The following is a 57671-nucleotide window of genomic DNA, read 5'->3' on the forward strand; positions in this document are numbered from 1 at the left end:
TCGCCCTCGCTTTCCAGCGCCGCCCGGATCTTTTCGATCTGCACCTCGGTGAGGTGTTCGATCCCGATAAACGCGTTGCGCGCATCCTGCTGGGTGCGGATCAGCTCGTCGAGCTTGGCCTGCATCGCGGCGGCATCGCGGTTCTGGCTGTTCTGGATGACGAATACCATGAGGAAGGTGATGATCGTGGTGCCGGTGTTGATTACCAGCTGCCAGGTATCGGAATAGCCGAACACCGGCCCGGTCACCCCCCAGACACAGATGATGCCCATCGCCGCAACAAAGGCGAAAGGTTGCCCCACGGCGCGCGAGACTTGGGTCGCAATGAGGGTGAAGAACCGGTCCATGGAAACTCCTGCATGCTGGCGGGGAACAGCTTGGACCGCGGAGGTAGCATTTGGCGGCCCGATTGACTATGTGGCGCGCATGACAACCGACACTTCCCTCGAAGCTTCCGCCGCGACCTCGATGGACATAGCCATCCCCGGCCATATCGATCCCGTTCCCGTGCCGCGCCCGATCACGCCACGCGCCGATGGCCGTTCCGACCTGATGGGGCTGATGCGCGAGGACATCGCCGCCTTGCTCGAGACTGCCGGGCTCGACCGCAAACAGGCCAAATTGCGCTCGAAGCAGCTGTTCCACTGGATCTATCACCGCGGCGTGACCGATTTCGACAGCATGACCGACATCGCCAAGCAGATGCGGCCCTGGCTGGAGGAGCGTTTCGTCATCGGCCGTCCACAGGTGGTCGAGGCGCAGGTGTCGAGTGACGGCACCCGCAAATGGCTGCTGCGCACCGATGACTCGCAGGAATACGAGATGGTGTTCATCCCCGATGCGGACCGGGGCACCTTGTGCATCTCCAGTCAGGTCGGGTGCACGCTCAACTGCCGATTCTGCTATACCGGCACGATGCGGCTGGTGCGCAACCTGACCCCGGGCGAGATCGTCGGCCAGGTGATGCTGGCGCGCGATGCACTGGGCGAATGGCCGAAAGGCGCGATGGACCAGCTCGACGACGAGGAGGACGCTGCGTCCTACACCGCCGATGGCCGGCTGCTCACAAACATCGTGCTGATGGGCATGGGCGAGCCGCTCTACAACTTCGACAACGTGCGTGATGCGATGAAGGTCGTGATGCACGGCGATGGCCTGGCGCTTTCCAAGCGCCGGATCACGCTTTCGACCAGCGGCGTGGTACCCTTGATGGCGCGGTGTGGCGAGGAGATCGGGGTGAACCTTGCGGTCTCGCTGCATGCGGTGACCAAAGAGGTGCGCGACGAAATCGTGCCGATCAACCGCAAATTCGGACTGGAAGAGCTGCTGCAGGCTTGCGCCGACTATCCCGGCGCGAGCAACGCGCGGCGCATCACCTTCGAATATGTGATGCTCAAGGACAAGAACGACACCGACGAGGATGCGCGCGAGCTGGTCCGGCTGATCAAGGGTTATGGCCTGCCCGCCAAGGTCAACCTGATCCCGTTCAATCCCTGGCCCGGCGCGATCTACGAGTGTTCGGACCCCGAGCGGATCAAGCGCTTTTCCGACATCGTGTTCGAAGGCGGCATCAGCGCCCCGGTGCGCACCCCGCGCGGCCGCGACATCATGGCCGCGTGCGGCCAGCTGAAATCCGCATCCGAGAAGAAGTCCCGCGCCGAGCTCGACCGGCTGGCGGAGGAAAAGCAGGCCGCTTTGGGGTGACAGAACGCCTCTCCCCTACCGCTTGCGGGAGGGGAGAAAGATGGCCCTACCCCGCAGCGACCTCGCTGGAGCGCAATGCGGGCTTCTCGTCGAGTTCGCCCTCGTCCATGATCCGGCGGCGCATCTCGTCGCGCTTTTCGTGGATCGACGCGATGACATGGCCCATCGCTATCCCCAGATCGACCAACAGCGCCTCGGAAAGCTGCAGCGAGCTTTCCAGCGCTTCGGGCACCGCCAGCGTGGCCCCGGCGCGGTAAAGCTCGGCGGCGTGCTCGGTATCGCGCGCACGGGCGATGATGGTGAGGTCGGGAACCCAGCCGTGCACGCGCCGCACGATCTGCACCGCCAGCACCGGATCGTCCATCGTCAGGATCAGCGCGCGGGCATGGCCCAGCCGCAGCCGGTCGAGCAGTTCGGGGCGCGCGACATCGCCAAACACGATCGGGACGCCTGCGCGGCGCGCATCCATCACGACATCGACGTTCGATTCCACCGCTACGAAAGGCTGTTCATGCTCCTTGAGCATCGCCGCGATGATCTCGCCGACACGGCCATAGCCGAAGATCACGGTGCGATCATTGGCGATGTCCGACTGGTCGATCGGCGCGGCATCGCTGGCGCGCATTTCGATTTGTCGCGCCATCGAGTGGCCCAGCTTGGCGAGCAGCGGGGTGATGGTGAGCCCGATCGCGGTAACAATCTGCCAGAATTGCGCGGTCGAGGACTGTATGAGCTGCGCCTGCACCGCTGCTGCCAGCACGATCAGCGTGGTCTCGGACGGGCTCGCCATCAGCACGCCGGCCTCTGCCGCCGTGCCGCGCCGCGCACCTGCGACCCGCAGCAACAGCCCGGTGACCACCGCCTTGACCACCACCACGCCGACCACTGCGATCGCCAGTTCCTGCCAATAGGCAGCGATGACCCGCAGATCGATCGACATGCCGACGGTGATCAGGAACACGCCCAGCGCAAGCCCCTTGAACGGTTCGATCAGGATTTCGACCTCGCCATGATATTCGGTCTCGGCGATGATCAGCCCGGCGAGCAGCGCGCCGACGATCGGCGACAGCCCGACCGATGCGGTGGCTAGGCTGGCGGTAATCACCACCAGCAGACTGGCGGCAAGAAACAGTTCGGGACTCTTGGTGCGCGCGGCCTGCGCAAACATGCGCGGCAGGATCAGCCGCCCCAGCACCAGCATCGCCGCCACCGTTGCGACACCCAGCAGCAGCGTCATCCCCAGATCCGCGCCGCCCACCGCGCCTGCCATCGGTGCCAGCGCGCCAAGCAGGAAGATGATCGGTACGATCGCGACATCCTCGAACAGAAGCATCGCCAGCGCCGCTCGGCCCACCGGCGAGGTGGTGCCCGACATGGGCAGCACCAGCGCGGTGGACGACAACGCCAGCGCCAGCCCCAGCCCGATCGCGCCGCTCCAGTTCTGCCCGGCAAGGTTGAGCGCCGCCCCGATGATCAGCGCTGACAGCAAAAGCTCGGCGGCGCCGACCCCGAACACCAGCTTTCGCAGGCTCCACAACCGCTTGAACGAAAGCTCCAGCCCGATGGTGAACAGCAGCAGGATGATGCCGAACTCGGCATAGGGCCCGATCGATTCCGCATCGGTAATGGTGATGTGGTACAGCCAGGGATATTCATCCACCAGCGATCCCAGCCCCGAAGGTCCGACCAGAATGCCGATCAGCAGGAAACCGATGATCGGCGTGATCCGGAAGCGGGCGAAGGCCGGGATGACGATCCCTGCCGCGCCCAGAATGACCAGGGCGTCGCTGAAAACCGGATTGTCGAGCGGATTGTGCATGGATCAGGTAATGACCGATGCCGCCGCGGCTGTCAGCCTTTAATCGCGCCGTGGCAGCGCTTTATCCGCCGCCGCCGCCCTGCGGCCCGGCAGGCGCCGCCTGCCGTGCGCGCTCGCGCTTGGCAGCGGCCGTGCCGCGTCCCACTGCGCGGTCCCATTCGATGTGATAGAGATCGTAGCGCCGATCGCCCAGGTTGCGCACGGTGCCCTCGCTGCGTGCCCAGCTGAGGTCGTCGAGGTTGACGTCGCTGATGGTGAGCGTCTCGACATTCTCGCTCGCCTCTGCCGCAATGCCATCGCGCGCGAACGGCAGATCGCACGGCGTCAGGATGCAGCTTTGCGAATACTGGATGTCCATGTTCTCGACATCGGGCAGATTGCCGACATTGCCCGACATCACGACATAGCACTGGTTCTCGATCGCGCGCGCCTGGCAACAATAGCGCACGCGCATGTACGCCTCGCGGCTGTCGGTGCAGAACGGCACGAAGATGATCCGCGCTCCTTCATCCGCCAGACGTCGCGCCAGCTCTGGAAACTCGCTGTCATAGCAGATCAGCACGCCGATCGGACCGCAATCGGTCTGGATTGCATCGATGCTGTCGCCGCCCTTGATCTTCCACCAATAGCGCTCGTTGGGGGTGGGGTGGATCTTTTCCTGCGCATGGATCGACCCGTCGCGCAGCGCGACCAGCGCGATATTCTGGATATCGCCGTCATCGGCGCGCGTCGGGTGCGATCCGCCGATGATGTTGATGTTGTATTCCATCGCCATCCGGGTGAGTTCGTCGCGGATGCGCGGAGTGAATTCGCTGAGCGCCTCGATTGCCTCCTGCGGCCCCATCTTCTTCTTGGCGAAGGAGAGCAGCGACATGGTGAACATTTCGGGAAACAGCACGAAATCGGCTTTGTAGTCGGCTGCCACATCGACAAAATATTCGACGTTGCGCACGAACTCCTCGAAATTCGCGACCGCACGCGCCTGGAATTGCACCGTGGCGAGGCGAACGCTCTCCACACCGCGCGGAACGCGGTGGGTCGGCGGCTCGTCTGGGTTTACATAGGGGTTGCGCCACACCATCTGCACCGCATGGCCGCGCGATTGCTTGTCCTCGGGCAGATAGCGGGTGAGGATGCCGACCGGCGCGAAGCCGTTTGCGATCTGGAAGCCGATCACCGGATCGCGCAACTTGCCGTCGATCACCTTGGCGAGGTAATCTTCCGGACTGTCCGTCTTCTTGGTGCGCTTGGCCTTGTCATATCCCGGGATCCGCCCGGCAAAGACGATGCCGTTGAGATCGAGCAGTTCGGCGAGCGCGCGCCGCGCCTCGTACAGACGCTTCCCGATGCGCACGCCGCGCTGCGCCGGATCGACGCACATCTCATAGCCGTACAGCCATTCGCCGGTGGGCACATGGCGCGTGCCGAAGCCGTTTCCGCTGATCTCTTCCCAGTCGTGCGGGGCGAACGCCATCGCCTCGGTGACCCGAGACGAAGCGCAGTAACCAACGATCTCGCCGTCCAGAATGGCGACGAACTGTCCCTGGGGAAAGTTGTTGATCTGCCCGCGCAGCTCACCGAATTTGTACGGTGGCAGGCTGGGATAGGCACGCTCGACGAGTTGCGATATTCCGGGAATATCACCCCGCCGGGCCTGCCGTACCTCCAACCGTGCCTTGCTGCTGCGCTGTGCCATCAACGCCTTACGCCCAGGTGCCCATTTCCGTTTCGAGGTTCTGGCGAATCGCTTCGAAGAACTGCTCGGTGGTCATCCATGCCTGATCGGGGCCGATGAGGATCGCCAGATCCTTGGTCATCGCGCCGCTTTCGACGGTTTCCACGCAAACCCGCTCGAGCGTTTCGGCAAAGCGCACCACTTCTGGCGTCTCGTCGAAGCGGCCGCGATAGATTAGGCCGCGGGTCCAGGCGAAGATCGATGCGATCGGGTTGGTCGAGGTCGCCTTGCCCTGCTGATGCATGCGATAATGGCGGGTGACCGTGCCGTGAGCGGCTTCGGCTTCCACCGTCTTGCCATCCGGGGTCATCAGCACCGAAGTCATCAGACCCAGCGAACCAAAGCCCTGCGCGACAGTGTCAGACTGCACGTCGCCGTCATAGTTCTTGCACGCCCAGACGAACTTGCCCGACCATTTCAGCGCCGATGCGACCATGTCGTCGATCAGGCGATGCTGATAGGTGATGCCGGCTGCGTCGAACTTGTCCTTGAATTCGGCCTGGAAGACCTCTTCGAAGATGTCCTTGAAGCGGCCGTCATAGGCCTTCAGGATGGTGTTCTTGGTCGACAGATACGTCGGCCATCCGCGATCGAGACCATAGTTCATCGAGGCGCGGGCGAAATCGGCGATGGAATCATCGAGGTTGTACATCGCCATGGCGACGCCCGAGGACGGGAACTGGAACACTTCCTCGTCGATCTTGGTGCCGTCCTCGCCTTCGAATACGAGACGCAGCTTGCCAGGGCCGGGGACACGGAAATCGGTGGCCTTGTACTGGTCGCCAAAGGCGTGACGGCCGACCACGATCGGGTCGGTCCAGCCGGGCACCAGACGCGGAATGTTCGAGATCACGATCGGCTCGCGGAACACCACGCCGCCCAGAATGTTGCGGATCGTGCCGTTGGGCGACTTCCACATCTTCTTGAGATTGAACTCCTCGACGCGCTGTTCGTCGGGGGTAATCGTCGCGCACTTGACGCCAACGCCATGCTCGCGGATCGCGTTGGAGGCATCGACGGTGATCTTGTCGTTGGTCTCGTCACGCTTCTCGACCGAAAGATCATAATATTTCAGATCGATATCGAGATAGGGCAGGATCAGGCGTTCGCGGATCCACTCCCAGATGATGCGGGTCATTTCGTCGCCGTCGATCTCGACGACGGGCTTGGCTACTTTTATCTTGGCCATGCGGGATTTGCGCCTTCTTGCTAGGGAGGAATCGTAGAATGGGACGCTCTTAGCAAAGTCCGCCCATGTTTCAACCGTGCAGCACCCGGTCCCGGCGCCTGGGCGTGCGGGCGCTGGTAAGCGCATGAAAATGCTGCGTTGCAACACGGTTCGCCGCGCAAGGCGGGGTTTGGGCGTTGTCACACCCGCCTGCAGCCCCTAAGAGGTCCGGCATGTCGCAAGAATTACTGGATAACCGGGGCAAGGGCCTGGCGAGCTGGAGCATGCCGCCGGTACACCCGGAGGGACGCAAGTTTGCGGTCGCCGCCGCTGCCATGACGCTGATCTTCGCGTTGCTGGCATGGGAAACACTGGCGTGGCCGATGGCCGGGATAACCTTGTGGATCCTCGCCTTTTTCCGCGATCCGGCGCGGGTCACACCGCTCGACGAGCGGCTGGTGGTGGCGCCTGCCGACGGTTTGTGCACGATGATCGAGCTGGTGCCGCCGCCCGTGGAACTGGCCGGGGCCGAAGGCCTTGGAACCGATCCGATGTACCGGGTTTCCATTTTCATGAGCGTGTTCGACGTCCACATCAACCGCGCCCCGATTGGCGGCACGATCCGCCGGATCGTCTACATATCGGGCAAGTTCCTCAACGCAGATCTCGACAAGGCCAGCGACGAGAACGAGCGCCAGCACATCATGATCGAGCGCAGCGATGGCGCGCGCATCGGGTTCACGCAGATCGCGGGACTGGTCGCGCGGCGGATCGTGCCGTTCATCAAGGAAGGCGATTTTGTCGCCGTCGGCCAGCGGGTCGGGCTGATCCGCTTCGGCAGCCGCGTGGATGTCTATCTGCCCCTGGGCACTGCGCCTGCGGTGGTCAAGGGGCAGCGGATCGTCGCCGGCGAGACCATTCTGGCCGTGATCGGCGAGACCCCGGTGCGTGAGGGAATTTCGCACTGATGCCCGGCACCGCCGCCCTCCCCGCCTGCCCTGCGCCGACCAAGGATATTCTGGCATGACCGATCCCGATCCTCTGGAACGCCGCGGACGGCGCGGCCCGATCCGCTATCTTGCCGGCAGGCGGCTGCGGCTGCGCGAGGGGCTGACGCTGCGCGCGATGGTGCCCAATGCGATCACCGCGACCGCTTTGTGCTGCGGCCTCACCGGCGTCCGCTTTGCCATGGATGGCATATGGCCGCTTGCCGCGGGCGCTATAGTGCTTGCAGGCGTGCTTGACGGGATCGACGGCCGTGTGGCCCGTATGCTGAAAGCACAGAGCCGCTTTGGTGCGGAACTGGACTCGCTTGCCGATTCCATTGCCTTCGGTGTCTCGCCCGCGCTGTTAATGTTCCTGTGGTCGCTCAACGAACTGCCGCGGTTCGGCTGGCTGATCGCGCTCGCGCTGGCGGTGTGCTGCGCGCTTCGTCTTGCCCGCTTCAACGCCCAGATCGATCTGGAAGACCAGCCGCACAAGTCCGCCGGCTACATGACTGGTGTGCCCGCACCCGCTGGCGCCGGGCTGGCCATGTTGCCGCTGTATCTGTGGATGGAAACCGGGATCGAGGAACTTCGCCACTATACGGTGGTCGCCCCGTGGATCCTGCTGATTGCGTTCCTGATGATCTCCAACGTCGCGACCTTCAGTTGGTCATCGCTGCGGCTGCGCAAGAACATCAGGCTTGAGGCATTGGCGCTGTTTGCTCTCACCGCCGCGTCACTGCTGACCATGCCGTGGATCACTCTCACCGCGATCTGCGTGGTTTATCTGACCCTGATCCCCTTCGGCATCCGGTCATATTCCAAGGTCAGGCGGCAGCGCGCCAGCCAGCAGGGCTGACCTGAGCGACCATTGCCGCCTTGCGCGGCAGGGCAACGACCGTGCGCGGTGCAAAGTCGGGTGCGGGTGCGGGGTTGAACCGCACCGCCGGACGCATTCCGCCCGTCACGACGCGATCATCTCCCAAGGCGCGATACTGCGCAAACAGCGCGTCGATCCGGTCGACCGAGCCCGTGAGCGATCGGTTGATCGTAAACACGGCAAATGCCGCTGCGCAGGTGAAAAACAGGGCGGTGATGACAGCAACCATGGCAAGTTTTCCTCGGCCTCACCCGCTTGCGGTCCAGACCGGATGCGGGAACATGTGGATAACGTTGTGGACAAGCCCAGGTTCCCAAAACCCCGGTCGGGTGGCGGGTTAACCCTGTTTGTTTGCCCTTTGTTCCACCTACGTTCTGTTCCGTCAAGCGGAAAAATGTCCCCGCGCGCCATAAAATGCTGGATTTCGCTCCGATGAGAGCTTAAGGGCGCGCTCGTCTGTGGCGCAGTGCCGCAGTCAATCCACATGGAAGACATACATACCGGTGCCCCGGCGGCCCTTTGAGGGCATGTCCAGCAGGTTCCCGTCTTCCAGAGGCACAACCGGAAAGGAATTAGCTTATGGCGGCACCTGTCGTCACGATGCAGCAGCTTATCGAAGCTGGAGCACACTTCGGTCACCAGACCCACCGCTGGAACCCGCGCATGAAGCCGTACATCTTCGGCGCGCGCAACGGCATCCACATCCTCGACCTGTCGCAGACCGTGCCGCTGTTCGCGCGCGCTCTCGAGTTCGTGTCGGCCACCGTCCAGGCTGGCGGCAAGGTTCTGTTCGTTGGCACCAAGCGCCAGGCACAGTCGCCGATCGCCGATGCGGCCCGCGCCAGCGGCCAGCATTTCGTCAACCACCGCTGGCTGGGCGGCATGCTCACCAACTGGAAGACCATCTCGGGTTCGATCAAGCGCCTCAAGACGCTCGAAGAGCAGCTCGCCGGTGACACCTCGGGCTTCACCAAGAAGGAAGTCCTGCAGCTGACCCGCGAACGCGACAAGCTGGAACTTTCGCTTGGCGGCATCCGCGACATGGGCGGCATTCCCGACGTTATGTTCGTGATCGACGCCAACAAGGAAGATCTCGCCATCAAGGAAGCCAACGTGCTTGGCATCCCGGTGATCGCGATCCTCGATTCGAACGTCGATCCGCAGGGCATCGCCTTCCCCGTCCCCGCCAATGACGATGCAGCGCGCGCCGTGCGCCTGTATTGCGATGCCATCGCCGCTGCTGCCACCAAGGGCCGCACCGGTGCCGTGGTCGAATCGGGCCAGGACGTCGGCGCGATGGCCGAACCGCCAGCCGAAGCAGCGCTTGAAGAAGCACCTGCCGAGCCGGAAGTTTCGGCTGCCGAATTCACCGGTGCTGAATCGACCCCGGAAGAAACCGGCGACGCAGCTCCGGCTGCCTGATCGGACGGCTTGATGTGATCGGGCGAGCCATCGCTCACCCGCTTACTTCGCAAAACTGACACATGCAGGGGCTACGGGCCGGGCACTGGCCCGCACCTGTGGCCCCTGCAACCATATTTCAAGACAAGGAACATGAACATGGCTGTTATAACCGCTGCTAATGTTAAGGAACTGCGTGAGCGCACCGGCGCTGGCATGATGGACGCCAAGAAGGCGCTGACCGAAGCCGATGGCGACATCGAAGCCGCCGTCGACGCACTTCGTGCCAAGGGCCTCGCCACCGCGCAGAAGAAGTCGAGCCGCACCGCAGCCGAAGGCCTCGTCGGCATCCAGGTCGAAGGCCTCAAGGGCGTCGCTGTCGAAGTGAACAGCGAAACCGATTTCGTCGCCAAGAACGAACAGTTCCAGGATTTCGTCCGCAAGGTGACGTCGGTTGCCATGTCCACCGGTGACGATGTCGACACGCTCAAGGCCGCTCCCTATCCCGATGGCGAAACCGTCGGCGAAAAGCTGACCAACTCGATCGCCACCATCGGCGAAAACCAGTCGATCCGTCGCATCAAGACCGTCTCGGTCGCTCAGGGTGCCGTCGTTTCGTACATGCACAACGCCGTTGCGCCGAACCTCGGCAAGATCGGCGTGCTGGTCGCGCTCGAAGGCGATGTGTCGGCTGACATTCTGGAGCCGCTGGGCAAGCAGATCGGCATGCACATTGCCGCTGCCTTCCCGCTGGCGCTGAACAGCGATGGTCTGGATGCCGAGATGATCGCGCGCGAACGCAAGATCGCCGAGGAAAAGGCTGCCGAAAGCGGCAAGCCCGCCGAAGTGCAGGCCAAGATGGTCGATGGCGCGATCGCCAAGTTCGGCAAGGAAAACGCGCTGCTCAGCCAGCTGTTCGTGATCGACAACAAGACCCCGATCGCCGACGTGGTGGCCAAGGCCGCCAAGGACGCGGGCGGCAAGATCACGCTCAAGGACTATGTCCGCTTCCAGCTCGGCGAAGGCATCGAGAAGGAAGAAACCGACTTTGCTGCAGAAGTGGCAGCAGCCGCCGGTCTGTAAGAGACCCGGCGCCAACGCCCATGAAAACGGCGGGCAGCCTCGCGCTGTCCGCCGTTTGCGTCTCGATCTGGCACCTGCCACCAACCACGCCAGAGCTGGCTGCCAAACGTGCTTGGCAGTCGCGCAACCACTGACTATGGTGCGCGCCACGCGTCGCCCCTGTGCGCCCGATTAGCCTTCATCACCGGAAAAACCATGACCATCCCCTCCTATCGCCGCATCCTCTTGAAGCTGTCGGGGGAAGCCTTGATGGGCGACGGCCAGTACGGCATCGATCCGGCCACGGTGACCCGCATGGCGGGCGAAGTGAAGGCGGCAAAGGATACCGGGCTTGAAATCTGCCTGGTCATCGGCGGCGGCAATATCTTCCGAGGCATGGCCGGCGCTGCCAAGGGCATGGACCGGGCGCAGGCCGATTATATGGGCATGCTCGCCACCGTGATGAACGCCCTGGCCATGCAGAGCGCACTCGAGCAGCTCGGCGTCCCAACCCGCGTGCAATCCGCGATCGAGATGGACAAGGTGTGCGAGCCGGTGATCCGCCGCCGGGCACAGCGGCACCTCGAAAAGGGCCGCGTAGTGATCTTCGCAGCCGGCGTCGGGGCTCCTTACTTCACCACCGATTCCGGCGCGGCTCTGCGCGCTGCCGAAATGAAGTGTGATGCGCTGCTCAAGGGCACCAGCGTCGATGGCGTCTACAACGCCGATCCCAAGCTGGATCCGAACGCGGTGCGTTACGATACATTGAGTTATGACCGAGTGTTGCAAGACAATCTGAAGGTCATGGACGCCAGCGCCGTGGCCCTGTGCCGCGACAATTCCATCCCCATCGTCGTGTTCTCGATCCGCGAACAGGGCAACCTTGCCCGCGTTCTCAGCGGCCAGGGCACGGCAACCACCGTACATCAGAAGGACTGAACCTGTGGCACAGTTTGACAAGAAAGACCTTGAGCGCCGGATGAACGGCGCGGTGGAATCGCTGAAGGGCGATCTGTCCGGCCTGCGCACCGGCCGCGCCAATGTGGCGCTGCTGGATCCGGTGACGGTCGAAGTCTATGGTTCGCACATGCCGCTGACCCAGATCGCCACCGTCTCGGCGCCCGAGCCGCGCATGCTCTCGGTGCAGGTATGGGACAAGTCGAACGTCGGCCCCGCCGACAAGGCGATCCGCTCGGCCGGCCTCGGCCTCAACCCGATCATGGACGGCCAGACGCTGCGCCTGCCCATCCCCGACCTTACCGAGGATCGCCGCAAGGAACTCGCCAAGCTCGCCGGACAATATGCCGAAAAGGCCCGCATCGCGATCCGCAATGTCCGCCGCGACGGCATGGATTCGCTCAAGACCGACGAGAAGAAGGGCGTGATCAGCGAGGACGAGCGCAAGCGCTTCGAGACCGAAGTGCAAAAACTGACCGATGAGATCATCGCGCAGGCCGACGCCGCCGCCACCCAGAAGGAAAAGGAAATTCTGGGTCAGTGATCTTCCGCTCCGGCCCCAAACATTCCAAGGCTGTTCAGGCCAAGGCCGTGCAGGAGGCAGCCTCTCATCTGCATGCAGACGGGGTGCCCGGGCATGGCGTGCGCCATGCCGCCATCATCATGGATGGCAATGGCCGCTGGGCCGCGAAACGCGGCGTTCCCCGCTTCATCGGCCACAAGCAGGGCGTCGAGGCGGTCCGTACCACGGTACGCGCCGCACGAGACATGGGGTTGGAGGCGCTGACGCTGTACGCGTTCTCGTCCGAAAACTGGAAGCGGCCCGAAGATGAGGTGGCCGACCTGATGGGTCTGCTGCGCCATTTCATCCGCGCCGATGTCGACGAGTTCATTGCCAACAATGTCCGGCTCAAGATCATCGGCAATTACAAGGCGTTGGCGCCCGATCTGGTCGAGATGATCGACGATGTCGTCGACCGCACGGCCGCCAACACCGGCACGACGCTGGCCATCGCGCTCAATTATGGCGCGCAGGACGAAATGCTGCGCGCGGTGCAGGCGCTGGCCTGGGCCGCCGCCAGGGGCGAGCTCGACCCCGCAGCGATCCAGACCGCGCATATCGAAGCCGCGCTCGACACGTCCGACCTGCCCCCGCTCGATCTGCTGATCCGCACATCCGGCGAACAGCGGCTGAGCAATTTCCTGCTGTGGCAGGCAGCCTATGCCGAGCTGTATTTCACCGACATGCTCTGGCCAGATTTCGACGGCGCGGCCTTGAAAGCGGCGCTGGATTCGTTCGCCGCGCGCGAAAGGCGTTTTGGTGGCCGCTGACCCCGTCCGCCGCTCGCTGTTCGGCAATGATTTGGCGGTCCGCACCCTGTCCGGCGTGGTGCTGGTGGCCATTGCCGGCGTCGCGTTGTGGCTGGGCGGCGTCGCGTTCTGGCTGCTGCTGATGGCGGGCGCGCTCACCATGCAGCACGAATGGGCGGGCCTGGTCGGGCGGCTGGAGCGCAGGCGGCTGTCCATGCTGGCACTGATGGCCTCGCTGTCGATGCTTTCGCCCTTCGCCGATGGCCCGGGCTTCCTGTCGTTCGGATTCATCATCGGCGGCGCCTTCTTCATCGCCACGATCGATCGCAGCTTCAAATTGGCCTGGGGCGTGTTCTACTGCGCGCTTCCGGTGATGGCGTTGCTGTACCTGCGCCAGCAGGACAACGGACTGCTGCTCGCCTTCTGGACGATGGCGACCGTCTGGGCGACTGATGTCGGCGCCTATTTTGCCGGGCGCGGGATCGGCGGGCCCAAGATTGCGCCGTCGATTAGCCCGAGCAAGACATGGGCGGGGCTTGCCGGTGGCATGATCGCCGCGCTGGGTTTCGCGCTGTTCATGCACACCCAGTTTGCCCTGCCCTATGTGCTGGTACTGGCAAGCGCGCCGCTGGCGATCATCGCGCAAATGGGTGATTTTCTGGAGAGCTGGCTGAAGCGTCAGGCCGGTGTCAAGGATTCGGGAACGCTGATCCCCGGCCATGGCGGCATCCTTGATCGTGTGGACGGTCTGGTCCCGGTAGCGCCGGTCGTCGCACTGCTGGTTGCAGGCAATGCGTTTTGGGCGCTAGGATAGTCTTTCATATGTCGCGACCCAACATGCTCTCCTCCGGCAGGACTGTGCCGCCGCCGTCTGCGTTTCCGCGCAGCATCAGCATCTTTGGTGCCACCGGATCGGTGGGCACCTCGACGCTCGATCTCGTCCGGCTGAACCCCGCCGCCTATCGCGTGGTCGCATTGACCGCGAACAGCGATGCGCAGGGTCTTGCGCGGCTGGCGCGTGAATTCTCCGCCGAGGTCGCGGTCATCGGCGACCCTGCGCAGCACGACGCGCTGGCCGATGCGCTCGAAGGGTCGGGCATCCAGGCCTGGTCGGGGCCGCAGGCGCTGCTCGATGCGGCAGATATCGATGCCGACTGGACGATGGCCGCGATCGTCGGCTGTGCAGGGCTTGCCCCGATCATGCGCAGCCTGCTGCGCGGTCGATCGGTCGCGCTCGCCAACAAGGAGGCGCTGGTCTCTTCGGGCGCGCTGATGATCGAGGCCGCGCGCTCCAGCGGGGCCACGCTGCTCCCCGTCGATTCCGAACACAACGCGATTTTTCAGTGTCTTGCGGGCGGAAACATCGACGAGGTCGAAAGCATCACGCTGACCGCCAGCGGCGGACCGTTCCGCACCTGGACATCCGAGCAGATGCGTTTCGCGCGGCCCGATCAGGCTGTCGCGCACCCCAACTGGTCGATGGGCGCCAAAATCTCGGTCGACAGCGCCACGATGTTCAACAAGGGCCTCGAGCTGATCGAGGCGCACCATTTGTTTCCCGTCGGGCTCGATGCGATCCGCATCCTCGTCCATCCGCAATCGGTGATCCACTCGATGGTCGAATACCGCGACCGCTCGACGCTGGCGCAGCTGGGATCGCCCGACATGAAGATCCCCATCGCCAGCGCGCTCGCCTGGCCGCAGCGGATCGCCACGCAGTGCGCGCCGCTGGATCTGGCGACCATCGGCCAGCTGACCTTCGAGTCGCTGGACGATGAACGCTTCCCCGGCCCCGGCATCTGCCGCGCGGCGATTGCCGCAGGTGGCGGCGCGCCGGCGATTCTCAACGCCGCCAACGAAATTGCCGTCGCCGCCTTCCTCGCCGGACGCATCGGCTTTCTCGATATCGCCGCAATTGTATCGCAGGTGCTGGCAGGTTATACCCCGCCTGCGCCGCAATGCCTGCAGGATGTGCTGGCCATCGACAGTGAAGCGCGGACCATCGCGGCTGCAGCGATCAAGACCTAAGGACTGACATTGAGCGAAAACCCCGGATTCCTGCTGACCGTCCTCGCCTTTCTGCTCGTGCTCGGGCCACTCGTCTTCGTTCACGAGATGGGCCATTATCTGGTCGGACGCTGGTTCGGGGTGAAGGCGGAGTCGTTCTCGATCGGCTTTGGCCGCGAGATCGCCGGCTGGACCGACAAGCGCGGCACCCGCTGGAAGCTGGGGATGCTGCCGCTGGGCGGCTATGTCCAGTTTGCAGGCGACATGGATCCTTCCAGCCGCGCCAATCCCGACTGGGTCGCGCTCCCGGCGGAAGAGCGCAACCGCACCTTCCAGTCCAAGACATTGTGGCAGCGCGCACTGATCGTGTTTGCAGGCCCCGCGATCAACTTCCTGTTCGCTATCCTGATTCTCGCCGGATTCGCCTTTGCCTATGGCAAGAGTGTGACCCCGCCGGTGGTCGCCGCTTTGCTCCCCTCTTCCGCCGCTTCCGAAGCAGGGCTGCTGCCGGGCGACAAGATCGTCTCGATCGACGGCGAGGCGGTCGAATGGTTCGACGAGGTCGGCCGCAAGATTGCCCATCGTCCCGGTGAGCGGATCACCATGCGCGCCGAACGCGATGGTGCAATACGCGAATTCAGCTTCCCGATCGGCGTCGAGATCCAGAAGGATCGCTTCGACAACGAATACCGCATCGGGCGGCTGGGCATCATGTCGGCCAAGCCCGTGGTTCGCCCCGTGTCGCTGCTGGAGGCGCCGGTGGTTGCCGTCCAGCGCACCGGCGACATCGTGCAGCTGATGGTTGCGACCCTGGGCCAGGTCATCACGGGACGCCGCTCGGTCGCCGAGCTGGGCGGGCCGCTCAAGATCGCGCAGGTTTCCGGCGAACAGCTCTCGGCGGGACTGGATGACTTCATCTTCTTCATCGCGCTGATTTCAATTAACTTGGGGTTCATCAACCTGCTGCCAATCCCCATGCTCGATGGCGGACATCTGCTGTTCTATGCGGTTGAGGCGATCCGGCGCAAGCCGGCGAACCCCAGAGTGATGGAATGGGCATTCCGGTCGGGTCTGGCAGCAGTGCTGGCGCTGATGGTGTTCGTTACCGTAAACGATCTGGCGTCCTTCGGCCTGCTGGGCTGAAAGACTGGTTGATTGATTGCGGCGGATGATGCAGGGGTTTGCGCACCGGGGCGGGTTATCGGACGGCATCTACAGGGACCGTCTGATGTGTTTTATGGCTTAGGGTGGGTCTTTTTCCGTGAAATCTGAACAGAAAATCGCCATTGGCGTGCGAGCCCTGGGCCTGTTGCTGGGGTCTACGATACTTGCGGGGACTGCAGCGTTTGCCCAGACCACCGGACCGGTTGCGCCGCCTGCGGCTGCACCTGCTGCGGTTCCCGCACCCGTGCTGCCCCAGGGTCAGCAGATCCGGTCGATCACCGTCAACGGCTCGCAGCGGATCGAGGCGGATACCGTCCGCTCCTATATCCAGCTGCGCGTGGGCGACATCTACACCCAGGTCGCGGCCGACCAGGCTCTGCGCGACCTGTTCGAGACCGAGCTGTTCGCCGATGTCTCGATCCGCAACAACGACGGTGCGGTGGTGATCGACGTCAAGGAAAACCCGGTGATCAACCGCGTGATCCTCGAAGGCAACAAGCGGATTAAGGACGACAAGATCCTTCCCGAAATCCGGCTGTCTCCGCGCCAGATCTTCACCCGTACCAAGGTGCGCGCCGATGTCGCGCGCATCATCGAGCTGTACAAACGACAGGGCCGTTTTGCTGCGACCGTCGAGCCGAAGATGGTCCAGCAGGACCAGAACCGCGTCGATGTGGTGTTCGAAATTACCGAAGGACCCAAGTCCAAGGTCCGCCAGATCAACATTCTGGGCAACGAGAAGTTTTCCGATGGCCAGCTGCGCGGTGAAATGGTCACCAAGCAGTCTCGCTTCTATCGCTTCTTCAGCTCGGGCGATGCCTATGATCCGGACAAGATGGCGTTCGACCAGCAAAAGCTGCGTCAGTTCTATCTGACCCAGGGCTATGCCGACTTCCGCGTGATCTCCGCCGTTGCCGAACTGACGCCCGACAAGCGCGACTTCATCATCACCTATGTGGTCGAGGAAGGCGAACGCTACAAGTTCGGCGACGTGGCCGTCGAAAGCCAGATCCGCGACTTCTCCGAAGAAGGCCTCAAGGCCCAGCTGTCGATGAAGACCGGCGACTGGTACAATGCCAAGCTGGTCGAAGACACGGTCGAGCAACTCAGCGAGACCGCAGGCCTGTTCGGCTATGCGTTTGCCGATGTGCGGCCCAACTTCAACCGCGACCGTGAAACGCTCACCATGGGCATCACCTTCGAGCTCGCGGAATCGGCGCGCGTCTATGTCGAGCGGATCGACATCAACGGCAACACGCTGACCCAGGACAAGATCATCCGGCGCGAGTTCCGTCTCAACGAAGGCGATGCGTTCAACAGCTTCCTGGTCAAGCGCTCGGAAAACCGCATCAATTCGCTCGGCTATTTCCAGGAAAAGTTCGAGATTGAACAGAAGCAGGGCAGCGCCCCTGACCGCATCATCCTGGAAGCGAACGTCGAGGAAAAGGCGACCGGCGAGCTCCAGCTGTCCGCCGGTTTCTCGTCGATCGAGAACTTCATCCTGCAGGCTTCGATCCGCCAGCGCAACTTCCGCGGCAAGGGCCAGACGGTCGGCGCGAGCGTCAACTATTCGCGCTTCTCGCAGGGGATCAACCTCAGCTTCACCGAACCTTATGTGTTCGACAAGAACATCTCGTTCGGTGCGGACATCTTCCGCCGCGATCTCAACAGCTTCAACTTCGTCGGCAACTCGCGCAACACCACCTTCGAGCAGCTGACCACCGGCGCCTCGTTCCGGCTGGGCGTGCCGCTGACCGAATATGTGTCGGCGCTGCTGCGCTACTCGCTGACCGTCGATGACGTGACGCTGGATCGCGACCAGTTCTTCTCCGATCTCAACGGCGACGGCACGCTCGAGTGCGATCCCGTTCGCGCCGGCTTCTTCCTGTGCGACAACCTGGGCAAGCGCACGACGTCGCTGATCGGCTACTCGCTGATCTATGACGATCGCGACAACCGCATCCGCCCGACGCGTGGCCAGAACATCACGCTGTCGCAGGACTTTGCCGGACTTGGCGGCGCGGTGAGCTATCTGCGCACCCGTCTCAACGCCTCCAAGCACTGGCGGATCGGCCGCAGCGGCTTCATCTTCACCGTCGCGGCAGAAGGCGGCCATATCATGGCCTTCGAAAACCGCGGGACCCCGGCACAGGGTATCGACGATATCCGCCTGACCGACCGCTTCTTCCTGGGCCAGCCGCAGATCCGCGGCTTCGACATCCGCGGTGTCGGTCCGCGCGTCATCCGTTCGGGCTTCAATCCGGAAATCGTCAACGGCCAGATCGTCAACACGATCGTGACCGAACGGCGCAACCGGGTCGACGACGCGCTCGGTGGACGGTCTTACTATCTGGCGCGTGCAGAGCTCGACATTCCGCTGGGCAGCGGCGCGCGCGAACTGGGCTTGCGGCCTTCGGTGTTCGTCGATGCCGGCGCGGTATTCGGTGTGGTCCAGCCTCTGCTGCAGACCCCGCAGAACCGCGACCCGGTGACCGGCGCGCTTCAATATCTCACGGTCGATGCCAATGGCGCGATTGCGGTGACCACCAATGCGGTGAACGCCAATGGCCAGCCCAACACCCCCAGCCTTGCCTTCACCGAAAGGTTCTTCGGCGATTCGCCCAAGCCGCGCGTTTCCGTGGGCTTTGGCGTCAACTGGAACTCGCCATTCGGCCCGTTCCGCATCGATATTGCCCGTGCCCTGCTCAAGGAGCCGGGCGACGACACCCGTCTGTTCACATTCAACGTAGGGACTCAGTTCTGATGAAAACTCTTCTGAAATGCACCGCCGCAGCTCTGATGGCATTTGGCACCGTTGCTTCGGGCGTCATCGCGCCTGCCATGGCCCAGACCGTGCAGGGAATCGGCATTGCCGATCAGCGCCGCGCCGTCGTGGAATCGGCTGCGTTCGTGAACGCCAACGCTGCACGCCCGACCACCTACAAGGCGCAGTATGATGCGGCCCAGGCCAAGTCGAACCAGATCCGCCAGCAGCTCGAGCCGCTGGTGACCAAGTTCAACGCCGACGTCCAGGCGCCCAACGCCCAGGCCAATCAGGCAGCCCTGCAACAGCAGCTCGGCCAGATCCAGGGTCTTCGCGAACAGGGTTCGCAGGAAGTCCAGGAAATCCTGCAGCCCGTCGCGCTGTCGGAAGCGTATGTTCTCGAGCAGATCAGCGACAAGTTCGACGCGGCCGTTCGTGCAGCGATGACCAAGCGCAAGATCAGCGTTGTCTTCGAAGTCGGATCGACCCTCGCGCACAACGACGCCTACGACCTGACCAAGGACATCACCGCCGAGCTGAACGCTGCCATTCCCACCGCGCAGCTGGTTCCCCCGCAGGGCTGGCTGCCCCGCGCGCAGCGTGAACAGCAGGCCCGTCAGGCCGCTGCCAGCGGTGCCGCTGCAGCACCGGCAGCGCCTGCCGCGCAGCAGCCCGAAGGCCGGTAATTTCCGGAGCATCGCGGCATGACCGACGGCGAGCATCCCTATGACATCCTGAAGGTGCTGGCGGCGCTTCCGCACCGCTATCCCATGCTGCTCGTTGATCGCGTGGCCCGGCTGGACAAGGACCAGTCGATCCACGCGATCAAGGCCGTCAGCATGAACGAGCCCTTCTTCCAGGGGCACTTCCCTGGCCGTCCGATCATGCCCGGCGTGCTGATCATCGAGGCGCTGGCGCAGGCTGCTGGCATTCTCGCGGTCGAATCGATGGGCCTGGCCGGTTCGGGCAAGCTCGTCTATTTCATGGCGATTGATGGCGCGAAGTTCCGGGTTCCGGTGGAACCCGGCGTGCTGCTCGATCTCCACGCCGAGTTTGAACAGAAGCGCGCCAAGGTGTGCAAGTTCAAGGCGCGCGCGGAAATGAACGGCAAGCTGGCCTGCGAAGTCAGCTTCACCGCGATGATCGCCGATCCGCCCGCCTGATCGGCCGGCTACGCCAAAACCCTTGCTTTCGGGCGAGCAGCCCGTTATGCGCGCCGCTTCCCATTCATCCTGCAGGCTGGTTGGAACCAGCCGTTTGACGAGGACCAAACTTATGAAGACCGATATCCATCCCGACTATCACATGATCAACGTCAAGATGACCGACGGCACCGTCTACCAGACCCGCTCGACCTGGGGCAAGGAAGGCGACACGCTGCAGCTGGATATCGATCCGACCTCGCACCCGGCATGGACCGGCGGCAACCAGCGCATGCTGGACGCAGGCGGCCAGGTTGCACGCTTCAACAAGCGTTTCGGCGGACTGTCGCTCAAGAAGGGCTGATCGCTCCGATCCGCTTCGTAATTATTAAAAGGGCTGCGAACCGATCGGTTTGCAGCCCTTTTTTGTTGCGCTGAACTTTACGGTTCCCCTGCGAAGGCAGGGGCCCATCTCGTGCTCTCTCGAAATCGCGCTTGCCTGTTTAAAGGGGCGCACCGCTCGGGTTTGATGCCGATCCGACAATGGGCAGAGTTCAGGTGCAACAAGATGGGTCCCTGCCTTCGCAGGGGACCATCATACACCCGAGCAATCAGGCTGCCGGCGCGTTTACCGAAGCGATGACCGCGCGCACCGCATCGAGCGCGGCTTGCGCCTGCAATCCATCGGGCCCGCCGCCCTGCGCCATGTCGGGTCGGCCGCCGCCGCCCTTGCCGCCCAACGCCTCGACACCGGCGCGGACAAGATCGACCGCGCTGAACGAGCCGACCAGATCATCGGTGACCGCAGCGGCAAAGGCCGCGCGGCCATCGTTGATCGCGACCATCGCGGCGATACCCGAGCCCAGCGAGGTCTTCGCCTGATCGAGCAGCCCGCGAAGTTCCTTGGGGTCCAGCCCCTCGATGACCTGCGCGATGAAGCTCACGCCGCCGATGCTCTCCACCGCAGGCCCGGCCTTGCCCGAACCGCCGCCCAGCGCCAGCGCTTTGCGCGCTTCGGCCAACTCACGATCGAGCGTTCGCCGCTCGTCGACCAAGGCAGCGATACGAGATTCGACCTCGTCGGGCGCGGTTTTGAGCAGGGCCGCGATCGCCTTGAGCCGTTCGTCACGCCCGACCAGCCATTGCCGCGCGCCTTCGCCCGTCAGCGCCTCGATCCGGCGCACGCCGCTCGAGACCGCACTTTCCGAAACGATGCGGAAAATGCCGATGTCGCCCAGCGCACGGACATGCGTGCCGCCGCACAGTTCGACCGAATAATGCTTGTCGATTGCGCGGCCCATCGAGAGCACGCGGACCTCGTCGCCATATTTCTCGCCGAACAGCGCCAGCGCGCCCGCCTTGACCGCATCGTCGGGGGTCATCAACCGGGTGGTGACAGCCTCGTTGGCGCGGATCTCGGCGTTGACCTCGGCCTCGACCGCGGCGATCTCCGCATCGGAGAGCGCCTTGGTGTGCGAAAAGTCGAAGCGCAGACGGTCGGGACCGACCATCGATCCCTTCTGGGTGACGTGCCCGCCCAGATGGTTGCGAAGCGCAGCGTGAAGCAGGTGGGTGGCGCTGTGGTTGGCGCGCAGCGCATCGCGCCGTGCGACATCGACCACCAGATGCACGGTATCGCCAACGGCAATGCTGCCCGCCTCGACCCGCGCCTGGTGCGCGTGCAGACGGCCAAGCGGCTTTGAGGTGTCATCGACCACGGCCTTGAGACCGCCAAGCGAAGTGATCCGCCCGGCATCGCCCATCTGGCCGCCGCTTTCGCCATAGAACGGCGTCTGGTTGACCAGGATGGTAACGGTGTCGCCTTCGCTGGCCGAAACGATCTCGGCGCCATCGCGCAGCAGTGCGACGACCTGCGCCTCGCCTTCGGTGGCGGTATAACCGGTGAACTCGGTGCCGCCCTCGCGTTCGGCGATGTCGTACCAGATATCCGCCGAAGCCGCCTCGCCCGAGCCCTTCCACGCGGCGCGCGCAGCAGCCTTTTGCGCGGCCATTGCGGTGTCGAACCCGGCGCGATCGACGCCAAGCCCTCTGGAACGCAGCGCGTCTTCGGTAAGATCATAGGGGAAACCGAAGGTGTCGTAGAGCTTGAACGCGGTTTCACCCGCCAGCACTGCGCCCTCGCCGAGATCGGCGGTGGCCTCGTCAAGCAGCTTCAAGCCCTTGTCGAGCGTCTGGCGGAAACGGGTTTCCTCGCGCTCGAGCGTTTCCTCGATCAGCGGCTGTGCGCGACCGAGCTCGGGGAAGGCCTGGCCCATTTCCGCGACCAGGGTCGGCACCAGCCGGTGCATCAGCGGATCGGCGGCGCCCAGAATGTGCGCGTGACGCATCGCGCGACGCATGATCCGGCGCAACACATAGCCACGCCCTTCATTGGCAGGCAGCACGCCATCGGCGATCAGGAACGAGGTGGCGCGCAGGTGATCGGCGATCACGCGGTGGCTGGCCTGGTTCTCGCCTGTGGTATGGGTGCCGGTGGCCTGGCCCGATGCCGCGATCAGCGCCTTGAACAGGTCGATGTCGTAATTGTCGTGTACGCCCTGCATCACCGCAGCGAGCCGCTCGATGCCCATGCCGGTGTCGATCGACGGGCGCGGCAGGTTGGTGCGGCTGCCATCGGCGTGCTGTTCATACTGCATGAACACGAGATTCCAGATCTCGATGAACCGGTCGCCGTCCTCGTCCGGCGAGCCCGGAGGGCCGCCGAAGATGTGATCGCCATGATCGTAGAAGATTTCGCTGCACGGACCGCACGGCCCGGTATCGCCCATCGACCAGAAATTGTCCGAGGTCGCGATGCGGATGATGCGGTCTTCAGGGAGGCCTGCGATCTTGCGCCACAGATCGAACGCCTCGTCATCGGTGTGATAGACGGTGACGGTGAGCTTGTCGGCGGCGAGGCCCCAGGTCTTGTTGACCAGGGTCCAGGCGTGGTGGATCGCCTCTTCCTTGAAATAATCGCCGAACGAGAAATTGCCCAGCATCTCGAAGAAGGTGTGATGCCGCGCGGTGTAGCCGACATTGTCGAGATCGTTGTGCTTGCCACCGGCGCGGACGCATTTCTGCGACGAGGTCGCGCGCGGGTTGGCGCGCTGTTCAAGCCCGGTGAAGACGTTCTTGAACGGCACCATCCCGGCGTTGACGAACATCAACGTCGGGTCGTTGTGCGGAACCAGCGGTGCCGAAGGCACGATATCGTGGCCATTGCCCCCGAAATAGTCGAGGAATGAACGCCTTATGTCGTTTGTCGATGTCATGGCTTGCGACATAAGACGAGTTGCAGCGAGATTGAAGCGTTATGTGCGCAAAAATGAAAGGGCGGCGCGGCCTGTGTGCCGCACCGCCCTTGCCTGTGCTTCTTCCGTTTCATGACCATCGTCAGCCAGCAGCCCCTCTCGGCGCCATCAGCGCTTCGAAGGACCGCCGCGGCGGCTCACATATCGTCGCCTTCGCCATCTTCGGCATCGGGTCCCGTCATCATTTCCTCGGCGACCTTGTCCTTGTGGCCGCGGATCAGCGCCTCGATCTTCTCGGTCATTTCGGGGTGTTCCTTGAGGAACGTCTTGGAGTTTTCACGCCCCTGCCCGATCCGCACCGAATCATGGCTGAACCAGCTGCCCGACTTCTCGACGATCCCGGCCTTGACGCCCAGATCGAGGATTTCGCCGATCTTGGAGATGCCCTCGCCATACATGATGTCGAACTCGACCTGCTTGAACGGCGGCGCGACCTTGTTCTTGACCACCTTCACACGGGTGGTGTTGCCGACGATATCGTCGCGGTCCTTGATCTGGCCGGTGCGGCGGATGTCGAGACGCACCGAGGCGTAGAACTTGAGCGCATTGCCGCCGGTGGTGGTTTCCGGGTTGCCGTACATCACGCCGATCTTCATGCGCAGCTGGTTGATGAAGATCACCATGCAGCGCGAGCGGCTGATCGATCCGGTCAGCTTGCGCAGCGACTGGCTCATCAGACGCGCCTGCAGGCCGACATGGCTGTCGCCCATCTCGCCCTCGATTTCCGCACGCGGCACCAGCGCCGCGACCGAATCGACCACCAGCACATCGATCGCGTTCGAACGCACCAGCGTGTCGACGATCTCGAGCGCCTGCTCTCCGGTATCGGGCTGCGAAACGATCAGTTCGTCGATGTTGACGCCCAGCTTCTTGGCATAGACGGGATCAAGCGCGTGTTCGGCATCGACGAACGCGGCCGTACCGCCGGTGCGCTGCGCTTCTGCGATCACGTGCAGCGCCAGCGTGGTTTTCCCCGAGCTTTCCGGCCCGTAAATCTCGATCACGCGGCCACGTGGCAGTCCGCCAACGCCCAGCGCGATATCCAGGCCCAGCGATCCGGTCGAAATCGCCTCGACCTGCATCGCCTCCTTGGAGCCCAGCCGCATCGCCGATCCCTTGCCGAAGGCCCGGTCGATCTGTGCCAGCGCTGCATCGAGCGCCTTTTGCCTGTCCATGGATTTCGCCTCTTTTTCGGTCTGGATGAGTTTCAGTTGCCCGGCCATTGCCACGCCTCCCTTGCCTAGTTGCTCCCGCCATCGGGTGCAACGACTCAGTGATGTATATGATTTGTTCTCCTGGAACAAGTAGGGAACATCATCAGAAAAGCAAGACCGGAACGAATTTATCCCAGTCGGTCCAGCGCTGCTTCGAGCGAGGCGGTGGAGTAGGGCTTGGCGAGCGTCGGCGCGTCGGCATGCAGCGGCGGGATGGTATCGCCGCCGCCGGTGGCAAAGATATAGGGGATGCCTGCAGCTTCCAGCGCATCGGCTAGCGGCCAGCACTTGTCCTGCGCCAGATTGACGTCGAGGATCGCGGCGTCGAACCCGCCGCTGGCGATGGCATCGAGCCCATCGGACAGGCTGGCGACGATATGCGCCACCTTGTGTCCCAGAAGGTCGAGAAAGTCCTCGAGCAGCATGGCTATCATCGCCTCGTCTTCGGCGATCAGGAATGTCCGGGGTTCAGGCACGGTTGGGGGCGTTCTTTCAGTCTGTCGGTGTGGCCGCGGCCGCGAGCGCGCCGTGGACGGCATCGACGATTTGCGCAACCGAAAACGGTTTGGGAAGGAAATGGACCTGGTCAATCGAGATGCTCTGGCGCAGCGTCTCCTCGGCATAGCCCGACATGAACAGGATCGGCAGGCCGGGCATGCGCTTGCGCATCTCCATCGCCATGCCGGGGCCATCAAGATTGGGCATCACGACATCGCTGACCACCAGATCGAACGGGCCGCTGTCGGTGAGCCGCTCCAACCCGTCCTCGCCATCGGTGGCAGTGACGACGGTGAAGCCCTGACGGGTCAGCGCACGCTCTGCGACGGCGCGAACCATGTCCTCATCCTCGACCAGCAGCAGCCGGGCATTGCCCCATTGGCCCGCGCTGACCTTGACCGGCTTGCGGCTGCGCTGTTCGACCGCGCCACCGCGATAGACGGGGAAGTAGATCGAGAAGGTCGTCCCCTTGCCCGTTTCCGAATCGACGAAGATGTAGCCGCCAGACTGCTTGACGATTCCATAGACGGTGGAGAGCCCAAGGCCTGTGCCCTTGCCGACATCCTTGGTGGTGAAGAACGGCTCGAAGATCCGCGCCTGGACATCGGGCGGGATGCCCACCCCGCTGTCCTCGACCAGAATCGCGCTGTAATCGTCGGCGGGCAGGATATCGCTCGCCATCGCGCGCACTTCGGCAGCGGTGATCTTGCGCGTGCGGATGGTGAGCGTGCCGCCCGGCGGGCGCTTGGCGAGCATCGCATCGCGCGCATTGACCGCAAGATTGACGATGACTTGCTCGAGCTGCCCCGGATCGGCACGCACCGGGCCCAGATTGCGGTCGTGTTGCACCTCGAGTACGATCTTCTCGCCGATCAGCCGCTTCAAGAGCTCTGAGGTGTCCGAGACGATATCGGGCAGCTGCAGCACCTGCGGACGCAGCGTCTGCTGGCGCGAGAAGGCGAGCAGATGCCGGGTCAGCGAGGCGGCGCGGTTGGAGTTGCTGCGGATCTGCTGGATGTCGTCATAGTCGCTGTCGCCAGGGCTGTGCCGCATCAGCATCAGGTCGCAATGGCCGATGATCGCGGTCAGCACATTGTTGAAATCATGCGCAACGCCGCCTGCGAGCTGGCCGATCGCCTGCATCTTGCTGGCCTGCGCGACCTGGCGCTTGAGACGGCTTTCCTCGGAGTTGTCCTTGATCGAGAGCAACACCGCAGCATCGCCCATGCCGCGCAGCCCTGCCAGCGACAGCGTCACCGGCTCGTCGGGCTGGTGCCGCAGCCGCAGCGCGACATCGGCGGACATCGCCTGGCCGCTGGCATGCCGGCGCACCGCATCGGCCAGCGCGCCCTTGTCCTCGCGCACCACCAGATCGCCCGGATAGGGTGGCAGCGTGCCTTCGGTGATTCCGGCGGCGCGGATAAAGGCATCGTTGGCGAACAGGAAGCGCCCGTCGCGATCGGTCATCGCCAGCCCCACCGGCAGCAGCCCGAGCAGGTTCTGGACATAGCCAAGCGCGGTGCCCTTATCCATGCCGCTGGCGTCTTCATCGATGAGCACGACCAGCGCGGGCGCCTTCTCGCGCTCCTCCGGATCGGTGGTGTGCAACGGATCGACCAGCGGCAGATGGAACAGCCTGAGCGGAACGCCCTTGCGCCCCTCGCGTTCGAAATAGATGCGGTTGCGTTCGTCCGCGCGCAGGAAGCTCGCAAGATCACGCCCCACGACATTGCCCGCCTCGGCGCCCGCGGCGCGCGCGGCAAAGGCGCTGTTGGCAGCGCGGATGCGGCCTTCCGGGCTGATCGCTGCGGCCATGAAACCACCCTCGCCCAGCGCCCGGCCAGGACGACCCGCCAGCATCTGATCAGCCTCGAGCGCGAGATCGAACTTCTGCACCGGCTCGAACCGCCACAGCAGATAATCCTGCCCGCGGCCCACCCGCTGAACCGCTGCATCGATCCGGGTACCTGCAGTCACCAGCCCTGCAGCGCCGCCATGGCCGTCGCGCCAGGCGGCACGCCCGGCCTCGGCCAGCAAATCTCCCCCCTGCCCCGCCAACGGCAGCTTGGGCGGAACTACCTCTGAGCCGAACAGGTCGACAAAGCGCTGGTTGGCGCAGATCATCCGCCCGGCCTCGTCGGTGATCGCGATCGCGATGACGGGGTGATCGGTTGCGGCATGGGTGACCGACCAGTCGGGCAGCGCGGCCTGCACCTGCACTCGTGCGGGAAACTGGCGGCGATACACCATGATCAGCGAGGCAAGCCCGACCAGGCCCGCGGCAAACAGCATCAGCGGTACCCAGTCGCCCAGCGCCAGCCAGATCAAACCGCCGCTCAGAACCAGCGCGCCGACAATGATCAGCGCGGTGATGCGGGCATCGGGTGCATCGGGATCGGGCAGTGCGGGCAACCATTCCGGCCAGTCAAGGTCGGGTCGGGCACGGGTGGTGGTCAAGGTCGTCGGGTCCCCCTGCGCGGCCGTAGGGCCCCGCCTGCAAGGCGGTGACGCTAGCGCAAGTTGCGCAGCGTTACAAATTGCAGATGCGGCTCAGGTGCAGGATGTTGCGATCAGGAGTGCCGCACCCGCGTCAGCCTGCGGCGCCTTTTGCCGGCGATCCACACCCGCCAGCCGATGGCGCTGGCAAGATAGCCGATCGCAGCGAGCACAACCGCCAGCACGACCAGCCCGAAGGCGGTGATCGAGGCAGCGCCCGTCAGCCATTCCATCCAGGTTTCGACATGCGGCTGGTTGAGCGCGGTGGCGACCGGCTGGCCATAAGTGGTTGCATCGATCCGCAGGATGAAGCTGCCGATATGATAGCTTGCCAGCCAGAACAGCGGCGTGGTGAAGGGATTGGTGATGAAGGTGGTCAGCCCGGCCACCGGCACGTTGGCGCGCACTGGCAACGCCAGCAGCGCGGCGGCAAAAATCTGGCCCAGCGGGATGATCACGCCGACCAGAACGCCAAGGGCGACGCCCCGCGGCACCGAACGCCGGGTAAAGCGCCACAGTTCAGAGCGCAGCACGCGCGCGGCAAAGGGCTTGATGAAGCGGTTCTGCTCCATGCTCTCGCGCGTCGGCAGATTGCGTCCCACCCAGCGGCTGAACCGGCCCTCAGTCAACTCCAAACCCTTGTGCCCTTATCGATCGCTACGCCAGCGTCGATGCCCCATGTGGGAACACCGCAGCAAAAGGCCATAGCCCATGATGGATTAAAACGACGTTTACCCAATTCCGGCGCGAATCGGTAGCGACCCCTTGCAGCACAGCCCATAGCGGACCTGCGTGATCTGGCGCACGTCATGTCACGAACCGACGGCTTTTTTCGATGATCGGAGCCCGACACGAGCATCGCGCTCCACCTGCGACTTGCAGGCAGGTGCTAGCCCTTGTCGCGCATGATGCGGCCCTGGTCGCGTTTCCATTCGCGCTCCTTGGTCGCGGCGCGCTTGTCGGGGGCTTTCTTGCCCTTGGCGAGCGCAAGTTCGACCTTGGCGCGGCCGCGGCCGTTGAAGAACACCGAGAGCGGCACCAGGGTCATCCCCTGACGGTTGACCGCGCCGTGCAGCTTGCTGATCTCGCGCGAATGCAGCAGCAGCTTGCGGGGGCGCTTGGGTTCGTGGTTCTCGCGGTTGCCATGGCTGTATTCGGGGATGTTCGAGTTGATCAGCCAGATCTGCTCGTCCTTCACCTCGGCATAGCTTTCGGCGATTGAGCCCTGGCCCGAGCGCAGCGCCTTGACCTCGGTTCCGGTCAGCGCGATGCCTGCCTCGTACACCGTATCGATGGCGTAGTCGTAGCGCGCGCGCCGGTTTTCGGCGACGATCTTCTGCTTGTCAAAGGCTTCCGGTTTGGGCCGCGCCATCAAATAAGCCCGGCGTGAACCAGGGCGGCATCGACCGCCTTGCGGCTCTTCTTGTCAGGCGGAGTCATCGGCAACCGCAGATCGGGCAGGAAATCGGGCCGCACGCGGTTGATGGCATATTTGACCGGGCCGGGCGAGGCATCCGAGAACATCGCAGAATGCAGCGGATACAGCCGGTCGTTGAGCGCCAGCGCCGCCTTGTAATCACCCTTGGCGAGCGCCGCCTGGAACTGCGCACACAGCGCCGGGGCGACGTTTGCGGTTACCGAGATGCAGCCCACCCCGCCCATCGCGCGGTGGCCCAGCGCAAGCTCGTCATTGCCCGACATCTGGCAGAACTTCTTGCCGCACTGCGCGCGCTGGGCGCTCACGCGCTCGAGATCACCGGTGGCATCCTTGACCCCGATGACGGTGGGGAAGCGCGACAACTTGGCCATCGTCTCGACCTTGATGTCGGTGACGGTGCGCGCGGGCACGTTGTAGAGCATGATCGGCAGGTCGCACGCCTCGGTCAGCGCCTTGAAATGCGCACGCACGCCGTCCTGGCCCGGGCGGTTGTAATAAGGCGGCACGACCAGCGCCGCGCTGGCGCCGGCGGCCTTGGCGTTGAGCATGTGGCCGATGGCAACCTTGGTGTCGTTCGATCCGCAGCCGGCGATCACCGGAACGCGCCCGGCGGCCTGCTCGACGCACACGCGCACGATGTAATCATGCTCCTCGATCGACATCGTCGCGGCCTCGCCGGTGGTGCCGCACGGGACCAGACCGGAACTGCCGTTCTCGATCTGCCAGTCGATCAGGGCACGAAATGCGGGCTCGTCAAACGATCCGTCGCGGAACGGGGTCGCAAGGGCCGGAATTGAGCCGGAAAACATCGGGTAGCTCCTTTACCTCGCCCGCAAATCAGGCAAGAAGATTGCGAGACGCACATAGCTGTGTGTTCAGCGCCTGATAAGGATCGAAAGCGCATGATGTCCAGCATGGTTTCACGAATTGCAATTGCGCGCAGCACTGCCGCACTCATCGCCCTGCCCTTGCTGGGTGTCCCTGCCGCTTGCCTGGCAAGCGATCAATCGTCCGATTATGCGGCCAGCAGCGCGCCGATGAGCCGATCCGGCGACGGCAGCGACTGGGACCGCGCGCGCGCGCAGCTGCTGCAGTCGATGCCCGCCGACATGTCGGCCACCATCGCCAACTGGCGTTCGCTGACCACCAGCCCCAACAACTACACTTTCTCCACGTTCGCGAGCTTCCTGATTTCGAACCCCGGCTGGCCCGATGAGGACAAACTGCGCCGCAGCGCCGAGCAGGCGCTGGGCATCAGCCCCGCCGCGCCGCAGGAGGTGGTCGCCTATTTCACCCGCTTCGCGCCGCTGACCAATGTCGGCCGCGCGCGCTATGCCGTGGCGCTCGATGCGGTCGGCCAGCGTGAGGCTGCGCGCGCCGAGGCCGCCAGGGCCTGGCGCGGCGGCACCATGATGCCCGAAGACAAGATGCGGCTGTTCAGCCTGTTCGGCACGGGCTTCTCGCTAGCCGATCATGACGCGCGGATGGACGCGCTGCTCTGGGCCAGGGCAACGCCCGATGCAGAGGAGCAGTTCGGCTTCGTCTCGCCCGAGCGCCGGGCAATCTTTGCCGCGCGCCTTGCCATGCTCAAGAACCTGCCCGATGCCGACAGTCTGGCCGGATCGCTGGGAGCAGAGGCGATGCGCGATGCAGGCTATATCGCCCAGCGCGCCAAAAGGCTGAACGACAGCGGCAACTGGGGCATGGCGCGCACGATGCTCGCCACCCGCCCGCCGCTGCAGTATCGCCCGGTGAACCCCGAGGCCTGGTACGAGACGCTGCTGGCGCAGGCGCGCGCGGCGAACAATGACGGCCAGTACAGCACTGCCTTCGACATCGCCTCCAGGGTCGACGATGCGTTTCCCGATGGCCATGACATCTCGGACGAGAGCCTGGGCGTGCGCGATGATTACACCAGCCTGACCTGGCTCGCCGGAACGGTGGCGCTGCAGAATCTCGGTCGTCCGCGCGATGCCATCGGCATGTTCGCGCGTTATGGTGGCGGCGCGCGCACCCCGCAGACCCGCTCCAAGGGCTATTACTGGGCCGGACGCGCTGCGGCTGTTGCCGGAGACACGACGCAGGCGACCCGCTATTTCGAGATGGCCGCCGCCTATCCCGATCATTATTACGGCCAGCTTGCCACCGAGCGGCTGGGCCGCGCGATTGCCCCGTTCGCCGAGGCGCCGCGCGTGCAGGTGAGCGCGGTCGAGCGTGGACGCTTCAATGCAAGTTCGCTGGTGCAGGCGACGCAGGTCATCGCGCGCAGCGGCGACTGGCCGACCCAGCGGCGCTTCTTCGGAGCTGTCGCCGCTTCTGCCAAAACACCCGAAGAGCATGTGATGGCCGCAGAACTTGCACGCCAGATCGGGCGCCGCGACCTTGCAGTGATCGTCGGCCAGGCGGCACGCACCAAGGGCGTGGACGACCTCCAGTCGCTCGCCTTCCCGCAGATGCCGGTGCCGCCGGGTTTCCAGAACAACTGGACCATGATCCACGCGATCACTCGGCAGGAAAGCCAGTATGCGCAGAACGCGGTCAGCCATGCCGGCGCGCGCGGGCTGATGCAGCTGATGCCCGGCACCGCGCGCGAGCAGGCGGGCAAGATGGGGCTGAGCTATTCGATCGGCGCGCTGACCGACGACACGCAGTACAATATCCAGCTGGGCGCGGGCTATTTCGCGCGCATGATGGATTATTTCGGCGGCAGCTATCCGCTTGCGGTGGCGGCCTATAACGCAGGCCCCGGCAATGTGAACAAATGGCTGCGCGCCAATGGCGATCCGCGCATGGGCGGTATCGACATCGTCGAATGGGTCGAGAAGATCCCGATCTTCGAGACCAAGAACTATGTCCAGCGCGTGCTCGAGAACGCCGTGGTCTATGACGTGATGCACCCCGAGCGTTCGACGATGCGGGGCAACAACAAGCTCACCCGCTATCTGGGAAAGAACAGCCCCGGCTGAGTCCTCTCCGTCATTCCCGCGAACACGGGAATCCCGCTTTTTCTGTAGGGTTGCGCAGAAGCGGGACCCCCGCGTTCGCGGGGGTGACGGTAAGTGATTTGCCGATGTGTTGGTCGCCTTGTCGACCCTGCCTTGCTAAAGCCCGCTCATGGACCGCCCCAACCACATCACCCCTGCAGGCTATGCCGCGCTCAAGGCGCGCTATGATCATCTGCTCGGTGTCGAACGCCCGGCGATCGTCGAGATCGTCAGCTGGGCTGCGGGCAATGGCGATCGCAGCGAGAACGGCGACTATCTCTATGGCCGCAAGCGGATGCGCGAGATCGATCGGGAACTGAACCGGCTCGCGCGCAAGATGAAGGCCGCCAAGGTCATCGACCCCAAGGAGCAGCAGGACACCGGCCGCGTGTGGTTCGGCGCAGAGGTCGAGATCGCCGATGAGGACGATGTCCGCCGCACGCTCACCCTGGTGGGCGATGACGAGCAGGACGCGGGCGCTGGCCGGATCGGCTGGAATTCGCCGCTGGCGCGCGCGCTGCGCGGCGCTGCGGTGGGTGACCTGCGTACGGTGACTCTGCCGGGTGGCACCAAGGAGTGGGAAGTGATGGCCATCGCCTATGCCGGCTGAGCGCCTGTCCAGCCTGAGCGGCAGAAGCCGTCTTTCATCCTCAACAAAAGTTTAACACTAAAACTGTCGCATCTGTCCTATGGGTGACACGTAAAGCCAAGTAACATGGCGATGCGTGAACCAAGGCCGTGGTCGATGCCGTCACGCCTGCGAATATCATAATATCATCAGTAATGCACGCCCACCCAAAAGGTGATCGTATCCGTGTGTCCTCTTCATGCTTTGCCCGCAATTGGCAGAGCGATGACGTTTGCCTGAAGGAAATAACAATGAATCCCGTTTTTTATTGGAATGCTATACTTCTGGAATGCTCGCGCCGTGACTTTACGCGCGGCTTCAACAACGCCCAGCAACCCGGTCCCATCCGCACATCGCGCGCGATGGCGATCGTTCATCTAGCCATCCATGATGCGGTGGCCTTCGCCAGCGGCAATCCGGGCGCTGCTTGGCTCAGCAAGAAAGGCATCGCGCACGGCGTTGGCCCTGCCCCCGGCGGTAGCGTGACCGACATCATCGCCGGCGCGGCGGTGGTGACGCTGAAGGCGATGTACCCGCGCTACGGCATCTATATCGACGATTCGACCGGCGCGGTAAACGCGGGACGCTTTGCCTATGGCCAGCAGGTCGGCCAGGCGATCCTAGACGCGCGCGCCGCCGATGGATCGAACATCGACATCGCCACAAGCCAGCCAGCCAACCCGGTCTACGGCCAGCATCGCGCCGATCCGTTCCAGCCCGGGCAGAACCGGCTGGGGCCGGTGTGGGGCAATGTCACCCGGTTCACCGGCGCCGCCAACCAGCCGCTCGATCCGTTTCCCGGAAGCGGGCTGGCCGACTATCTCGCCAATCCCGACTACCGGGACGATTTCGACGAGGTCCGCGACTACGGGGCGAAACTGCGCGGCAAGCGCAACGCCGAACAGGAGCGCATCGGGGTCTATTGGGGCTATGACGGCGCGATGAACCTCGGCGTGCCGCCGCGGCTGTACAACCAGGTCGCCCGCCGCGTCGTCGAGCCGCTCGCGCTCAATATCCCGCGTGCCGCCGAGTTGTTCGCGCAGCTCAACGTCGCTATGGCGGATTCGGGCATCGACGCGTGGCACTGGAAGTATTTCTACGACCTTTGGCGCCCGGTGGTCGGGCTGCGCGAGGAAGACGCGACGCGCGGCGGCGATCCGTTCTGGGCACCTTTGGGCGCACCGCAGACCAATACCGCCGGCCCGATGACGCGGACGCCCAACTTTCCCGCTTATCCTTCGGGCCATGCCACCTTTGGCGCGGCATTGTTCCAGACTCTGCGGTTGGCGCTCAACACCGCGCCGGGCCCGATCACGCTGAAGGACGTGCTCGACGTCGAAACGCACAACAGTGCCCCGATCGCCAAGGAGAGCTTCAGCTTTGTCTCGGACGAGCTCGACGGCATCGCCAGCGATCCCGATGGCTCGACCCGCACCCGGGTGGACAAGGCCTTCGACAATTTCGCCGAGGCGGTGTGGGAAAACTCGGTGAGCCGGATCTATCTGGGCGTGCACTGGCGGTTTGACGGCATCCCGCGGCGCGATGGTGAGAACATCGGTGGCGTGCCGCTGGGGCTCGCGATCGGCAGCGAGGCGCATGACTTTTTCAACACCGCACCGTCGCTGGGCGGGGTTGTGATGCCTTAACTGAGCAGACTTCGTCGGCAGGGTAGCGCCGTCCCACTCGGGCGGTGCAACCCTCTGGCGGACTACTGGCCGCGGATCAGCAGGTTGCGGATCTCGGTCATGTCTTCCATGGCAAAGCGGATGCCCTCACGGCCCAGCCCCGAATCCTTGACCCCGCCATAGGGCATGTTGTCGATGCGGAAGCTGGGGACGTCGTTGATCACGACGCCGCCGACATCGAGATGATCCCAGCAGTCGAACATCTTGAACAGGTCGCGGGTGAACACGCCTGCCTGCAGTCCGAACTTGCTGTTGTTGACCTCGGCCATCGCTGCGCCAAAGTCGGTGAAGCTCGAGAGTACCGCGACCGGGCCGAACGCCTCTTCGGTGACGATCTTGGCTTCGTGCGGCACGTTCTCGAGCAGGGTCGCCTCGAGCATCGCGCCATCGCGCTTGCCGCCGCACAACAATGTGCCGCCAAGCGACACCGCCTCCTGCACCCAGCCATCGAGGCGGGTCGCCTCTTTGACGTGAATCATCGGCCCGATAAAGGTGTCGCGGTCCTTGGGATCACCCGCGATCAATGTCTTGGCCTTGGCGACAAGCATGTCGCGGAAGCGATCGTAGACATCGGCGTGGATCAGGATGCGCTGCACCCCGATGCAGCTCTGGCCCGACTGATAGAACGCGCCGAAGATCACACGCTCCATCGCGTCGTTCAGATTGGCATCAGCATCGATGATCACCGCAGCGTTGCCGCCGAGTTCGAGCACGACCTTTTTCTTGCCGCAGCGCGCCTTCAGGTCCCAGCCCACATCGGGCGATCCGGTAAACGAGAGCAATTTCAGGCGGTCATCAGTGGTGAACAGGTCCGCGCCATCGCGGCTGGCGGGCAGGATCGAGAACGCGCCCTTGGGCAGGTTGGTCTCGGCCAGCACCTCGCCCATGATGATCGCGCCCAGCGGCGTGCGGCTCGCTGGCTTCATCACGAACGGGCAGCCGACCGCGATGGCAGGCGCAATCTTGTGCGCGGCGAGATTGAGCGGGAAGTTGAACGGCGAGATGAACGAGCACGGGCCTATCGGCACGCGCTTCCACATGCCGCGATAGCCCTTGGCGCGCGGGCTGATGTCCATCGTCTGGACCTCGCCGGTCATCCGCACCGATTCTTCCGCCGCAATGCGGAAGGTGTCGATCAGGCGGCTGACCTCGCCTTCGCTATCCTTGATCGGCTTGCCCGCTTCGACGCACAGTGCATAGGCGAGTTCTTCCGAACGCTCCTTGAACCGCGTGACGCAGTGGTTGAGCACCTCCTGCCGCTCATAGCTCAGCATCCGCGCCATCGGCTCTGCCGCCTCGACCGCACCTGCGATCGCTGCATCGATCGTCGCGGCATCGGCCTGCGCGACGCGGAACGCGACCTCACCGGTGAACTTGTCGGTCACCTCCAGATCGGTGTTCGGCTGCTGCGCCTCGTTGTTGAGATAGAGCGGGTAGACGGATTTGAGGGTGGTCATAACAAGTCCCTTGAAGCCCTCTCCCCTTGAAGGGAGTGGGTTGGGAGAGGGGGCCGCCCTCCCCCTTGGCATGAAGCGGGCAGTGGGAAATCCATTCCCCTCTCCCCGGCCCTCTCCCCTGAGTCGCAGACGAGCGAAGCTCAACGGGAGAGGGGGATTTCTGATTAAAGCTCTTTCGCCATCTTCTTGATGTCGATGTTCAAGATCTGGTCGTTCTCCGAATAATCAACCGGGCAATCGATGAGATGCACTCCTGGCGTGTCGCGCGTATGCGCGAGCAGTTCCTTCAGATGCTCGGCGCTTTCGACACGATAGCCGTTGGCGCCATAAGCCTCGGCGTATTTCACGAAGTCGGGGTTGCCATAGGTCAGGCCCCAATCCTGGAAGCCCATGTTCGCCTGCTTCCAGCGGATCATGCCATAGCTGTTGTCGTTGAGGATCAGCACGGTCATGTTAAGCTTCAACCGGACCGCGGTTTCCATCTCCTGGCTGTTCATCATGAACCCTCCATCGCCGCAGATCGCCAGCACCTTGCGGTCGGGATAGACCATCGACGACATCATCGCCGAGGGCAGGCCCGCGCCCATGGTGGCGAGCGCATTGTCGAGCAGCACGGTGTTGGGCCGGTACGCGTCATAACCACGCGCAAACCAGATCTTGTAGACGCCGTTGTCGAGGCAGATGATGCCGTCGTCGGGCATCGCGTTGCGGATTTCCTGCACCAGATAGGGCGGGAAGATCGGGAAGCGCGCATCGCCCGACAGCGACTTGGTGTGATCGACCTCGGCCTTGCGGAACGCCAGCATGTGGTCGAACTTCCACCCGCCATTGGGGACGATATCTTCCTTCATCTGCCAGATCGCATTGGCGATATCGCCGATTACCTCGATCTCGGGGAAATACACCGGATCGACCTCGGCGGTCTTGGACGAGATGTGGATCACCGGCGTGCCGCCGGGATGCATGAAGAACGGCGGCTTTTCGATCACGTCATGGCCGATGTTGACGATCAGGTCGGCAGCTTCCACCGCGCGGTGGACGAAATCGCCCGCCGACAGCGCGGCGCAGCCGACGAACTTGGGATGCCGCTCGTCGATCACGCCCTTGCCCAGCTGCGTGGTGAGGAACGGGATGCCGGTCTTCTCGATGAACTGCAGCAGCATGCGGCTGGTCATCGTGCGGTTGGCCCCTGCCCCGATCACCAGGATCGGCGACTTGGCCTGCTCGAGCGCGGTGACCGCGGCGCGGATCGACTTCTTGTCGGCATTGGGTCGCCGGGTCTGGCTGGGCTTCAGCGGCACCGAATCGGTCTTTTCCTCGGCAATGTCCTCGGGGAACTCGATATGCGTGGCGCCGGGCTTTTCCTCCTCGGCAAGGCGGAAGGCCTCGCGGATGCGGCTGGGGATGTTGTCAGCGCTGGCCAGCTGATGGGTGAACTTGGTGATCGGCTTCATCATGCCGACGACATCGAGGATCTGGAACCGGCCCTGCTTGGATTTCTTGATCGGCTTCTGGCCTGTCACCATCAGGATCGGCATGCCACCCAGCTGCGCATACGCTGCCGCGGTAACGAAGTTTGTCGCACCGGGGCCCAGCGTGGCCATGCACACGCCGGTCTTGCCGGTGTGGCGTCCATAGGTCGCCGCCATGAAGCCGGCACCCTGCTCGTGACGGGTGAGGATGAGCTTGATCTTGGTCGACCGGCTGAGCGAATCGAGCATGTCGAGATTTTCCTCGCCGGGAACGCCGAAGATGTACTCGACGCCCTCTTCCTCCAGGCACTGGATGAACAGATCGGATGCTTTGGTCATGAAATAACTCCCCCGGAAACCGAAAATGGCTTGTCGTTGCAATCGTGCGACCGAAAGGATGACCGGGCGGTGCGTTATGCTTGGGCTACCCGGGCGGAATGTGCGATGCGGAAAAACCATGGGCTCCGCCGCCCACGCCCCGTGTGACGCAAGGCATAACCCCAAATATTTGCCGAGTCACCCGCCAAAAGTGCTGTCCCTGTCCGGGGCGCGGAACACCTGCTGGTATCGCCTGCACGGCGGCCGGGCGCTGGGGATCCAACAGCCTGTCAATGTAGGAATTGGACCAGTATCCTGGAGAATTAACCGATCATAACTTGGCGATTGCGGGGCTGGCGATACAGTATCGGCTGCCCTGCCGGCGTCGTGTTTGCTGTCAAAAGGTCAATGCCCATGGGCCGCTCCCCCGTCTTTTCTGCGATCAAGGCCCTGCGCTCCGGCCAGTCCTTCACCCAGGCCGATGTGACCGCAATCGATAGTCTGCTCGATACGCTGGGGATTGCCCGATCGACGGGCACCGCTGCCACCGCGACCAAGATCGGACTGACCGAAGCGGACTTTCAGCAAGTCGCCGCAGCGCTGGGCTGCACCGTCGCGCAGATCCGCGCGGTGTGGGAGGTCGAAAGCGGCGGCGGCTGGTTCAGCGACGTCCGCGGCGACATCCTGGCGCTTGACGGCCCCGGCGGCTTTCTCGACGGGCCGCATCTGCCCAAGATCCTGTTCGAGGCGCACATCTTCGATCGCTATACCGAAGGCAAGTACCGCGCGAGCCACCCCAACCTGTCGAGCGCACGCTGGAACCGGAAGCTCTATGTCGGCGGCCAGGGCGAATATATCCGGTTGTGGAAGGCGATGGCGCTGGATCGCAAGGCGGCGCTGCTATCCGCCTCCGTTGGCGGCGCGCAGATCATGGGGTTCAACCACCAGGCCGCGGGCTTCCCCACGGTCGAGGCGTTCTGGGACGCGATGAAGCAGTCCGAAGCCGCGCATCTCAAGGCCTTCGCCGCGTTCATCACCTCGAAAAAGCTGGTGAGCGCGCTGAGAGCGATCAGCAATGTCGCAGCGGCGTGCATGGCCTTTGCCAAGGGATATAACGGCGCGGGCTTTGCCGCGAACAACTATCATGTGAAGATCGCCGCCGCGCATGCCAAATACAGCTGACGGCGATCTCGATCAGTATCCCAGTGCGAGGTCGACCTCGTTGACCAGCGCCTCGCCGCGCACATAGCGGCCCAGATTGTCCGCAAAAAGGGCCGCCGCCCGCTGGAACATCCGGTTCTGCGCGCGGCCCGAGAGGTGCATCGAGATCTGCACATTGGGGAGAGTCCACAGCTCATGATCGGCCGGTAACGGCTCGGGCGTGGTGACGTCGAGAAACGCGCCCGCGATGCTCTTGCCCTTGAGCGCGGCGATCAGCGCGTCCTGATCGACGCATTCGCCGCGCGCGATGTTGACCAGGATCGCCTCGGGTTTCATCGCGGCGAGCTCGTCGGCACCGATCAGCGCATCGGTTTCGCGCGTCGCAGGCGTCGCGATGACCACCCAGTCATACTCGCCGATCCGCCCGCGCCATTCGTCAGCCCCCAGTATCCCAGCATCGGGCCGCGCGGTGCGGGCAACCCCGGTTACCTCCATCCCGAAACCCTTCAGCCGCTCGCCGATCGCCGAGCCGATCGCACCATAGCCGATGACCAATGCGCGTGTTTCGTAAAGCTCGATCGTCCCGGGCGAGGTCCACAGCCACTCGCGCCTGTCCGCGGCGCGCACGACGTCAGCATAGCCCTTGGCCATGCTGAGCATGCCCAGCACCGCGTATTCGGCGACCGCGATGGTGTTGATGCCGACGCCGTTGGTGACCCGGGTGCCGCGCGCGGTCAGCTCCTCGACCGGGAAATGGTCGAGCCCGGCATAGAGGGTGGAAACCCATTTCAACCCGGTGCCCGCCAGTACCACATCGCGCATTGCCTGCTTGTCGTGCATGTCGACCCAGGCGATGTCGGCATCGGCCACCTCGACCCTGGCTTCGTCCGCCGAACCGATCCACACCACATCGACGCCATCGGGGATGGCCGGTTCGAGCAACGGTCGTACGAGTGCGGAAATCACGGCCTTGGTCATTGAAAAGCTCCCTGTGCGTCAGGCCCTGTAGGCGAGACAGCCAGCAGCAATAAGCAGCGGCAGGGCAGCAAGGTCAACAAGCGCAATGCTTCGCAGCGATGCAGGCGCTCCGGAAGACCAGAACAACACAAGAAACGAAACCATGCTGACGGCGGCCACCACTGCCGCCAGCCGGCGGACGCCGGGGTCGAAGATCGCCCAGATACAGACGACAACCACGCATGCAAACAATGCCGCGCGGTGCTGGACGAGAAGGAATGCCGGGTCTGCGGGTTCCATTCCGTAAAGCGCCGCCAGCAGGCCGGGCTGGAACAGTGCCGCTGCCGGCAACACGTGGACCGCGCAGATCAGCAGCCAGAGGATCGGTTGGAGCATGTCGGCATTCTAACGAATGCGACGGCATCTGCGATTACGCTGGAGGTAAACGTCAACAAATCTCTAGACCTCGATCCGCCACTCCCAGCCCAGCGGATCGCCGTCCATCACCTCGACCCCCGCGGCTGTCAGCTCGTCGCGGATAGCGTCGGATGCGGCGAAGTTCTTGTCCGCGCGCGCATCCTTGCGCAGCTTGAGCATGTGCTCGATGCGCGCCTCATCGAACTCGATCGCCACCGGGCGGAGGCGCAGCGCCGAACGCTCGAGTGCCATCAGGTCGAGCCCCAGTACCGCATCCATCGCGCCGATCGCTGCTAGCCGCTGGCCCGCATCGATCTTCTTTTGCGCCAGAGCCTCGTCCAGCACGGTCAGCGCCTTGGCGGTGTTGAGATCGTCGGACACTGCAGCATCGAAATCTCCCAGCAACTGCAGCAGTCGCGGGTGATCAACGCTCTGCGCCGCGCTCGCGCCGGAGCGCAATGCCGCCACTGCCATCACCAGCCGCTTCAGCCGCGTCAGCGCCGCGAGCAGATTGTCCCAGCTGAACTCGAGTTCGCTGCGATAGTGCGCCTGCAGGCACATCAGCCGATAGGCGAGCGGGTGGAACCCCTTGTCGATGAGCAGCTGCAGCCGGAGGAACTCACCGCTCGATTTCGACATCTTGCCGGTGCGGTCGATCAGGAAGTTGTTGTGCATCCAGATCTTGGCGCCCGAGTTTCGCGGATCATCCAGGCCGTTCGTGCAGCAGAATGCCTGATTCTGGGCGATTTCATTGGGATGATGAATCTCGCGGTGGTCGATACCGCCTGTATGGATGTCGAAGGGGAAGCCGAGCAGCTTTTCTCCCATCACCGAGCACTCCAGATGCCAGCCTGGCGCGCCCCGACCCCAAGGCGAATCCCATTCCATCTGCCGGGTCTCTCCGGGCGGAGTCTTGCGCCAGATCGCGAAGTCGGCGGCGTTGCGCTTGCCTTCCACGCTCTCGATCCGGCCCTCACCGTCCTCGGTCACCGCGCGCGCCAGGCGGCCATAATCGGCCACAGTCGACACATCGAAATAGAGCCCGCTGTCCAGCTCATAGCAGTGCTTGTCGGCCATCGACTTGCCCCACTCGATCATCGCCCCGACATATTCGGTCGCGCGCGGGTGCTGCTTGGGCTGGACATTCAGGCGAGCCAGATCGCGCTCGAAATCCTCCTGATAGAAGCGCGCAATATCCCACGCAGACTTGCCCTCGCGCGCAGCCATGCGTTCCATCTTGTCCTCGCCCTCGTCGGCGTCGGACGTCAGATGGCCAACATCGGTGATGTTGATGACATGGGTGAGCTTGTAGCCCTTCCACTGCAACGTGCGTCCCAGCGTATCGGCAAAGACATAGGCACGCATGTTGCCGATATGCTGGTAATTGTAGACCGTCGGCCCGCAGCTGTAGACGCGAGCCTCGCCGGCATGAACGGGCGTGAAGGGCTCGACCGCGCGCGTCAGGCTGTTGAACAGCATCAACGGTGCGGCTTGGGGATCGGGTGCAGGCTGGGTCATGATGCGGCAACCCTTGCCTGCAAACCGCGCAGGCCGTCAAGCACCATGGCGCAGACACAAAAACCCCGCCCGCGCCGGTCGCAGCGGCACGGGCGGGGGATAAAATCGCGGTTGGTTCAGCGATCGCCTGCGGGGCTGATCTCCTGCTCGACGGCGGCCATCGTCTCGACCAGCAGACCGAGCTGGTTCTCGCAGCCATTCTCGATCAGCGTGCCGGCCAGTTCGTCGACCTCTGCCGGAACGCTGGGCAGCACCACCAGGTCGATCTTCCTGGCCGCGCCATCGGGTCCGGTCAGCGTGTAGCTGCTGCCGCTGACCACAGGCACTTCGGCAAAGGGCCAGACGCGGTTGCCCGATCCCTTCTTCCACAGCAGATCGGCCTTGGCGCCGCTGGCGTTGGCGAGCTTGAGGTTCACGTCGTCGGCGACGCTGGCGCGCCAGAACAGCAGGCGGTTGGGCTCGGCCACGCAGAACTTGCCCGACTGGCTGGCATCGATGAACCACAGATTGGGGCTGCGGGGCGCCGAAGGCTTGGCTGCGGACGGCGCACCGCGCACGGCTCCGGTCCGGGTCCGGCTGGCACCGCCGCTGGTCGAAAGCAGGCTGGCGATCTGCGTGCTCTGCGTCTGGTCACGCTTGACCGCGCCATCGAGCGTGAAGGTACCGGGGCCCGAAAGGACGCGCGTTCCCGCCTTGTCGAGCACGGTCACGCGGTCGCTGGCCTTCAGCACGACCTTGGTGTTGGCGGGCAGCTTCTTGCCGGCCGGATATTGCGCAGCGGAAGGTCCCGCCGATCGCACCACCATGGACTGGGCCATCGCGGTTCCGCTGACGGCAACCCCCAGGCCTAAAACTGCACCCAACGCAAGCGCCCGGTGAAGTACGGACTTCCTATCAACCGAGAACATAGCTTTCTCCTTTTTGTGTCTGACCAAGTCGCTTGAACAGATTCGCGATGGCCTCTTCCTGCCCCATTTCCTGCAGCTGTGATGTGAGTTGAACCACAGCGTCTGAATCTCCCGCCTCGTGCGCAGTCACGAGTTGAGCGATTTGGGTACGTTCCCCTGCCGGCATGTCCGGCGCGGGTTCGAAAATATCCACGGGCTTGGCGCGCCCTCTTAGCACGATCCGGCCCATCGGACGATACCAGTCTAGCCCCGAGCGCTCCGCCGCCTCGCGGCTGACCAGCACGCGGGTGTCGAGGTTCTTGTTCGCCGCCTCGAGCCGCGCGGCGGTGTTCATGCTGTCACCGAACGCCGTGTATTGAATGCGCCCCTCGCCGCCGAAGTTGCCGACGATCGCTTCGCCGAAATGCACGCCGACGCGGGTGCGGCCGATCGGCGGGACGCCCTCGGGCGCGCTGCGGCGGAACTCCTCGCCAGCCTCGTACATCGCCCAGGCCGCTCGCACCGCGCGCTCACCGTCGTCGGGAAAGCTGATTGGCGCGCCCCAGAAGGCGACCACCGCATCGCCCACGAACTTGTCGAGCGTGCCGCCATATTGCAGCACCACGTCGGCGAGCTTGTCGAGATAGTTGTTGAGCAGGAACGCCACCATCTCCGGCTCGATCGCGTGGGTCAGCTTGGTAAAGCCCTCCAGATCGGTGAATACGCAGAAGATCTCCCGCTTCTCGCCGTGCAGCGCGAGCTTGTCGGGGTCCTTGAGGATTTCCGCCGCGACCGAGCGGGGCAGGTATTTGCCCAGCGCATTCTGCGCGAACGCGCGCTGCTTGGACCCGACCACGCGTGCGGCGGCGCCCACCGAGGTATAGGCGAGCAACCAGCCGGTCGCCCAGCCGAAGCTTGGCAGGTCTAATGTATCGAACCCCTGATATTGCAGAATGAACGGCACCGTGATGAACAACAGGATCTGCGATCCCAGCAGCAGCCCCATGATCCAGGCACGCGCCTGGCTGATCGCGGTGGCGCAGCCGGCCAGCACCACGACCAAAGCGATCACCCACAGCGACCAGCCAGGGAATGAGAACGGCTGATCGTTGTCGAGCAACTGCGACATCATGTGCGCATGGACTTCGAGCCCGATCATCTGCGAATCGCCGGTGACGACATCGCCGATGCGGGTGAGCGGGGTATCGAACTTGTCGAAATCGACGAAATCCCCGCCGATCAGCACATGCTTGCCCTTGACCTCGCTGGCGACGAACTCGGCGCTTTCAGGGTCGGCAAACAGGTCGATCGGCAGCTTGTTGATCACCGGGCGGTCCGACGACAGCGGGAGGCGGAAGCGGATCGCACCGCGATAGTCGGCGAACGCTGCGTTGGGCGGGGTCATCGCACGCACCATGATCGGCGGCAGGTTCTTTGGCTGGTCGGGCCAGCGCCGCGCGACACCATCCGGATCGGTCAGCAGCCGGATGCTGGTGGGCACCGTCTTGGCGGTGGTGATGTCCTTGAGGAACTGCTCAAGAAACTCCTGCTGGCGAAACTGGATCGCCTCGGTGTTGGTCTCGTTGGATGCATAAGCGACGTGCGTGGGGGTTTGCATCGATCGGAATGCGGTCTTGAGCGCCTCGTCATCGTCCTGCGGCTGATCGAACAGAATATCTATGCCGATCGATTTTGCCCCCATCCGGTCGATGTTGGTCAGCGCATTGGCAAGGATGGTGCGGTCGACCGGAGATCGCTGACCGGTATCGATCAGCGTGTCGTCGGTATAGACCACCATCAGGATGCGCGGGTCCTGATCGACCTTTTTGGCGAAATTGGCCGCGCGCATGTCGTACATCGCGTTTTCGGCATCGCCGAGCAGCGGCATCGTGGGGCTGTAACGCGCCACCGCGAGCGCGAACACCAGAAAGCCCAGGGTCGCGAGCATCCGCACGAGCCCCAGCTGGCGAATGAGCCGGTTGGCCGAACGGCCAACCTCATCGCGGCTGCTGGGGGCCGAAGCGGTGTCTGGTTTCAGCGCCATGATCTCAGCTGCCGCCCCCCGGCGCGTTCATGTCCATGCTTGCCCGGGCGCTTGAGCACGCGGCAACGCGGCCGGATGGCGCCCCGCACGCAGGCACCGTGGCCGCTGCGTCCGCTCGTGTGTCACCTGTCTGGCCGTCGCACATTATCACACCCCATTTGCCTCGATCCCTGAGGATGCGGCGGCAAATCCTGATTTCGGCGCGACCCGGTCTGGATTCGTTTGGGGATGCTATAATCCCCCCGATGCGGCGTGACCAGTTGCCGCATCGGAATGATGGCAGATTATACAGCGCCCGATGAACCTTGGATGTCGCTGCCTCCGACCCGCTTTAGAAACCGCGAAAGTCTATGGCCTCGGACAGGTCGACGCGCGGAACCGCAAAATTGTTGATCGGTGCATCGGGGTCGCGATAGCCCACCGCCATGCCGGTGAAGAAGATGAACTCGTCGCCGATGCCCAGCAGCTCGCGCATGTAGCTGCCGTACATCGCCCAGATTTCCTGCGGGCAACTGTCGAGCCCCGCCTCGCGCAGCAGCAGCATCACCGTCTGCAGCCACATGCCCATGTCCGACCATTGCGGCGGCCCCATATAGGTGCGGCAATAAGTGAAGATCTGCACCGGGGCACCGAAGCTGTCCCAGTTCTTGGCCATCTGCGCGATACGACCTGCGCCATCCTCGCGCGCGAGCCCCAGCGCGTCGAACATCCGCTTGCCGACCAGCCGCCTCTGCTCCTCGTAGCGACCCTCGAGGCCCTTGGGGTAGATGTCGTACTCCATCCCCGCACCCATCGGCTCGCTCGCGGCCTTCGCCTTGATCTTGGCGGTCAGATCGGCAAGCGGCTCGCCGGTCAGCACGATGGCATGCCATGGCTGGGTATTGCCCCCCGAGGGCGCGCGCTGCGCCTTGGTCAGGATATCCTGCAGCATGTCGAGCGGAACCGCATCGGGCCGGAACTGGCGCACGGACCGACGGGTTGCAACGGCTTCGGATACGTTCAAGGCAGATCTCCGGATCAGGGTTCGCGATTTAATCGCTTGGTTAAGCTGGGCGCCGACCTTTGGCAAGTCTGGCCTAGCGCCGTGCCAGCCCGCATCACTCGTCGTCGAACAGCCCCGCCAGCTGCTCGACCATCGTGCCGCCCAGTTGTTCGGCATCCATGATCGTCACCGCGCGCTTGTAATAGCGGGTGACGTCGTGGCCGATGCCGATGGCGATCAACTGCACCGGCGACATCTTCTCGATCCAGTCGATGACCTTGCGCAGATGCTGTTCGAGATAGGCGCCGTGGTTCACCGACAGCGTCGAATCATCGACCGGCGCGCCATCCGAAATTACCATCAGGATGCGGCGTTCCTCGTGGCGGGCGAGCAGACGGTTGTGCGCCCACAGCAGCGCCTCGCCGTCGATATTCTCCTTGAGCAGCCCTTCGCGCATCATCAGGCCCAGATTCTTGCGCGCTCGCCGCCAGGGCTCGTCGGCCTTCTTGTAGACGATGTGGCGAAGGTCGTTGAGGCGTCCGGGAAGCTGCGGGCGGCCCTGCGCCAGCCAGTCCTCGCGGCACTGGCCACCCTTCCATGCCTTAGTGGTGAAGCCCAGAATCTCGGTCTTGACCCCGCAGCGTTCCAGCGTGCGCGCCATGATGTCCGCGCTGATCGCCGCGATGCTGATCGGGCGACCGCGCATCGATCCGGAATTGTCGATCAGCAGCGTGACTACGGTATCGCGGAAATCGGTTTCCCGCTCGATCTTGTACGATAGCGAATGCCCCGGCGCGACCACGATCCGTGCCAGCCGCGCGGCATCGAGCATTCCTTCTTCCTGGTCGAAATCCCAGCTGCGGCTCTGCTGCGCCATCAACCGGCGCTGCAGACGGTTGGCGAGCTTGGTCACCGCGCCCTGCAGATGCGCGAGCTGCTGGTCGAGATAAGCGCGCAGCCGCAGCAGTTCGTCCTCGTCGCACAGGTCGGTGGCCTCGACCACCTCATCAAAGCGGGTGGACCAGGCCTTGTATTCGAAATCGGAAGGAAGATCGGTCCAGGGGCGGTTGGGGCGCGTCGGCATCATGCCATCATCGCCCATCTCGCCGGGGTCGCCGTCGTCGCCCTGCTCCATCTCGCCTTCGGTTTCGGACTGGTCGCCGTCCTCGTTCTCGCCGGTCTGCTCCTCGCCGCGCGCCTCGGTCTGGCCCTGATCGGACCCTTCCTGCTCGCCGTCCTGGTCCTCGGGTTCGCCCTCTTCGGACGAATCGTCATCGTCGCCGTCGTCCTGGCTGTCCTCCTCGTCCATCTGGCCCTCGGTGAGGTCGAGATGTTCGAGCAGCCGGGTGGCAAGCGCAGCAAACGCCGCCTGATCGTCGAGCGACAGCGCAAGATTGTCGATATCCTCGCCGCCCTTGCTCTCGATCCAGTCGCGCACCAGATCGACCCCGGCAACGGTCCCTGCGGGCATCGGCTTGCCGGTCAGCCGTTCGCGCACGATCAGACCCAGAGCGGTCGATAGCGGCACCTCGTCGACCTTGGTCGCGCGCGCGATCGGGTCCGAGCGCATGCGCATGTCGAGCGCGGCATCCAGATTGGCCCCCAGCCCACTCATCGCGCGGCTGCCCAGCGCCTCGATCCGCACCTGCTCGACCGCATCGAATGCAGCGCGGGCAACCGCCTCCTTGGGCGCATTGGCGTTGTGCTGGGCGGGGTTGTGATGCTTCAGCCGCAGCGCGTAGAGGTCTGCAAAACCGCGCGCCTCGGCGACCTGATCTGCGGGCAGCTTGCGCCCCGGCATCGGCACGCGCAGCTTTGTGCCAGATTGCGACGGCGGATCCGCGGTGAACGCCACCTCGACCTCGGGTTGATGCGCGATGGCGCGCGCGGTTCCGGCGAGAACGTTCTTCAGGTCATCAAGTGGCGTGCGGTTGGTCATGCACTATCGCTGAACACCCGGGCCTGCGATGTCAAGCAGCCTGCCGATACGGGGCAGCTATTGCCCGGGCGGAGCAGGAGGCTCGGGCCTGCGCCGCTCGACCTGCGCGCCGTTGCCATCAACGGTGACCGCAACCGGCGCGCCGCCGACATCGCCCGAAATCGTCAGGCCATCGGGGGTGACGCGCACATTCGCGCCGCCGACCTGCGCCTCGATCTCGCCTTCGATGATCGGATCGATCGCGGGGTCGGGGTCGACCTCCTCGGGCGGCGCCACCGGTGCGGCACGGCGCGGCGGAACGGCGCCGCGCACCGCCTCGCCCATGAACTGGCGCCAGATCCGCGCGGGCAGACCGCCGCCGCGGATCCCGCTCATCGGGCTGTTGTCGTCGTTTCCGATCCACACGCCCACCACAAGGTCGCCGGCATAGCCGACGAACAGCGCATCGCGATTGTCCTGGCTGGTCCCGGTCTTGCCGAAATTGGGGATGTTGAGACTGGCCGCACGGCCGGTGCCGCGATTGACCGCGGCGCGCAGCATGTCCTGCATCTGCTCGTGCACCCGTGACGAATAGCTGTCCGGGCCATCGACCAGCCATTCGAACCAGCCCTGCTCCTCGCGCTTGAAGGCGTGCGGTTCGACCGGCCAGCTGTTGCCCGCAACCCCGGCAAAGGCCGCGGTCAGCTCGATCAGGCTGGCGCTAGCACTGCCCAGCGCCAGGCTGGGATCGCCTTCGGTGAACGGCCCCTTGAGCCCCAGCTTGGTCGCCTGTTCGATCACCTTTTCGCTGCCCACTTGCTGGAACAATCGGACCGCTGCGACATTGCTCGAGTGCACGAACGCCTCTTCCAGGCTGATCACGCCGCGATAGCGGTCGCCAGCGTTGCGCGGGCGATAGGTGCCGGTGGTGATCGGGCTGTCATCGACGACCGAGCTTGGCTCCATCCCCGCTTCCAGCGCGGCGAGCCAGACGAACAGCTTGAAGGTCGATCCCGGCTGGCGGCGCGCCTGGGTGGCACGGTTGAAGGGCGACTGCGCATGGCTCTTGCCACCGACCATGGCGACGACCTCGCCATTGGGGCGCATTGCCACCAGCGCCACCTGCGCCTTGCCCAGTCCCGCCCGCGCGACGATCCGCTCGGCTGCACGCTGCAGCCGCGAATCCAGCGTCGTGGTGAGCTCGAGCCTGGCATGCGACATCTCTGTCAGCGCGCGCGCCTGCGGCATCGCCCAATCGGCAAAATAGGTGCCGTTGGCAAGCTTGGGCCGTTCGTGCACATCCAGCCGCGGCTGGGGCAGCGCATCGGCCTGTTCCCGCGTCATGAACCCTGCGTTGACCATCGCAGTGCGCACCATGTCGGCGCGGCGGCTGGCCCCCTTCCAGTTGCGCGTCGGCGCAAAGCGCGACGGCGCCTGAACCAGCCCGGCGAGCAGGATCGCCTGTTCGGGTTTCAACCGCTCGGGCTTGCGATCAAAATAGTGCAGCGAGGCCGCGCGCAGCCCGTACACGTTGTCGCCGAAATAGGCGTTGGAGAGGTATCGCCCCAGGATCTCATCCTTGGTCAGCCAGGCTTCCAGCCAGAACGCGATCAGCATCTCGCGCAGCTTGCGGGTCAGGCTGCGTTCTGGGGTGAGGAAGCTGATCTTGGCGAGTTGCTGAGTGATCGTGCTACCGCCCTGGGTACCGCTCGATCCCGAGACGTTGGCCCACAGCGCCCGCGCAAGACCGCGCGGATCGATCCCCCAATGGCTGTAGAACCGCCGGTCCTCGATCGCGAGAAACGCCTGCACGACATGCTCCGGCAAGCGCTCGACCACGACAGGCTCTTCGACCACCGCCCCGCTGCGCGCGATCGGCGTACCATCGGCGGCGAGCAAAGTGATTTCCGGCGGCGCGATCGGCTGCAGCGATTTGGACAAAGGCGCGGTGATCGCCAGCCAGGCGAGCAAGATCAGGAACAGGACAAAGACTGCCGCGAGGATGCGCTTGGCCCACCACCAGCGGTTGCGCGGCGGCTTGATGGGCTCTGGCGCCACCGATCTTACGTCCGCAGGATCGAGCCACGGATTGCGCGCCTCGCCCAACCCCGGCGGCGGCCACGGGGCATCAACGGCGGAAACCCCGCCGCCCCCAAAACGCCCCGATCCGAATCGCAATTTCTTGAACACAGCGGTGTATTATATCAATATGACAGCAAGCGCGAGAGGGTTGCGGTTGATCAAAGCCCTCCCCCTTCGAAGGGAGAGGGTTGCGTGGGGGTGCGCTCTCCGGATTGCGCTTTCGATCGCCATCAACACGCAATCCTCGGCTGTCAGCCCTCAGCAACCGCGCAAATTACCCCTTGCCGATGATGCTCTCGGGCAGGTCCTCGCCGAACACGCGCTGGTAATATTCCGCGACCAGCATCCGCTCGGCTTCGTCGCACTTGTTGAGGAACGACAGCCGGAAGGCGAAACCGATGTTGTGGAAGATCGCGGCATTCTGTGCCCAGCTGATCACGGTACGCGGGCTCATCACGGTCGAAATATCGCCGTTGATGAAGCCCTGGCGGGTCAGGTCGGCGACCTTGACCATGTTCTTGACCACCTTGGGGTCGGTCTCGCCCACCTTGGCGAGAACGACCTTGGCTTCGGTCTCGGCGGGCAGATAGTTGAGCGTGCACACGATGTTCCAGCGGTCCATCTGGCCCTGATTGATCTGCTGGGTGCCATGATACAGCCCGCTGGTGTCGCCCAGGCCCACGGTGTTCGCAGTAGCGAACAGGCGGAAATAGGGGTTGGGGCGGATCACGCGGTTCTGGTCGAGAAGGGTCAGCTTGCCCTCGGTTTCGAGCACGCGCTGGATCACGAACATCACGTCGGGGCGGCCCGCGTCATATTCGTCGAACACCAGTGCGGTCGGGGTCTGCAGTGCCCATGGCAGCAGGCCTTCGCGGAATTCGGTGACCTGCTTGCCGTCGCGCAGCACGATGGCATCGCGGCCCACCAGATCGATACGGCTGATATGTGCATCCAGATTGATGCGGATGCACGGCCAGTTGAGGCGCGCGGCGATCTGTTCGATATGCGTCGACTTGCCCGTGCCGTGATAGCCCTGCACCATCACCCGGCGGTTGTGGGCAAAGCCAGCAAGCACCGCCAGCGTGGTTTCCGGGTCGAACACATAGCTGGGATCGAGATCGGGGACGCGCTCGTCGGCCTCGCTGAACGCGGGCACTTCCATGTCGATGTCGACGCCGAACACGTCGCGCGCCTTCACCATCCGGTCGGGCGCATCGAGCAGGGTGCCGTCACGGCTGTCAGGCTGGGTATTGGAAATGTCTGTCATGTGGGTGTCCGCTGTTAATCGGTCGCTTAAGGGAGCTGCAATGCCCGATCGCACGATCAGGTGAATGCAGCAAGTTTGCGCAAGTGCGTATAGGCGGCGATGACCTCCTGCAAGGCTTTCTCGTGGGTGCGGTCGCCGCCGTTACGGTCCGGGTGGTAGGCGCGCACCAGCTTCGAATAGGCCTGCCGAATCGTCGTCCGGTTGGCGTCCGCGCTCAGCCCCAATGTCTTGAGCGCGCTGCGGTCTGCGACGCTCAGGCCGCGCTGGGCTGCAGCGCGATCATTGGCCTGGGCCGCCGCCCGATCCTTGATGTTCTGGCGGAAGCGCGCACCGATGGCGTCGAGCGGATCGGAAAAGTCGCCCCAGCGCGGCGCCTGCCCCGCGCCTGCGGCAAAGGCGCGCGTTTCGCGATCCCAGCCTGAGGTCGGCCGTTGCGCCTCGTAGATCTCCTCGGCGCTCATCCCGGAGAAGAAGTTGTAGCGCTCGTTGAATTCGCGGATGTGCTCGAGGCAGAACCAGCGGTAGCGGCCCGGGCCGTCGAAGCGCGATCCATGCGCGCGGTTTTCATCCGGCGGCGCGCGGAATTCGCCATCTTCGGGGCACTCGGCCCAGTCGCAGCGGTGTCCGGTGCCTTCGATCCGGCCATGGAACCGCGCACGACGCCGCGCGCTGCCTTCCTTTTCCGATCCGTCCCGTTCCGCCAAAACCCCGACCATCCCTTGCCATTACGCGCCTCGCATTGCAGCGAAGAGCGGCTTATATAGGGTGGCATGGACATGAAAACCAAGGGGCCGATGGCCAGCGAAATCGAAAACCGGCTGACCGCGGCCCTGTCGCCGATCCAGCTGGACGTGATCAACGACAGCGCCAAGCACAGCGGCCATATGGGCGATGACGGCAGCGGCGAATCGCACTTCACGGTGGTGATCGAAAGCGCTGCCTTTGCCGGCAAATCGCGGCTGGAGCGCCAGCGAATGGTCAACGCAGCGCTCGGCGACCTGCCGGGGCAGAAGGTGCACGCAATGGCGATCAAGGCGCGCGCGCCGGGGGAATAACGCTGGGCCGGACAACCGCCACGTTCAGTTCCACCCTTGCCGCAGATCGCGAAAGCGTCTGGCTGTCGGCGACATCGCTCGCGGGATTGCGGCGCGAGATGATGCCGCTGCTTGCGATGACCGCGCCGTCCGGGATCGAACGGCTGACCGATGTTCCGATGACGCCCGGCAGGCCGCTGTTCCACAGCCGGCTGTTGCTTGGCGGCCTGATCCCAGCCGGGACCAGCGCGCTCACGCTGGAATCGCTCGATCCCGGATCGGGGTTCGTCGAATGCTCGCCGATGACCGGAATGGCGCACTGGCGGCACGAGCGGCGCATCGTCGCGCACGGCACGGGGTGCAGGGTTACCGATCTGCTGACGTTCGAACCGCGCTTCCTGCCCCGGTTGACGGCCGGCCTGATCCGCATATTCTTCCACCATCGACATCGCCGCCTCAGGCGCATGTTCGGAGACCGCGCATGACCAACCCCATTTCGCTCACCCTGCTGCCCGTGACGCACGATCTGGGCGGGTTCAGCGTGCGCCGCGTGCTGCCGCAAAAGTCGCGCGCGATGGTCGGCCCGTTCATCTTCGTCGACGAGTTCGGCCCGGCACAGCTCGATATCGGCCGCGACCTCGGCGTACGCCCGCATCCGCATATCGGGCTGGCGACGGTCACCTATCTGTTCACCGGCGCGATCGATCATCGCGATTCTCTGGGCACCTTCCAGACCATCCACCCTGGCGAGGTCAATCTGATGACCGCCGGGCGCGGCATCGTCCATTCCGAGCGCAGCCCGGCAGACGAGATGGCCGGCGGCGCGAAGCTGTTCGGCATGCAGACCTGGCTGGCGCTGCCCGACGGCCAGGAAGACGCAGACCCCGCGTTCGAGAACATCGGCTGCGCGGACCTGCCGACGATCGACGGCGGCGGCGCATCGGCCAAGGTGATCATGGGCTCGCTCTGGGGCAAGACCGCGCCCACGACCTGCCACAGCCCGACAATCTATGCCGATATCGTGCTCCGGCCGGGCGGATCGATCCCGATCGACAGCGAGGCGGACGAGCGGGCGGTGATGCTGGTCGAAGGCGATGCGGCGCTCGACGGGCTGCCGCTCGAGCCGTATCTGCTCTACCTGATCGCGCCCGGCGCAAAGCCGAAGCTGGACAGCATCGGCGGCGGCCGCGCGATGCTGCTGGGCGGAGCGGCATTCGGGTCGGAGCGGCACATCTGGTGGAACTTCGTCGGATCGTCGAACGCGCGCATCCAAGAGGCTGCCGAGCGCTGGAATGCTGGGGCCTTCCCCAAGGTGCCCGGCGACGAACTCGAGTTCATCCCGATTCCGGAGGTTCCATTGACGCGGGGGCGGACGTGAAAGCGCGCGCATGATGGACCTCCCCCTCACCCGCATCGCGTTGCCCACCGGGGTCGAACTCGACGTCGCGATCACCGGCCCTGCAGACGCACCGCCGCTGATCCTGCTGCACGGCTTTCCCGAATCGCACCGCACCTGGCGCTACGTGATGGCGCATTTTGCCGACCGCTACCGGTTGATCGCCCCCGACCAGCGCGGCTTTGCCGGATCGTCGAAGCCTGAAGGAGTCGAGGCCTATCAGCCCAAGTACATGGTCGCCGACCTGCTGGCGCTGGCAGATCATCTGGGCGTCGACACGTTCACCCTGGTCGGCCACGACTGGGGCGGCGCGATCGCGTGGATGGCGGCGCTCAATCATCCCGACCGCGTTACCCGGCTGATCATGGCCAACGCCGCACACCCGTTCACCTATCAGAAGGCGCTGTTCGACGACCCCGACCAGCGCGCCTCTGCACAATACATCACCGAGATGCGCCGACCGGATTTCGAGGAGATCGTCGAGCAGATGGGCTGGGACGCCTACTTCGACTCGCGCTTCGCCGAGCCCAGTGCCGTCAGCCGGATCACTCCGCAAGAACGCTCGATCTACCTCGCGCAATGGCAGACGCCGGGTGCGTTCACCGCGATGGTCAACTGGTACCGCGCCAGCCCGCTGATCGTCCCGCCGCTGCAAGGCGAGATTGATCGCCCCGCATACCTCGACCGCCCCTTCCCGCCGGTCACCCAGCCGACTTTGCTCTATTGGGCGATGGACGACTATGCGCTGCGACCCTCCTTGCTCGACGGTATCGAAACGCTGGTGCCAGATCTCACGCTGGTGAAGGCTCCCGGCGGGCACTTCGTGCCGTGGGAACAGCCCGACGCGCTGATCGCGGCGATAGAGGGATTTCTGGCAGCGCGTTGAGCCCACACCACCCCTGAGCCCGTCGAGGGCCCCGCGCCATCCTCAGCCCCCACTACAATCGCTCTCCGGCGAAAGCCGGAGCCCAGGGGTCGTGTAGAGCCTCGGCTGCCCATCGCAGCCCCCCTTCTTCGCGCCTTCGCGCGAAACAATAGGGGGCTCACGCACAGACGCGATACCGCGAAGGGGTTGTCAATCGCCGCAAGGCTCTCCCTAATCCCCATCCCACTTCCGTCATCCTGAACTCGTTTCAGGACCCATCGCGCCCCAAAGAGCCGAAGCCGCTTGGGGAGAAATGAGCCCTGAAACAAGTTCAAGGGAATGATGTGATTTTGAGTTGAGGGTGGCGCGTGGCCTTCGACAGGCTCAGGCTGCGCGGGTGGTGGCGGCTTTGGAGCATTTCTGTCAGAAAGTTGCCATTCAGCAAACGACCCCGTTGCGGTCGTTCGCATAGGGTGCGAGACTTTCCCGATGCGTATCAAGATTGTTCGTCGCCCGATTGGCGAAGCTCCAGACTGGGTCCGTGACGCTTGGATTGGTTTATCCTTGCCATTGGCTGTTGATCGGCAGCGCAGTTTGTGGGGGTTCGGCGTCTTGAGCGGCCCGAGCAATGCCTTTCTCCAACTCTGGGCGCTTGGTTTGGGCAAAGGCATAAAGCTGACGGGCTTCAGCGTGAACGCGAAAGCGGCGGTCGATATATTGGAAGAGGTGGACCCTAGGGCCGCGGGATGGTGGCGTGAGCATACGCCTGCGTTGGTAAGCGGTAAGCGATGCTTCGTATTCGACGCTGACGCCTGCGAGCGCGAAGAATAGTTCCAGCGGCAGCTCACCACCCATTTCCGGCCATTCAGCCCCCTCATTCCGGGCGACAAAAGCGGACGCGATCTGACCCGCTAGGGCAAGGCTCCCATCACCCCATCCACCGCACCCACGCACCATGCGCCTGCGCCTCTCCCAGCAGGTGCGGCTCGCCGCCGCCCGGCCAATGCCGCACCTTCAATTCATGCCGGAATGTCGCGCGGTTTGTCTCCAGCGCGATCCACGCCAGCGGGCGCTCCGCCGTCGCCACGGCGCCGGCTTCGGCCATGGCGCGTTCGATGATCGCCTGACGATCCGCCGGAATATACTGCCACACGATCGAGTGCATCAGCACCCGCGTCACCCCGGCCTCCTGCGGTTCCGCCAACCGCGCCGCAATCCAGTCGGCGGCGTCTGCCTGCACCAGATCGACCGCGCGGTGCCGGATCATCGCAATGCCTGCCTCCATCCGCTCGAACCGCGCGTTCGCCTCGGGCCAGATATAGGCGATCAGCCGGTCGGCGGCGGCATCGTCGCGCACGTCGATCGGCTGGAGATCGCAGCCGCGCACGCTGGCGATGCGGAAGCGGGTATCGGGTGGCGGCGGGCCCTGCCAGTCGGGGCGGATCGTGCACGGCGCGCCCGCAGGACCAGAGACCACCCCGCCCAGATCATAGCCATAACGGTCGATCAGCAGGTTCATCCCCGCGCTCGACCCGATTTCGTTGAGTTCGAACACCCCTGTCGTTCGGCTCGCCAGCCAGTGCAGCGCGGCGACGAAGCTCGACGAGCGCCCCGCCTCGTTGGTCTGCGGCGGGCCATCGAACCACGGGAGCAGTTCGGCATCGTGCCGAGCGACGACATCGGCGACGATGGCGTCCACCGAGTCCTGCGCGTGGACCTCCCGGGCGTAGACCGCCCCCAGTTCGGGGGCCTCCCCCTTGCGGAACAGATGGTGCAGCCCGCCCGCCAGCCGCAGCGGCATCGCATCGGCGAGCACATCGCCTGGCCAGTTCGCAATCCGCGCACCGCAGGCAGTGCCGCCCCGCGCCAGAGCGATCAGTGCGCGGCAGACCGCCGCCGTCGCGGGCGCGTCGTTATGCGCCGCATGATCGGCCTGTTCGCCGATTTGCCGTTCGATTTCGTCGCGCCGCTCCATATTGCCCTTTGGCCTGCTTGCCCCTACATGCCGCCACCATGGCCGACACGCTGATCTTTGCAATCCCCAAGGGGCGAATCCTCGACGATGCGCTGCCCGTGCTCGCGCGGGTGGGAATAGAGCCTGCGGCGGAGTTCCACGATCCCAAGAACCGCTCGCTGCGGTTCGGCACCAACCGCGCCGATATGGACATCATCCGCGTGCGCGCGTTCGATGTCGCGACCTTCGTGGCGCATGGGGCAGCGCAGATCGGCATCGTCGGCTCGGACGTGATCGACGAGTTCGATTATTCGGACCTGTACGCCCCGGTGGACCTCAATTTCGGCCATTGCCGCCTGTCGGTGGCAGAGCCCGTCGACGAGGCCGGCGAGCGCCAGCCGCGCCCGTCGCACATCCGCGTCGCGACCAAATACCCCAACATCACCCGCCGCCATTTCGAGCGGCAGGGCGTGCAGGCCGAGTGCGTCAAGCTGAACGGCGCGATGGAACTCGCCCCCTCGCTGGGTCTGGCGCGGCAGATCGTCGATCTGGTGGAATCGGGCCGCACCTTGAAGGACAACGGCCTGGTCGAAACCGAGGTGATCACCCAGGTTTCCGCGCGGCTGATCGTCAACCGCGCCGCGCTCAAGAAGGATCACGCGCGGCTTGGCCCGCTGATGTCCGCGTTCCGCGATCTTGCCGCCGAACAGAGGCAGGCGGCATGACGCTGCGGCTTTCCACCCGCGACGCAGGTTTCGCGCGCGCATTCGACAAGCTCGTCCGTGGTCGCCGCGAGAGCGACATCGAGGTCAGCCGCGACGTCACTGCGATCATCGCCGACGTCAAGGCGCGCGGCGATGCGGCGCTGATCGAATACACCTCGCGCTTCGATGGCCACAGTCTGCCAGGCGGCGGCTGGAGCATCGGCAAGGATGCGTGCGCTGCGGCCTATGAAGAGCTGAGCGACGAGCTGCGCACCGCGCTCGATCTCGCCGCTACCCGCATCCGCGCCTATCACGAGGCACAGCTTCCCGAAGACCGCGACTATACCGATGCCGCAGGCGTTCGCCTGGGCGCGCGCTGGACCGCGGTCGATGCGGCCGGACTGTACGTCCCCGGTGGCCGTGCGGCCTATCCGTCCTCACTGCTGATGAACGCGATCCCCGCCAAGGTGGCAGGGGTCGAGCGGCTGGTGGTGGTGACCCCGACCCCCAAGGGCGTGATCAATCCGCTGGTGCTGGCAGCAGCGCATCTCGCTGGTGTCGACGAGATCTGGCGGATCGGCGGCGCGCAGGCAGTTGCGGCGCTGGCCTATGGCACCGATACGATCCGTGCGGTCGACGTCATAACCGGCCCCGGAAACGCCTGGGTGGCAGAGGCCAAGCGCCAGCTTTATGGCGTGGTCGGCATCGACATGGTCGCAGGCCCGTCCGAGATCGTCGTGGTCGCCGATGCGAGGAACGACCCCGAATGGATCGCAGCCGATCTGCTCAGCCAGTCCGAGCATGACCCGACCAGCCAGTCGATCCTGTTCACCGACGACGCGGGCTTTGCCGATATCGTCGCGGATGTGGTCGGCGTGCAA

Annotated in this window: 51 protein-coding genes (2 of these 51 running past the window's edge); 26 read left to right on the top strand and 25 right to left on the bottom strand. The window is 64.3% G+C overall.

Going from position 1 to position 57671, the window contains the following annotated elements:
• A protein-coding gene (locus IP68_RS08570; RefSeq protein ID WP_054134571.1) for a low affinity iron permease family protein crosses the window boundary here: on the bottom strand, nt 1-347 show its 5' portion. It extends 64 nt beyond the left edge of the window; the window shows 347 of its 411 coding nt (coding positions 1-347); the start codon lies at nt 345-347; its stop codon lies off the left edge, out of view.
• A 79-nt stretch (nt 348-426) separates the two neighbouring features.
• Between IP68_RS08570 and rlmN the strand changes: the two genes are divergently transcribed.
• Nucleotides 427-1704: a 23S rRNA (adenine(2503)-C(2))-methyltransferase RlmN gene (rlmN, locus tag IP68_RS08575; protein WP_197275757.1), complete on the top strand. Its 1278-nt coding sequence runs from the start codon at nt 427-429 to the stop codon at nt 1702-1704.
• A gap of 46 nt (nt 1705-1750) precedes the next feature.
• Here the strand turns inward: rlmN and IP68_RS08580 are convergent, their stop codons facing one another.
• The 3 genes from IP68_RS08580 to IP68_RS08590 all read right to left on the bottom strand — a co-directional run bounded on the left by IP68_RS08580 (nt 1751) and on the right by IP68_RS08590 (nt 6447).
• Entirely contained in the window at nt 1751-3523 is a 1773-nt protein-coding gene (locus tag IP68_RS08580) for a cation:proton antiporter (RefSeq protein ID WP_054134572.1), read from the bottom strand.
• Between the two features lie 61 nt (nt 3524-3584).
• A complete protein-coding gene (locus tag IP68_RS08585; RefSeq protein WP_054134573.1) occupies nt 3585-5219 on the bottom strand; it encodes a bifunctional GNAT family N-acetyltransferase/carbon-nitrogen hydrolase family protein in 1635 nt (544 codons plus the stop codon).
• Between the two features lie 7 nt (nt 5220-5226).
• On the bottom strand, nt 5227-6447 hold the full coding sequence (locus IP68_RS08590; RefSeq protein ID WP_054134574.1) for an NADP-dependent isocitrate dehydrogenase: 1221 nt from the start codon (nt 6445-6447) through the stop codon (nt 5227-5229).
• Between the two features lie 212 nt (nt 6448-6659).
• On the opposite strand from IP68_RS08590, the gene IP68_RS08595 reads away from it, so the two are divergent.
• The gene (locus IP68_RS08595; protein WP_054134575.1) at nt 6660-7394 is read left to right on the top strand and encodes a phosphatidylserine decarboxylase; all 735 of its coding nucleotides are present in this window, start codon (nt 6660-6662) and stop codon (nt 7392-7394) included.
• Between the two features lie 157 nt (nt 7395-7551).
• A complete protein-coding gene (locus IP68_RS08600) occupies nt 7552-8271 on the top strand; it encodes a phosphatidylcholine/phosphatidylserine synthase (RefSeq protein ID WP_054134779.1) in 720 nt (239 codons plus the stop codon).
• On the opposite strand, the gene IP68_RS08605 is transcribed toward IP68_RS08600, so the two are convergent.
• The gene (locus IP68_RS08605; protein WP_054134576.1) at nt 8240-8521 is read right to left on the bottom strand and encodes a hypothetical protein; all 282 of its coding nucleotides are present in this window, start codon (nt 8519-8521) and stop codon (nt 8240-8242) included. The two genes, IP68_RS08600 and IP68_RS08605, sit on opposite strands and share 32 nt — an antisense overlap.
• Before the next feature lie 350 nt (nt 8522-8871).
• On the opposite strand from IP68_RS08605, the gene rpsB reads away from it, so the two are divergent.
• From rpsB to rpmE, 12 genes are all read left to right on the top strand, one after another.
• The gene (gene rpsB, locus IP68_RS08610; RefSeq protein ID WP_054134577.1) at nt 8872-9714 is read left to right on the top strand and encodes a 30S ribosomal protein S2; all 843 of its coding nucleotides are present in this window, start codon (nt 8872-8874) and stop codon (nt 9712-9714) included.
• 138 nt (nt 9715-9852) lie between these two features.
• The gene (tsf, locus tag IP68_RS08615) at nt 9853-10776 is read left to right on the top strand and encodes a translation elongation factor Ts (RefSeq protein WP_054134780.1); all 924 of its coding nucleotides are present in this window, start codon (nt 9853-9855) and stop codon (nt 10774-10776) included.
• Nucleotides 10777-10971: 195 nt separating this feature from the next.
• Complete coding sequence (pyrH, locus tag IP68_RS08620) at nt 10972-11694, top strand: UMP kinase (protein ID WP_054134578.1); 723 nt, start codon at nt 10972-10974, stop codon at nt 11692-11694.
• A gap of 4 nt (nt 11695-11698) precedes the next feature.
• Entirely contained in the window at nt 11699-12256 is a 558-nt protein-coding gene (gene frr, locus IP68_RS08625; RefSeq protein ID WP_054134579.1) for a ribosome recycling factor, read from the top strand.
• A gap of 119 nt (nt 12257-12375) precedes the next feature.
• Entirely contained in the window at nt 12376-13044 is a 669-nt protein-coding gene (gene uppS, locus IP68_RS08630; RefSeq protein WP_231683883.1) for a polyprenyl diphosphate synthase, read from the top strand.
• On the top strand, nt 13031-13837 hold the full coding sequence (locus IP68_RS08635; RefSeq protein WP_054134580.1) for a phosphatidate cytidylyltransferase: 807 nt from the start codon (nt 13031-13033) through the stop codon (nt 13835-13837). Before uppS ends, IP68_RS08635 begins: the two co-directional genes overlap by 14 nt.
• A gap of 8 nt (nt 13838-13845) precedes the next feature.
• Nucleotides 13846-15051 carry a 1-deoxy-D-xylulose-5-phosphate reductoisomerase gene (gene dxr / locus IP68_RS08640; protein ID WP_082382232.1) on the top strand — a complete coding sequence of 402 codons (1206 nt, stop codon included), beginning with the start codon at nt 13846-13848 and terminating at the stop codon, nt 15049-15051.
• A gap of 9 nt (nt 15052-15060) precedes the next feature.
• Entirely contained in the window at nt 15061-16173 is a 1113-nt protein-coding gene (rseP, locus tag IP68_RS08645; RefSeq protein ID WP_054134581.1) for an RIP metalloprotease RseP, read from the top strand.
• Between the two features lie 118 nt (nt 16174-16291).
• Nucleotides 16292-18958, top strand: coding sequence for an outer membrane protein assembly factor BamA (bamA, locus tag IP68_RS08650; RefSeq protein WP_082382233.1), 2667 nt, complete (start codon nt 16292-16294; stop codon nt 18956-18958).
• Entirely contained in the window at nt 18958-19644 is a 687-nt protein-coding gene (locus tag IP68_RS08655) for an OmpH family outer membrane protein (protein ID WP_054134582.1), read from the top strand. The genes bamA and IP68_RS08655 overlap by 1 nt, the downstream gene beginning before the upstream one ends.
• 18 nt (nt 19645-19662) lie before the next feature.
• Nucleotides 19663-20121, top strand: coding sequence for a 3-hydroxyacyl-ACP dehydratase FabZ (gene fabZ / locus IP68_RS08660; RefSeq protein WP_054134583.1), 459 nt, complete (start codon nt 19663-19665; stop codon nt 20119-20121).
• 112 nt (nt 20122-20233) lie between these two features.
• Nucleotides 20234-20464: a 50S ribosomal protein L31 gene (rpmE, locus tag IP68_RS08665; protein ID WP_054134584.1), complete on the top strand. Its 231-nt coding sequence runs from the start codon at nt 20234-20236 to the stop codon at nt 20462-20464.
• Nucleotides 20465-20711: 247 nt separating this feature from the next.
• Here rpmE and alaS read toward each other — a convergent pair whose 3' ends face one another.
• The 7 genes from alaS to dapA form a co-directional block, all read right to left on the bottom strand.
• Complete coding sequence (alaS, locus tag IP68_RS08670; RefSeq protein WP_054134585.1) at nt 20712-23375, bottom strand: alanine--tRNA ligase; 2664 nt, start codon at nt 23373-23375, stop codon at nt 20712-20714.
• 176 nt (nt 23376-23551) lie between these two features.
• A complete protein-coding gene (gene recA / locus IP68_RS08675; RefSeq protein ID WP_054134586.1) occupies nt 23552-24637 on the bottom strand; it encodes a recombinase RecA in 1086 nt (361 codons plus the stop codon).
• A gap of 119 nt (nt 24638-24756) precedes the next feature.
• Nucleotides 24757-25104, bottom strand: a complete 348-nt coding sequence (locus IP68_RS08680) for a response regulator (RefSeq protein ID WP_054134587.1) — start codon at nt 25102-25104, stop codon at nt 24757-24759.
• 16 nt (nt 25105-25120) lie between these two features.
• Nucleotides 25121-27538 (bottom strand): PAS domain-containing sensor histidine kinase, encoded by a 2418-nt coding sequence (locus IP68_RS08685; protein WP_082382234.1) that lies wholly within the window; start codon nt 27536-27538, stop codon nt 25121-25123.
• A gap of 158 nt (nt 27539-27696) precedes the next feature.
• Complete coding sequence (locus IP68_RS08690) at nt 27697-28251, bottom strand: DUF2062 domain-containing protein (protein WP_369814836.1); 555 nt, start codon at nt 28249-28251, stop codon at nt 27697-27699.
• 260 nt (nt 28252-28511) lie between these two features.
• A complete protein-coding gene (gene smpB, locus IP68_RS08695; protein WP_054134588.1) occupies nt 28512-28994 on the bottom strand; it encodes an SsrA-binding protein SmpB in 483 nt (160 codons plus the stop codon).
• Nucleotides 28994-29869: a 4-hydroxy-tetrahydrodipicolinate synthase gene (gene dapA / locus IP68_RS08700; RefSeq protein ID WP_054134589.1), complete on the bottom strand. Its 876-nt coding sequence runs from the start codon at nt 29867-29869 to the stop codon at nt 28994-28996. The genes smpB and dapA overlap by 1 nt, the downstream gene beginning before the upstream one ends.
• A gap of 96 nt (nt 29870-29965) precedes the next feature.
• Here dapA and IP68_RS08705 point away from each other — a divergent pair, with 96 nt between their 5' ends.
• The 3 genes from IP68_RS08705 to IP68_RS08715 all read left to right on the top strand — a co-directional run bounded on the left by IP68_RS08705 (nt 29966) and on the right by IP68_RS08715 (nt 34318).
• Complete coding sequence (locus IP68_RS08705; RefSeq protein ID WP_082382257.1) at nt 29966-32026, top strand: lytic transglycosylase domain-containing protein; 2061 nt, start codon at nt 29966-29968, stop codon at nt 32024-32026.
• A 148-nt stretch (nt 32027-32174) separates the two neighbouring features.
• A complete protein-coding gene (locus IP68_RS08710; RefSeq protein ID WP_054134590.1) occupies nt 32175-32654 on the top strand; it encodes a GreA/GreB family elongation factor in 480 nt (159 codons plus the stop codon).
• A gap of 269 nt (nt 32655-32923) precedes the next feature.
• On the top strand, nt 32924-34318 hold the full coding sequence (locus tag IP68_RS08715) for a vanadium-dependent haloperoxidase (protein WP_054134591.1): 1395 nt from the start codon (nt 32924-32926) through the stop codon (nt 34316-34318).
• A 62-nt stretch (nt 34319-34380) separates the two neighbouring features.
• Here IP68_RS08715 and IP68_RS08720 read toward each other — a convergent pair whose 3' ends face one another.
• The gene (locus IP68_RS08720; protein WP_054134592.1) at nt 34381-35814 is read right to left on the bottom strand and encodes an aldehyde dehydrogenase family protein; all 1434 of its coding nucleotides are present in this window, start codon (nt 35812-35814) and stop codon (nt 34381-34383) included.
• A gap of 164 nt (nt 35815-35978) precedes the next feature.
• Complete coding sequence (locus IP68_RS08725) at nt 35979-37625, bottom strand: acetolactate synthase large subunit (protein WP_054134593.1); 1647 nt, start codon at nt 37623-37625, stop codon at nt 35979-35981.
• 393 nt (nt 37626-38018) lie between these two features.
• Between IP68_RS08725 and IP68_RS08730 the strand changes: the two genes are divergently transcribed.
• On the top strand, nt 38019-38786 hold the full coding sequence (locus tag IP68_RS08730; protein ID WP_054134594.1) for an N-acetylmuramidase family protein: 768 nt from the start codon (nt 38019-38021) through the stop codon (nt 38784-38786).
• 12 nt (nt 38787-38798) lie between these two features.
• Here the strand turns inward: IP68_RS08730 and IP68_RS08735 are convergent, their stop codons facing one another.
• From IP68_RS08735 to IP68_RS08780, 10 genes are all read right to left on the bottom strand, one after another.
• The gene (locus tag IP68_RS08735; protein ID WP_054134595.1) at nt 38799-39743 is read right to left on the bottom strand and encodes a D-2-hydroxyacid dehydrogenase; all 945 of its coding nucleotides are present in this window, start codon (nt 39741-39743) and stop codon (nt 38799-38801) included.
• 18 nt (nt 39744-39761) lie between these two features.
• A complete protein-coding gene (locus IP68_RS08740; protein ID WP_054134596.1) occupies nt 39762-40118 on the bottom strand; it encodes a hypothetical protein in 357 nt (118 codons plus the stop codon).
• Between the two features lie 63 nt (nt 40119-40181).
• Nucleotides 40182-41657, bottom strand: a complete 1476-nt coding sequence (cysS, locus tag IP68_RS08745) for a cysteine--tRNA ligase (RefSeq protein ID WP_054134597.1) — start codon at nt 41655-41657, stop codon at nt 40182-40184.
• A gap of 116 nt (nt 41658-41773) precedes the next feature.
• Nucleotides 41774-42475 carry a hypothetical protein gene (locus tag IP68_RS08750; RefSeq protein ID WP_054134598.1) on the bottom strand — a complete coding sequence of 234 codons (702 nt, stop codon included), beginning with the start codon at nt 42473-42475 and terminating at the stop codon, nt 41774-41776.
• Nucleotides 42476-42551: 76 nt separating this feature from the next.
• Complete coding sequence (locus IP68_RS08755) at nt 42552-44588, bottom strand: adenylate/guanylate cyclase domain-containing protein (RefSeq protein ID WP_054134599.1); 2037 nt, start codon at nt 44586-44588, stop codon at nt 42552-42554.
• A 331-nt stretch (nt 44589-44919) separates the two neighbouring features.
• Nucleotides 44920-45591: a nitroreductase gene (locus tag IP68_RS08760; RefSeq protein WP_054134600.1), complete on the bottom strand. Its 672-nt coding sequence runs from the start codon at nt 45589-45591 to the stop codon at nt 44920-44922.
• Between the two features lie 94 nt (nt 45592-45685).
• Nucleotides 45686-47509, bottom strand: coding sequence for a cobaltochelatase subunit CobT (gene cobT, locus IP68_RS08765; RefSeq protein WP_054134601.1), 1824 nt, complete (start codon nt 47507-47509; stop codon nt 45686-45688).
• Between the two features lie 57 nt (nt 47510-47566).
• Nucleotides 47567-49546 (bottom strand): transglycosylase domain-containing protein, encoded by a 1980-nt coding sequence (locus tag IP68_RS08770; protein WP_231683842.1) that lies wholly within the window; start codon nt 49544-49546, stop codon nt 47567-47569.
• A gap of 298 nt (nt 49547-49844) precedes the next feature.
• A complete protein-coding gene (gene cobS / locus IP68_RS08775; protein WP_054134602.1) occupies nt 49845-50837 on the bottom strand; it encodes a cobaltochelatase subunit CobS in 993 nt (330 codons plus the stop codon).
• A 56-nt stretch (nt 50838-50893) separates the two neighbouring features.
• Nucleotides 50894-51541, bottom strand: coding sequence for a J domain-containing protein (locus IP68_RS08780; protein ID WP_231683843.1), 648 nt, complete (start codon nt 51539-51541; stop codon nt 50894-50896).
• Nucleotides 51542-51607: 66 nt separating this feature from the next.
• On the opposite strand from IP68_RS08780, the gene IP68_RS08785 reads away from it, so the two are divergent.
• The 5 genes from IP68_RS08785 to IP68_RS08805 all read left to right on the top strand — a co-directional run bounded on the left by IP68_RS08785 (nt 51608) and on the right by IP68_RS08805 (nt 54963).
• A complete protein-coding gene (locus IP68_RS08785) occupies nt 51608-51892 on the top strand; it encodes a BolA family transcriptional regulator (protein ID WP_054134604.1) in 285 nt (94 codons plus the stop codon).
• 98 nt (nt 51893-51990) lie between these two features.
• On the top strand, nt 51991-52356 hold the full coding sequence (locus IP68_RS08790; RefSeq protein ID WP_054134605.1) for a hypothetical protein: 366 nt from the start codon (nt 51991-51993) through the stop codon (nt 52354-52356).
• Entirely contained in the window at nt 52353-53249 is an 897-nt protein-coding gene (locus tag IP68_RS08795) for a pirin family protein (RefSeq protein ID WP_054134606.1), read from the top strand. The genes IP68_RS08790 and IP68_RS08795 overlap by 4 nt, the downstream gene beginning before the upstream one ends.
• A 10-nt stretch (nt 53250-53259) precedes the next feature.
• Nucleotides 53260-54153, top strand: coding sequence for an alpha/beta fold hydrolase (locus IP68_RS08800; protein WP_054134607.1), 894 nt, complete (start codon nt 53260-53262; stop codon nt 54151-54153).
• Between the two features lie 468 nt (nt 54154-54621).
• Nucleotides 54622-54963 (top strand): hypothetical protein, encoded by a 342-nt coding sequence (locus tag IP68_RS08805; RefSeq protein WP_054134608.1) that lies wholly within the window; start codon nt 54622-54624, stop codon nt 54961-54963.
• 97 nt (nt 54964-55060) lie between these two features.
• On the opposite strand, the gene IP68_RS08810 is transcribed toward IP68_RS08805, so the two are convergent.
• Complete coding sequence (locus tag IP68_RS08810; RefSeq protein ID WP_054134609.1) at nt 55061-56107, bottom strand: DUF2332 domain-containing protein; 1047 nt, start codon at nt 56105-56107, stop codon at nt 55061-55063.
• Nucleotides 56108-56145: 38 nt separating this feature from the next.
• Here IP68_RS08810 and hisG point away from each other — a divergent pair, with 38 nt between their 5' ends.
• Both hisG and hisD read left to right on the top strand, forming a co-directional pair.
• Nucleotides 56146-56811 (top strand): ATP phosphoribosyltransferase, encoded by a 666-nt coding sequence (gene hisG, locus IP68_RS08815; protein ID WP_054134610.1) that lies wholly within the window; start codon nt 56146-56148, stop codon nt 56809-56811.
• Nucleotides 56808-57671: the 5' portion of a histidinol dehydrogenase gene (hisD, locus tag IP68_RS08820; protein ID WP_054134611.1), read on the top strand. The gene runs 426 nt beyond the window's last position; 864 of the gene's 1290 nt are visible here — the first part of the coding sequence; the start codon lies at nt 56808-56810; its stop codon lies beyond the right edge, outside the window. Before hisG ends, hisD begins: the two co-directional genes overlap by 4 nt.

Origin of the sequence: Blastomonas sp. AAP25, from assembly GCF_001295965.1 — a bacterium.
GTDB lineage: Bacteria > Pseudomonadota > Alphaproteobacteria > Sphingomonadales > Sphingomonadaceae > Blastomonas > Blastomonas fulva.

Excerpts from the sequence above, each read along its gene's own strand:
- rlmN (WP_197275757.1), top strand. The coding sequence starts at position 427 with ATGACAACCGACACTTCCCTCGAAGCTTCCGCCGCGACCTCGATGGAC.
- IP68_RS08580 (WP_054134572.1), bottom strand. The coding sequence starts at position 3,523 with ATGCACAATCCGCTCGACAATCCGGTTTTCAGCGACGCCCTGGTCATT.
- IP68_RS08585 (WP_054134573.1), bottom strand. The coding sequence starts at position 5,219 with ATGGCACAGCGCAGCAGCAAGGCACGGTTGGAGGTACGGCAGGCCCGG.
- IP68_RS08590 (WP_054134574.1), bottom strand. The coding sequence starts at position 6,447 with ATGGCCAAGATAAAAGTAGCCAAGCCCGTCGTCGAGATCGACGGCGAC.
- IP68_RS08595 (WP_054134575.1), top strand. The coding sequence starts at position 6,660 with ATGTCGCAAGAATTACTGGATAACCGGGGCAAGGGCCTGGCGAGCTGG.
- IP68_RS08600 (WP_054134779.1), top strand. The coding sequence starts at position 7,552 with ATGGTGCCCAATGCGATCACCGCGACCGCTTTGTGCTGCGGCCTCACC.
- IP68_RS08605 (WP_054134576.1), bottom strand. The coding sequence starts at position 8,521 with ATGGTTGCTGTCATCACCGCCCTGTTTTTCACCTGCGCAGCGGCATTT.
- rpsB (WP_054134577.1), top strand. The coding sequence starts at position 8,872 with ATGGCGGCACCTGTCGTCACGATGCAGCAGCTTATCGAAGCTGGAGCA.
- tsf (WP_054134780.1), top strand. The coding sequence starts at position 9,853 with ATGGCTGTTATAACCGCTGCTAATGTTAAGGAACTGCGTGAGCGCACC.
- pyrH (WP_054134578.1), top strand. The coding sequence starts at position 10,972 with ATGACCATCCCCTCCTATCGCCGCATCCTCTTGAAGCTGTCGGGGGAA.
- uppS (WP_231683883.1), top strand. The coding sequence starts at position 12,376 with ATGGATGGCAATGGCCGCTGGGCCGCGAAACGCGGCGTTCCCCGCTTC.
- dxr (WP_082382232.1), top strand. The coding sequence starts at position 13,846 with ATGTCGCGACCCAACATGCTCTCCTCCGGCAGGACTGTGCCGCCGCCG.
- IP68_RS08655 (WP_054134582.1), top strand. The coding sequence starts at position 18,958 with ATGAAAACTCTTCTGAAATGCACCGCCGCAGCTCTGATGGCATTTGGC.
- fabZ (WP_054134583.1), top strand. The coding sequence starts at position 19,663 with ATGACCGACGGCGAGCATCCCTATGACATCCTGAAGGTGCTGGCGGCG.
- rpmE (WP_054134584.1), top strand. The coding sequence starts at position 20,234 with ATGAAGACCGATATCCATCCCGACTATCACATGATCAACGTCAAGATG.
- alaS (WP_054134585.1), bottom strand. The coding sequence starts at position 23,375 with ATGACATCGACAAACGACATAAGGCGTTCATTCCTCGACTATTTCGGG.
- recA (WP_054134586.1), bottom strand. The coding sequence starts at position 24,637 with ATGGCCGGGCAACTGAAACTCATCCAGACCGAAAAAGAGGCGAAATCC.
- smpB (WP_054134588.1), bottom strand. The coding sequence starts at position 28,994 with ATGGCGCGGCCCAAACCGGAAGCCTTTGACAAGCAGAAGATCGTCGCC.
- dapA (WP_054134589.1), bottom strand. The coding sequence starts at position 29,869 with ATGTTTTCCGGCTCAATTCCGGCCCTTGCGACCCCGTTCCGCGACGGA.
- IP68_RS08705 (WP_082382257.1), top strand. The coding sequence starts at position 29,966 with ATGTCCAGCATGGTTTCACGAATTGCAATTGCGCGCAGCACTGCCGCA.
- IP68_RS08710 (WP_054134590.1), top strand. The coding sequence starts at position 32,175 with ATGGACCGCCCCAACCACATCACCCCTGCAGGCTATGCCGCGCTCAAG.
- IP68_RS08715 (WP_054134591.1), top strand. The coding sequence starts at position 32,924 with ATGAATCCCGTTTTTTATTGGAATGCTATACTTCTGGAATGCTCGCGC.
- IP68_RS08720 (WP_054134592.1), bottom strand. The coding sequence starts at position 35,814 with ATGACCACCCTCAAATCCGTCTACCCGCTCTATCTCAACAACGAGGCG.
- IP68_RS08725 (WP_054134593.1), bottom strand. The coding sequence starts at position 37,625 with ATGACCAAAGCATCCGATCTGTTCATCCAGTGCCTGGAGGAAGAGGGC.
- IP68_RS08730 (WP_054134594.1), top strand. The coding sequence starts at position 38,019 with ATGGGCCGCTCCCCCGTCTTTTCTGCGATCAAGGCCCTGCGCTCCGGC.
- IP68_RS08735 (WP_054134595.1), bottom strand. The coding sequence starts at position 39,743 with ATGACCAAGGCCGTGATTTCCGCACTCGTACGACCGTTGCTCGAACCG.
- IP68_RS08740 (WP_054134596.1), bottom strand. The coding sequence starts at position 40,118 with ATGCTCCAACCGATCCTCTGGCTGCTGATCTGCGCGGTCCACGTGTTG.
- cysS (WP_054134597.1), bottom strand. The coding sequence starts at position 41,657 with ATGACCCAGCCTGCACCCGATCCCCAAGCCGCACCGTTGATGCTGTTC.
- IP68_RS08750 (WP_054134598.1), bottom strand. The coding sequence starts at position 42,475 with ATGGCCCAGTCCATGGTGGTGCGATCGGCGGGACCTTCCGCTGCGCAA.
- IP68_RS08755 (WP_054134599.1), bottom strand. The coding sequence starts at position 44,588 with ATGGCGCTGAAACCAGACACCGCTTCGGCCCCCAGCAGCCGCGATGAG.
- cobT (WP_054134601.1), bottom strand. The coding sequence starts at position 47,509 with ATGACCAACCGCACGCCACTTGATGACCTGAAGAACGTTCTCGCCGGA.
- cobS (WP_054134602.1), bottom strand. The coding sequence starts at position 50,837 with ATGACAGACATTTCCAATACCCAGCCTGACAGCCGTGACGGCACCCTG.
- IP68_RS08785 (WP_054134604.1), top strand. The coding sequence starts at position 51,608 with ATGGACATGAAAACCAAGGGGCCGATGGCCAGCGAAATCGAAAACCGG.
- IP68_RS08790 (WP_054134605.1), top strand. The coding sequence starts at position 51,991 with ATGATGCCGCTGCTTGCGATGACCGCGCCGTCCGGGATCGAACGGCTG.
- IP68_RS08795 (WP_054134606.1), top strand. The coding sequence starts at position 52,353 with ATGACCAACCCCATTTCGCTCACCCTGCTGCCCGTGACGCACGATCTG.
- IP68_RS08800 (WP_054134607.1), top strand. The coding sequence starts at position 53,260 with ATGATGGACCTCCCCCTCACCCGCATCGCGTTGCCCACCGGGGTCGAA.
- IP68_RS08805 (WP_054134608.1), top strand. The coding sequence starts at position 54,622 with ATGCGTATCAAGATTGTTCGTCGCCCGATTGGCGAAGCTCCAGACTGG.
- IP68_RS08810 (WP_054134609.1), bottom strand. The coding sequence starts at position 56,107 with ATGGAGCGGCGCGACGAAATCGAACGGCAAATCGGCGAACAGGCCGAT.
- hisG (WP_054134610.1), top strand. The coding sequence starts at position 56,146 with ATGGCCGACACGCTGATCTTTGCAATCCCCAAGGGGCGAATCCTCGAC.